Genomic DNA, 57671 nt, shown 5'->3' with positions numbered 1-57671 from the left:
ATCGATGGCCAATCTGTATATGAAACACGACTCAATATGGGACGTGAACTATATAATGAAACTAAATATGATGCAGATATCGTCATGTCTATTCCCGACTCTGGCACGACGGCTGCTCTTGGATATGCTCGTGCATCGGGCATCCCTTTTGCAGAAGGTTTGATTAAAAATCGATACAGTGGACGTACATTTATCAAACCTAATCAAGAAGAGCGGGAACTAGCTGTGCGTATGAAGCTAAATGCTATGCCAGAGGTTGTAGGCGGTAAACGTATTGTATTAATCGATGACTCTATCGTGCGTGGTACCACAAGCGGCCTTATCGTTAAGATGTTAAAAGAGGCAGGCGCTAAGGAAATCTATATGTGTGTTAGCTCGCCGGCTATCGAATATTCTTGTCACTATGGTATTGATACGTCGGTTCGTAAAGAATTGATTGCGGCCACACACACAATCGAAGAAATTAAAGATTATATTAAGGCAGATAAATTGCATTATCTATCAAAAGAAGGCTTGTGCCGAGCTATTAGCGGCGTGCCAGAAGCGGATTTATGTTTCGCTTGTTTCAATGGCGATTACAGGGTAGATGTGCCTACAGAACAAGAGGAAGGGGTCAAATATGTGCTCGAATAAAACAGGATTAACCTATCGTGATGCAGGTGTAGATATCGATGCCGGTAATAAAGCCGTAGAGTTGATGAAAGAATCCGTAAAAAGAACATACACAGCAGGTGTTGTAGGTGATTTAGGTGGCTTTGGTGGACTATACTCCTTAGCAGGTCATTCCATGGAAGAACCAATGCTCGTATCTGGCACAGACGGTGTTGGCACAAAATTGCGCCTCGCTATCATGATGGATAAACATGATACGATTGGACAAGACTGTGTGGCCATGAGTGTAAATGATATTCTTGTGCAAGGGGCAACGCCTCTGTTCTTCTTAGACTATGTAGCGGTTGGTAAACTTGATCCCGTACAAGTCGCTGATATCGTACGTGGCGTCGCTAATGCTTGTGAAGAATCAGGTTGTGCTCTCCTTGGTGGGGAAACAGCTGAGATGGCTGGTTTCTATGGTGAAGGTGACTATGATGTGGCAGGTTTTGCCGTAGGTATTGTAGATCGTCCTAAACTGATTACAGGTGAACATATTAAATCTGGTGATGTCATTCTTGGTTTGCCATCCTCCGGTGTTCATTCCAATGGTTTCTCCTTGGTTCGTAAAATCGTTTTCGACCATAAGGGTTTCTCTATAGATCAAGACATTCCAGAATTTGGTAAAACCCTTGGCGAAGAACTATTAACACCAACACGCTTGTATCCTAAAGCTGTATTACCGTTGATTAAAGAAAACTATATCAAAGGTATGGTTCATATCACAGGTGGTGGTTTCTATGAAAACATTCCACGCGTACTACCAAATGGCGTAACTGCTGAGGTAGATTGTGATACATGGCCACGCCTTCCTGTGTTTACAAAATTGCAAGAATGGGGCAATGTGGATTGGCATGAAATGTACCGTACGTTTAACATGGGTATCGGTATGATTCTCATCGTCGATGCCGATGATGTAGATACGGTGAAAGCTAATCTTGAAAGCCGAAATGAAGCAGTATATGAAATTGGTCGTATCGTTGCAGGCGAAGGTCCTGTTGTCGTAAAAGGGGCGGTATTTAATGACTAATTCCGTATCTAAAAAGCGTCTTGCTCTATTTGCCAGTGGTAGAGGCTCAAATGGCGAAGCCTTGTACAAGGCGATGCAAGAGGGCCTTATCAATGGCGAGTTTGTCGTTATTATTACAGACCATGCAGATGCAGGTATTGTAGAACGCTCTAAAGGATGGGGCATTCCACTTATTGCTATTGAACGTAGTCAATTTGATTCAAAGCAAGCCTTTGAACAAGCTCAATTGGATGCTCTTAAGCCGTATTGTGTTGATGGTATTGTGTTGGCAGGCTACATGCGTATTGTAGGGGCTGGTCTTATTGCTCGCTATGAACATAAGATTTTAAATATTCATCCTGCTCTATTGCCATCCTTTCCAGGGCTTCATGGTCATCAACAGGCTATTGATGCGGGCGTAAAAGTAACAGGTTGTACCGTTCATTTTGTAGATGCCGGTATGGATACAGGTCCTATCATCATGCAAAATACGGTTCCTGTCTATCCAGATGATACAGAGGATACTTTGTCCGAACGATTATTGCCCGTAGAACATGCGACCTATCGTGAAGCACTTCGCTTGTTCTGTGAAGATGCATTACGTATAGAAGGACGCAATGTACATTATATTTAGGAGGAACGATGATTCAAAACGCATTACTTAGTGTTTCTGATAAAACAGGTATTGTCGACTTTGCCAAAGGTCTTGTAGACTTAGGGGTGACTATCTATTCTACAGGTGGCACGTTGAAAGCTATTTCTGATGCAGGCGTTCCTGCAAAGGCTGTAGAATCTCTTACCGGTTTTCCTGAAATGATGGATGGTCGTGTAAAGACGTTACATCCAAAGGTACATGGTGGCATCTTAGCGATTCGTGATAATGCCAAGCATCAAGCCGCTATGGAAGAACACGGTATTTTACCAATCGATTTAGTGGTTGTAAATTTATATCCTTTCCGCGAAACGATTGCAAAACCAAATGTTTCATTAGAAGATGCTATTGAAAATATAGATATTGGGGGCCCGACTATGGTGCGCTCTGCGGCTAAAAATAATGCATATGTAGGCATTGTGGTTAACCCTGATCACTATGATGAAATTTTAGAAATGCTTAGAACAAATGGTGCATTGACGCAAGACTATCGTTTTGCACTTGCTAAAGAAGCCTTTGCTCATACAGCTGCTTATGATACAGCGATTGCTAATTATATGAGTGGTGTTATTGGAGAAGGCCCTACACCTCCTGAATATTTAAGTGCTTATGAAAAGGTTATGGACCTTCGTTATGGCGAAAATCCTCATCAAAAGGCAGCTTTTTATAAAGAAATTGGCAAGGCTCATGGCATGGGGGCATTAAAACAACTACACGGTAAGGAATTATCTTATAACAATATTGTAGATATGGAAGCTGCGTGGAATATGGTGTGGGAATTTACGGATCCTGCGGCATGTATTATTAAACATACTAATCCATGCGGTGCCGCAACGGCAGCAACATTGCATGATGCGTATGTCAATGCCTATGAAGCCGATTCTGTATCCGCTTTTGGTGGCATCGTTGCGTTAAATCGCGAAGTTGATGCGGCCACTGCCGAAGAAATGAGCAAGATTTTCTTAGAAGTTATCATGGCGCCAGCTTTCACAAAGGAAGCTCTAGATATTTTGGAAGCGAAGAAAAATATTCGTCTCATCGAGTTATCTAAGCCTGAATCTGGTCAAGTAACTGTGAAAAAGGTGTCTGGCGGTATGCTCGTACAAACGGAAGATGACATCGTAGAAGACCGTGCTAATTATAAGGTTGTTACAAAGGCGCAACCTACAGAAGAACAATGGAAAGCTCTTGAATTTGCATGGAAGCTTGTAAAGCATGTAAAGTCCAATGCTATCTTAATTTCTAACGAGAAACGAACACTAGGTGTTGGTGCCGGTCAAATGAATCGCGTTGGATCGGCTAAAATTGCACTTGAACAAGCTGGAGAGGCTGCAAAAGGGGCTGTTCTTGCATCTGATGCGTTCTTCCCATTTGGCGATACCGTAGAAACAGCGGCTGAACATGGTATAGCTGCTATTATCCAACCAGGTGGTTCTATCCGTGATGAAGAATCCATTAAAGCTGCTGATGAAGCAGGTATTGCGATGGTATTTACAGGCATTCGTCATTTTAAACATTAGAGGTAACTATGAAGGTTTGCATAATCGGTAATGGCGGCCGCGAACACGCTATAGCGTGGCGTTTATCCATCAGTCCGAGTGTAGAAAAGGTGTATGCCGTTCCTGGCAGTGCGGCTATGAAAAATTGTGCTGAACTAGTAGGCATTGATTGGTCTCATACGGATCATCTTATCCGTTTTTTGAAAGATAATAAGGTGGACCTTGTTGTTGTAGGTCCTGAAGCGCCTCTTGTGGCAGGTCTTGCAGATGCGTTGCATGAAGCAGGAATCCCTGTGTTTGGGCCTTCCAAGGCGGCTGCTCAATTGGAAGGTTCTAAGGTCTTTGCTAAAGATCTTATGAAAAAATATAATATCCCTACAGCTGCTTACGGTGTATTCTCCAATGTAGATGAAGCAAAACAATTCATCGCCAAAACAGGGGCCCCTATTGTGGTGAAAGCAGATGGCCTAGCAGCTGGCAAGGGTGTTGTAGTGGCAATGACTGTTGAAGAAGCTAATGCAGCCGTTGATGACATGCTAAGCGGAAATCGCTTTGGCGAGGCTGGTAGTACCGTTGTTATTGAGGAATTCATGGCAGGTGAAGAAGCGAGCCTTCTTGCCTTTGTAGATGGTAAGACCGTAGTTCCTATGATTGCCTCTCAAGATCATAAACGTATCTTTGATGGTGATAAGGGTCCTAATACAGGCGGTATGGGAACCTATGCACCAGCACCTGTGCTAACTGATGCATTGCGCGATGAAGCCATGAAGACCATTTTAGAGCCTATGGTAGCAGCCATGGCAAAGGAAGGTATGCCATATGTGGGCTGTCTTTATGCAGGCCTTATGATTACTAGTGAAGGCCCTAAGGTCGTGGAATTTAATGCACGCTTTGGCGATCCAGAGACACAAGTGGTATTACCATTGTTGGAAGGTGATTTAGGACAAATTATGATGGCCTGTGCTACAGGTACATTACAATCTAATATGGTGAAATGGAAAGACTCTTCTGCTGCCTGTGTCATTCTCGCTTCAAAAGGCTATCCAGAAACCTCGTCTAAAGGCGATGTCATCTTAGGTGAACTTGTACAATATGATACATCCATCATTTTCCATTCTGGTACGAAGTTAGAAGGTGACCATTATGTCACGAATGGTGGTCGTGTTCTTGGCGTTGTGGGACTGGGTAAGGATTTGCGAACCGCTTTAGACCGTGCCTATGAGCGTGTTGATCATATTACATTTAAGGGCATGCAATATCGTAAGGATATTGGTGCAAAAGCTTTCAAATAATACATAATCCCCTATACTATATGCATATGCATACGGTGTAGGGGATTTTTATTGCCTATAATTTAGTATGTACCCGTGATATAATAATATCGATATACATAGAAACACCAATGTAGATGACATTTGGTGATGTAATAGAGTCTGTTTTCTTTGTAATAGCGATATACCATTATGATTTATAATAAAGAACCGTTACAACTGAATAGTCCTGTAGCCTTTTGGCTTAATTTCCCCAATGAGGAACGTGTTTTTTGGGTGGACCGGCAAAGTAATCGTATTGTTGTAGGCGCTAAACGTCTAGCCACAGTTAAAGATGATGAGGATCGCCATAATTATGCGTATGTATTTTATGGGGATACTTTTTTTGACACATCAAAGGATCCTAAGTGGTCGGGAATGGGGCATGAAATGATTGCGTTCACCCATTACTACATCGTAGAAAATGGAGAAGCCTTTTATTTGCATGCTGGTGAAAGTGTTAGCATCGAAGATATAGAAGTGCCTCATATTCGTCATGATTTCCGTGAAACTAGTGATGATAAAGGCGATTGGGACCACTTAATGAATGCCATTTCAGATGGCATCGGCCGTGGAGAGATGACAAAGGTGGTCGCATCCCGTGAGGTGCAATTCACAAGTGATACACCGTTTAATGTGGCGAGTATCTTGACCAATTTGGTTGAAAATAATCCGAACTGTTTCATCTTTGGCTATGAGAAGGATGGGCGCACCTTTGTGGGGGCCTCTCCTGAAATTTTGGTGCGTCATCGTGGTAGCGAAATCCTTAGTTATGCACTGGCTGGAACCGCGCCAAAGGATGGCCCTAATGCGTGGACTAAGGAACAGTTGCTAAGTGATAAGAAAAATCTCTTTGAACATAATATCGTCCGTGACCGTATCGTGAACACGATAAAGCAAATCACTCCAGACGTTACGGTGGGGGAAACTGGCATTATGGAGTTAGCTCATCTCTATCATTTACGTACCATTATTACTGCAAAAGATAGCACAAAATCTCTCGTAGAATGGGCAAAATTACTACATCCAACACCGGCTCTTGGTGGTGAACCACGAGAGAAGGCGATGGCTCTCTTAGAAACATACGAAGCTCATGAGCGCGGTATGTACGCTGCACCATTTGGTTTTATGAAGGATATGGGGGATGGCATTGTTGTCGTTGCCATTCGTTCTGCCTTGATTATGGATAATATTCTCTATGCCTATGCAGGATGTGGTGTGGTTGCCGATTCTGATGCGGATGAAGAATATATAGAGACTAATAATAAAATGCGTACTATTCTAGATGCATTGTAAATGGTAAAGATCTAGTGCGAAAAAATATGATGCGGAATATATCCTCATCTATATTACGGAGAAATTACATGAATGAATATATCGCCGCCTTGGTAGATGAATTCGCCCAATTAGGCATCACATATGCCGTGTTTAGCCCTGGTTCGCGCTCTACAACGATGGCCATGCTATTTAGGGAACACGGTGCTTTTGAAACCTATATGAATATTGACGAAAGGTCCGCAGGATTTATGGCCTTAGGCATCGCAAAGGCCCATAGAAAGCCTGTAATTCTCGTGTGCACGTCGGGCTCAGCGGTAGCACATTATATGCCAGCTGTACTAGAAGCACAATATAGCGGTGTACCCTTGATTATTTTATCCGCAGATAGGCCTCACACATTGCAACATGTAGGGGCTCCACAAACGGTAGATCAACAAAAAATATTTGGTACAGCTGTTAATTATTACGAGGAATTGGCAGTACCACAACAGGAGCATTACTATACATATCCGCGCCTAGTAGCTCGTAAGGCTTATATGAAGGCTATGGATGTGAAAAGGGGACCGGTGCATATTAATGTACCGCTCTTTGAGCCATTGGTACCGGAGTTAGATAGGAAACATTTTGAATGTGGCAGGCAACCATTTTCTGTTGTTCCGGCTGCTATTCAGCCAGGTGATGCATGCACTATCTATGACCTCCTTGCAAATAAAAAAGTGCTTATCTTAGCAGGGCCAAGTACGAATCTTGAGGATGCCGATGCCATTCTTGGTCTATCTAATATATTCCATGCGCCAATATTAGGTGATCCATTGTCCAATATGCGTCGTGTTTATGATGAACGAGTCATTACATCTTATGATGCATTGCTTTCACAAGAGGTGTATCGAGATACATTGCGACCAGATTGCATTTTACAAATTGGTCAGATGGTCGTATCTAAACGCGTTCAGCAGTGGGTGGCATCCATGCAACATATCCCAATCATATCTGTTAGCCCTACAATGGACTATACAAACCCTGCAGGAAACACGATCCTCTTTGTACAATCGACACCACAAGGTTTGGTTGATGCACTGAATATGGAGATTTCTGAGCTTCATGTAATGGCAAATGAGGTCCATGCAGAAGTCGCTGATGAGGAACTCAATACAGTTGATAATGGCTATTTGGCTACGTGGATTGATGCAGACGGTGTAGGCCGTAAACAACTCGATACAGTAGCTAGGGAACAAGAGCTATTTGAAGGATATACGATTCATCTATTACAAGAATTGTTGCCGAAGAATAGCCAACTTGTGGTTGCCAATAGTATGAGTATTCGAGATATGGATTATTTCTGGTCTGGTAATCGTCACAGTGCTATTATCTATGGTAACCGTGGCGTTAACGGTATTGATGGTACCGTTTCTACCGCCCTTGGCATCGCTACAAATGGCATGCCTACCGTATTGCTTACGGGGGACTTAACCTTCTTTCACGATTTGAATGGCCTCGCCGTGGCAAAAACGCACCCCTTAAATGTAACCATCATTGTTCACAATAATGATGGGGGTGGTATTTTTGAATATTTGCCGCAAAAGGGAACGCCGTATTTTGATTATTTATTTAGTACCGCACAAGGCCTAGACTATAGTGGCCTTGCGACACTATATGGTATCGACTTTGTATGTGTGTCGAGCAATGATGAATTGAAAAATGCGTTACAAAACTATGTTGGAACAGCAGGTGTTCACGTTATTGAAATCCCCACATCTAAAGAACGAAGTCGGGAATTACATGCGCTATATACGACGATTCCTACAAACAAGGAGGACCAACTATGAGCCAATATGCTTGCAGTATTATAGATAACTCCCTATTCAATCCAGCACTTCGCATGTATGTCGATCTTGGTGAGTATCGATATGGGGTGACGCTAGCTGGCGCCGGTAAACCTCTTGTGTGTTTACATGGTTTTTCTGAGTCTGGTTATACCTGGGATGGCATCGTTGTGCCAGGCTATCAACTTATCCGTATCGATACGATTGGACATGGGGATTCGGATATTCCAGAGGATGAGACTGCCTTTTCTATTCCTACTATGCTCAACGATTTACATACGGTAATTTCTGCCGTGGCTGGTGAAAGCTATTCTCTCATGGGATACTCCATGGGGGCACGATTAGCTTTACTATATGCTCTTGAGTATAGTTCTGAAATTGAAAACCTCATCTTAGAAAGTGGTTCTGTTGGCATTGAATCAGAGGTAGAGCGACAAGCGCGTAAAGCTGCTGATGAACAATTAGCACTAGCTATAGAAGATAATGATGGAGAGTGGTTTGCTACTAAATGGGCTAACATTTCTATTTTTGAAAGTCAACATCAGCTTTCACCAGTTGTACAAGATAAGTTGTTTCAACGTCGGTCTCATAATAGTCCTTATGCATTAGCGGCTACATTGCGTGGCTCGGGGCAAGGTGTAATGCCCTTTGTGGGTCATCGCTTACAAGAATTATCCATGCCATCTTTATATATTAGTGGCGCACTAGATACAAAATATACTACAATAGGAGAAGAACTGTTTAGTAATATACCAAACTGTGAACATGTCATCGTCAATGGGGCGGGACATAATGTACATTTAGAAAAGCCAGGCCCATTTATGACGGTCTTAGCAGATTTTTTATATAAGGAAAGGTAATATCCATGAGCAAATTTGATTGGAAAGTATTGGATCGTAATTATGAAGATGTAATTTACGAAACCTATAATGGTATTGCAAAAATCACGATTAATCGCCCAGAAGTGCGCAACGCATTTCGCCCTAAAACCGTAATTGAGCTTATTGATGCATTCACAATTGCTCGCGACGATGCAGAAATCGGCGTTATTATCTTGACTGGTGCTAACCACGGCCAAGGTGAAGATAAAGAGGCATTCTGCTCTGGCGGTGACCAACGTGTGCGTGGCAATGGTGGTTATGTAGGCGATGACAATATTCCTCGTCTTAACGTACTTGACTTGCAACATTTAATCCGCATCATTCCAAAACCTGTTATCGCTATGGTAAATGGTTTTGCCATCGGTGGTGGACATGTATTGCACATCGTATGCGACCTTACCATCGCTTCTGAAAATGCAAAATTTGGTCAAACAGGTCCTCGCGTAGGTTCCTTTGATGCTGGTTATGGTGCTGGCTATTTAGCACGCATGATTGGTCACAAACGCGCTCGTGAAGTATGGTTCCTTTGCCGTCAATACACGGCTGCGCAAGCTTATGAAATGGGCATGGTTAACTGCGTGGTACCATTCGACAAATTGGAAGAAGAAACAGTTCAATGGTGTAATGAAATTTTGGCATTGTCCCCAATGGCATTGCGTATGTTAAAAGCATCCTTCAACGCAGATACTGATGGCCTTGCAGGTTTACAACAATTTGCAGGCGATGCAACATTGATGTACTATACAACAGATGAAGCTAAAGAAGGCCGTGATGCGTTCAAAGAAAAACGCAAACCAGACTTCAAACAATTCCCTAAATTCCCTTAATCGGAATATGGTTATCAGTCCTTATGTATGGACCTGAACCCTTTACATAATAAGCAGTGCGCCTCTATATGAGGCGCCTTTCTTATACGTATATGTTTTATAGTATTATGGCTAGCTAAGAGGTGAGATGATGGAATGGTTACGATATGGAAAACAGTACTATCCGAATCGTATATGTATGAATAATTACACCTATCAGGATATATATAGTGCTGTTGTGAACGTGGCGACGCGATTACAAACACTGTCAGATACACGTATCGCTATAGTGTCGGATAACTCCGTAACAATGGCTGTTTATCTCTTGGCAGCCATGCTAGTCCGCAAAGAGGTACTCTTATTAAATGTTCATCTTACAGCGGGCGAAATAGAAAATCAGTTATGCCAGCTGCATATTACAACTGTGTTACACAGTGCTAAGCGATGTGGCCAAGTACCTAAATCGGTAACGTCTATGGAGTTCGAATCTATGGAGTCTATGTTGCATAATGAGGAAAAGGATATCTTTGATTGGATTGTTAATGATAATGATATAGCAGCTATCATGAATACCAGTGCTACAACGGGGCAGTTTAAATCAGTGCCACTTCGTTGGAGTCAAATTAAGGCGCATGTACAAGCATCACAAGAGGTGCTAGGTAGGTCTGAACAGGACAATTGGCTCATGGTATTGCCCTTATTTCATGTGAGTGGCTTATCTATTTTGATGCGATCACTCTACAATGGAACCGCAATGACAATCATGGAATCCTATGATGAAGAACAAGTGTTGCAATGTATTCATGATGGTCGCATCAATATGATGTCTTTAGTACCTACCATCTTAAAAAATTTGGAACCTCGCATTATACATCATCAATTGCGTGTCATCTTATTGGGCGGTGAGTTTATACCAAGACCTCTAGTTGATGCATGTGTGGAGAAACAACTTCCGATTTATAAAACATATGGCATGACAGAAACCTTTAGTCAAAGTGTGACCATGCCTGTATTATTAAATCTAAATAAACTCGATTCGGTAGGTAAACCCTTGCCGGGGATGACCGTACATATCGTAAATCCTGATGTCGATGGGGTCGGGGAAATCCATTTGAATGGGCCTATGGTTATGAGGGGTTATATTAATCGCGAGCCGATTCATGGCGATTTTAATACCGATGATATGGGTTATGTCGATGAAGATGGTTTTTTATACATCTTAAATCGCCGTACAGATTTGATTATTTCTGGAGGCGAGAATATCTATCCGAAGGAAATTGAAGATACTGTGTATGCTATGCAAGGTGTGAAGGAATGTGCGGTTATTCCTGTAGCCGATACGAAATGGGGGCAGGTGCCCGCACTATTTGTTGCTTTTGATGATATAGATGCATTAGGTACCGATTCGAAAATGATCGTGCGAGACTATATTTCTAGTAAGCTAGCCAAATACAAGGTGCCTAAATACATTACAATTATGGATGCATTGCCACGTAATGGGACAGGTAAGATTATGCGTAAGTCGTTGGCCGCCCATCTCGATATGACTGCGTCAAATGGAGGTTCTCATGAATGATGTATTGAACTTTAAATCCATAACGACGTATCGTGTGGCTTTGCCGTTAAAGTTTGAATTTAAAACGGCTAAGGGTACTGTTCGTGTTCGTGAAAGTATCATCGTTCGTATCGAGGATCAACAAGGCTATGTTGGATACGGGGAATGTGTCGCTTTCACAGACCCTTTTTATACGGCGGAAACTGTTGATTCCGCATGGAAACAATTGGTGGATACCTATATTCTAGAGTTGCGCTTGATGCGGCCAAAACCATTAATGGCCTATATTCGGCAGTTACAATTTTGGTTAAAGCGCGATAATATGCCCATGACGATAGCAGGCCTTGAAAATGCTTTAATTAATCTAGATTGCAACCGAAAAGGCGTGAACTCTGTGTCGTATATCATGGGGCAGTCTTTAGAATCAACTATTTCCAATGGCATCGTCATTGGTGACGTGTCCATGGATGAACTATTAGGTATCGTGGAACAGCATGTAGCCAATGGTTGTAAACGAATTAAACTCAAGGTATCGCCTCGTGATGGTTATGAACGGACACGACTTGTGCGTGATGCTTATCCAGAATTAGCCTTAGCTGTTGATGCTAATCAAAGTTATACCTATGACCAGCTGGATATGGTGGCTGCCTATAATGATTTGAATTTACTATGCATAGAGGAACCCTTTAGCATGACGAATTTGACTACCTATAAAGCGTGGAAGGAATCGTTGCCTAATTGGCCTATTACGACCTCTATTTGTTTAGATGAGTCGATTTTATCCTATGATGACTTATCTTATGCAATCGAGTGTAGATTAATCGATGTACTCAATGTGAAAGTAGGTCGTCTTGGGGGCTTAATACAGACGCGAGCCGCTATTTTACGATGCCGCGAAGCAGGTATTCCCTACTGGATTGGTAGCATGGTTGAATCAGGAATCTCAAAGATATTACATGTTCAACTTGCTGCCTTAGGTGATACCTATATGGCAGGGGATTTATCTGATTCTAGTCGCTATTTTGAACATGACCTTATCAATCCAGCAATTTTATTTACCGATGGGGCCATGCAGGTGCCTAATGGTGCTGGTCTTGGCGTTGATGTATTGGATAATCGTATTGAAGAATATACAGTGGAGAAACGAACACTATGACAATGATAGACGCATTACAAATCGATTGTGTAGAGCTAACCGGACCTACCAGTGGGCAAGGGGTGATGCATTTAACTAGTTATCATGCGCAGCCACAAGGCTATCTCAATGGTGGAGCTACCTTGGCCTTTGGTGAAATTTTATCGGGGATGCTCAGCAATCAACTGATTCAAGATGATCAATTTGCTGTAGGACAATCGGTAACCGCAAATCACATGCGCCCTATGAAAGCAGAAGGCGATTTGATTGCTAAAGGACAGCTACTCTTACAAGGGAAAACATCTCATGTTTGGCGCTTTGATATGTATGATGAAAGCCATCGCTTGATATCTCAGGTTACCGTAACCTGTGCGATAGTACCTAAAAATCGATAAGAAAAAAAGACCTCTTTCGTAGTAAATACGTTTGTAGAGGCAGATAACAGCAAAATTCTCCACCGGCCGGGTCTGTCTACGCCCTTCGGGCTTCGCAGGGCCAAAGTCGAATTTTGCTATCATCTGCCTCTTTTTCGTATTAACCTAACAAAAGAGGTCTTTATTTTCTTGTGATTTTATAGAGTGCTTCGATATCTGGGATATCATAGATGGCCCAAGTTCCGTCACCGATGTGCTTCATAAGTACTCGGATGGGAGCTGTTTGGTTTGTTTTTGTGTTGTGAATCGTTACGGTTACTGTAGCGGTATCGCCATCATCTTCAGAGGTAATGTTCTTGATTTCCAAATGGCGTTGTTTAAATAATTCACCTCGTTGGATGCGGTCTACCATAGAAAACGTATTGGATGTGTCTTCGCTTTCAACATCTGAATCACTACTATTTTGCGATTTGAAACTATCTGGATCCTCTACATATTTACGAATTACATCATCAAGAAGGGCTGGTCCAAATGTTTTTGTTGCTGCCACAGCGGCCTTGCCTAATGGTGAGGATGTATCCACATAGGTGTTGCCCTCGCGGGTAACGATATTTTTAACCAATGATGTTGTATCGATGTGCTCCAATACCGTATCCGCATCTTTGTTTTCAACGGCTTCACGGATAGTTTGGAACGTATAGACTGGTGTATGAGGAATATACCATAAGAAATACCACATAGCGCTCAGTGCAGCTATGATGGCAATAATGATTGCTATTGTTAATGTTTTTGATTTCATAATGTTGCTCCGATGTATATAATACATATATTTTAACACATAAATTTCTCCTTCTCTATAGTTGTCAGCGCTTTAGATTATAGGTATAATAAAGTGTATTCATTTTATATTCATCATTAAAATGAATGTGTAAGAGAGGAGTTAGAAATGAAAGACAAATTAATACTAAAAGCTCTGGTTTGCAGTGCTTTTATGTGCAGTCTAAGTGTGGGAACGATGGCTGCAGATGTGAGTACTGATGTAAAAGTCGGGGATACTGAACAAAGTAACTGGATGGATCGTACGGATATCGGTATTGGGTTACAAGATACTCAGAAAGATTCTTATCATGATTATGCAATGCCTAATAAACAAATGACTGATAATAATCTAAGCTATGATACACGATTCCATTATCATAATCATAATTCTAAGCAGAAAATGAACGCAAAGTATTTTATAGAAACATTGCAACCTATAAAGAAATATGGCAAAAATGTCAAATCTATGGTGTTTGCACAAGGGCGCTTAGATGGTAATGGTGGCGAAAAAGTTTCCACTACTACATATTGGAATGGTTCGGATTCAGATCTTGGAAGAATTGACGGTCAAGGAATGTATATTGATAAAGGTGAAGTAGTAGAACATGATACTCTTGGTGTTGTCGGTACTGCTGGTATTGGCTATCGCCGTCTTAGTACACATGAGCATGCCTACGTCGGTGCCAATGTATTCTATGACTATGCTTTTAAGGATAAATTTTCTCGTGTTAGTGCAGGATTAGAATATGTAGCTGGTCTAAATACGATTAGTGTCAATGTATACCATGGACTATCAGAAAAAAAGGTGGGGCCTTATGACATTAACACACCTTTACGTCAAGTACCACGGGCAATAGATTTTCATGATAGCTCTAGTACACCACCTGATGGTATTCATAGAACACCCCGATATTCTTATGAACATGTATTGGATGGCTTTGATATACGGTATACACGAGATTATAAGAATGCCCGTTGGCTATCTAGTTATGTGGAAGGATATCATTGGAAAACAAAAGCACCAGGAGAACATCCAGCAGAGATGTTCTATATTGACCAACATAAGTGGCAATCCATACATGGGCTAAAGGTAGGCGCTAAAATGAATGTGACGCCTCATATCTCTGTAGACTTAGGAATTGGTAAAAGTAATATTAGTTCTGTAGAACCGTATGTATCTGTTATGTATACTTTAGGTAAGTCTAGATATGCGTACTTTGGTGGTAAACATAGTGAAAATGTGATGACTTCGGCACGTTCTAAGATGTTTGATAAGGTTAAACGCAGTGATATGAAGGTTGAGTATTATTGGGAACAAGACTTGCGTGACGGTCCTTGGGATCATTTATAATTAGTATCATATCTGTAGAAATACTATATAATAATTAATTTAATATAGTTATATTTGAATTGGCACCTAAAGTTCCCTTGTAGAATTTTAGGTGCCAATTTTATTTCTGTAATTTGGGGATATAATCTGGAGTATATTGAAGTATACTGAATATAAATGGCTATTATATACGATTTTTGATGTATAATTCTTATTTCTATATATTTTGGAGAAATTCATCAAAAAATTAGAAAAAAGTACTTGCATTATATTAGTGGCTCATGTTAATATATACGAGTAGTCAACGAGAGTTGATACGCGGCCCCGTGGTGTAGCGGTTAACATGTCGCCCTGTCACGGCGAAGATCGTCAGTTCAAATCTGATCGGGGTCGCCATTTTTTTTTACAAAAAACATGCCTCGGTAGCTCAGTCGGTAGAGCAACGGACTGAAAATCCGTGTGTCGACAGTTCGATTCTGTCCTGAGGCACCATTTTGTATTCCGCGCGGTTGTGGTGGAATGGCAGACACGCCATCTTGAGGGGGTGGTGAGCGTACGCTCGTGAGGGTTCAAGTCCCTCCAACCGCACCAAGCTGATTAAATAAGGGTTTACAGGTAATTCTGTAAGCCCTTATTTTTGTTTGACATCATAAAGTCTTGCGTGGTTTGACATCATTTTGACATCAGAATATTTTAGAGATACGTTCCACGATGTCATCTTTCATTTTAGGTGTCACATGTGAGTAGGTATCCATTGTTTCTTGGAATGAAGCATGGCCTAGGCGTTCTTGTATGGCTTTCATATTTGCTCCATTTTCGATGAGTAGGGTTGCATGGGTATGTCTAGTACCATGCATAGTAAAAGAGGGCTTACCGATTAAACTGGCGTATTTCTTACATATTTTGCTGACCTCATCAGGACATCGAGGACCGCCTTTTATACCAGGGAATACAAGATTATTATTAATCCAGTTCATGGTTTTAATTCTGCGCTTGTCTATGACTATTTTATGCTTCATAAGCTCCTGGAGTGTTTCCGTATCAATGGCAATTATCCGTTTTGAGGATGTGGTCTTAGTTGTATTAGATATAACTGCAGTAGATCCGATTTTGAGGGCTGTTTGTGAAATGGATATAGTTGATTTTTTGAAATCGATATCAGACCATCGCAATCCTAATAATTCAGACCGCCGCATACCTGTTGCAAATGCTAATTTAAATAGTGCATGATGTTCTGTATTTGATATATTGGATAAGAAGTCTTTTACTTCATCTGCAGATAACGTTACCATATGACGGACTTTTACCTGCTTTGGGCGGTCTATGTTTTTCATGTAGTTTTTAGGGATGATATCATCTTTTACCGCCTGCTCTAATATGGATCCTAGAATTGTCATGGTGTATGATATAGTTCTTGATGATAATCCATCCATTGATTCAAAAACATACCGTAATGTATTAGGTTTAATTTCGGCTAACTTCACGCCACCGATTTTATCTCTTATGTAACGATTGATAATACCAGTATAACTTTGATAGGTGGCAGGGGTTATGGTCTTTTCTTTTAGTTGTAACCATATATTAACCCAGGTGTTTAATGAAATAGTATCATCGAAATTAGCACATGATTGATTAGTATTTATGTATTTCTCCATAGCTTCTATGGCTGCTTTCCTGGTAGTGCCATAAAAGAATTTACGCTTACCGTTGATGGTTTTCGATACCTGGTATCGTCCATCGGCTCTCTTTTTTGCCATAAAAATAACCTCCTAGGCCTAAATTTGGGTATATTAAATAAGCCTTAGAGGTTTTGTGGTATAATAATAGTATTCTTTGGTATATGCCTCTAAGGTGTGTATCATGGCCCCTATTCTGTTGGTAGCAGAGTAGGGGCTGTTTTTTTATTAGTTTTGTGTTTTTGGAGTGTATTTACCAGTGCGCTGTGCATTTCCTAGGGCACCCATAGCTTCTAGATACCCATAAGTATTTGGTTGTAATTCAACGCGTTTAGGTTTCTCCCCTTATGTGTAATTACACATTAAAATGATGATAAAAGTCGATATTTTCTAATTCCGAATCATCTATATGTGACCTACGAACCATTTGTTCGACAAGGTTCACGTGTTCATCTAAGTAAAAATCATCATTAATAATATGCATTAATTCATGTTTAATTTCCTCTCTCATGCGATCATGAGGGAGGTTTTTGTTTATGTAGATATTATGAGTATCTACATCTTCACATTCCTCTGACACAGCATTGGCATGTGGCAAGTCGCAGTAAATCAAATTTACAACCAACGATAACACTCTCCCTTGTGTGTATTACTTGTGTTTAGATTTTAAGAACTCTATGTATTTGACGGTTTCTTCCATGTCCTCTTTAGACATATCTTTTGCAGCGGAGAAGAGCATGCGTGCACCTGGTCTAGTGCGTAAGTACTCCGCGAACTCTGCTGCTTCAGGGTCATCATAATATCCTTCAGTAGGCTTGGGTTCTCTTGATTGTTGGGAATCAGTCCAACCCATTAAATATGCAGGCGTAGTGTTAAGAGCTTTAGCTAATGGTTCAAGAACGTCAATTGGCATGTTCTCAATATCACCATTTTCATATCTATATATAGTAGCTCTGTTTTTATTTAACATCTTAGCCAATGCATCCGCTGTATACCCTAATTCTAATCTTCTTTGCTTTATACGTTCTCCGATTCTCATGGGAAGCCTCACTTTCTAGTTATTTACATAATACAATACAAATCGCAAAAATGCAACAATTTTTCTTAAAATATTTATAAAATCGCATATAATGCGAAAAATATTGTTGACATGCATTGTTCAATGGGTTAATATCAAATCAGAAGGTGTCGCATAAAAGCGACTTGAAAGGGGGTGTAATTTATGAACACTAGAAAATTAAAAGCTAAATTAGTAGAAAAGGATGTATCTATTGCGGATTTAGCAACGATATTAAACGTCGATAAATCGACTGTTTATAGGAAGTTTAATAAGTCGGGAGAGGCTTTTACGGTTAGCGATGTAGATAAAATCGCGAAAGCATTATGCCTAACATACAACGATATCAATGAAATTTTTTTTGCAAATATAGTCGCATGATATGCGACTCACGAAAGGGGATTCTCATGACAAAAAATACAATTCTGAATACTGATATGTTTACAAAAATAGTTATTAAAAACGAAGATGACGATACAGTAGTCGCTGTTATTACTGCTGATGATGTTGAACCGGCGCCGCATTATATTGCTGTATTAACTCCTAAGTATAATTAGCCTTTTAGTGAATGAAAGATGGGAGATGAAAATATGGAGTTTGTCATCGGATATATTGTAGGGCTCGTGTTAACAGGAATTTTGATTATTGTAGTTGCTGGACGTGGGTTTTAATCCGTCAACAAAGTTAATAGCGGTAGAGAGGAGACACTAAATGAAAGCAGTAAAAGATCGCATTACAAAAGAACGCGAAGAACTAGCATTAGCAGCTAGACCATTAGTGGAATGGGTAAGAAAAAACGGCACACCTCATACGACGATATTGGTGACAGACACTTTTGTGAATGTGTGCAATACCGAAATTGGCGTGCCGATAGATGATTAGTCATCTAATTTTGCGTTGTGGTTTATGGACTAAATGCTGATGCACAAATTTCCCTTTTGAAGATGCATTCAAAAAAGATTGAAATAAACTTTCACTACAGCTGAAGTATTGGTATACGGATCCATTTTTGAACCGCACTTGAATGATGCCATCTTCATAGCCAATGGCGGAAACATTTGAAGATGATACATTTATCATTTCCATAATAATCACCTCCTTTCAAGGTGATTATATCAAAAGTATTTATTGTGTCGAAAGGAGATATCCGTGAATAGAAATAAACTCTGCGCCACAGTTGATGAGGCCGCAGAACTGGCTAGCGTTGCACCTGCAGTGATTCGCCAATGGGCGGAAGACTTTGATTTTCCGTCAATGAAAATCGGACAGCGTGGTGGTAAACGCTTAATTCATTTAGATTCGTTTAATGCCTGGCTAGCGAAACGATGCCAGGCAAGAATAGGAGAGTGAAAGATGAATAAATTTATCATGATAGCGTCCCTTATAATGTTCGGGTTGCTAGAGGGTTCAGATGTACAAGGCTTTGTCATACCTGATCTAGTAATGGCCATAGGGATATTATGGGCGAGCGCCATGTTGCTATATGTAGTTAAACATGGAGGTGAATAATGGAACCATTAATGCAAGCATTATTTTTGGCTGTATTCATGCTGGTTAGTTGCATGGTGTTTGTTTCTCTGTTTGTATTGTTGCCCTTTTGGTTCTAGGAGGTGATATATGAAGCGTGTTAATTGTTTAAAATGTGGCGTACGGATTATCCCATATACCTATAGCTATATATTCGATGAAGTAAATCGAAAAGCTATTAGGGTGTGTAAGAGATGCCATGACGAACACATTAAAAATAAATGTAAAAAAGCCCGTACTCACGGCAATGAGATACGAGCTCTAGTTAAATAACCAAGTTAATTGTAACACATTAAGTCGTTACTAAAAAGGAGGTATTATGCCTGAACTTGTAGCAAAGAAAAAATCAAAACCAGCTATAAATACATTTGATTTTAGCTTCTTTGAAAAACATAACGGTAAACATGATAGAGCTATGAAAGTTGCTATTGTTACATGTAAGAGCTATATCAAATTATCAATGATGGCCTATCGGAAAATTAAAGGCCCAGAGTATTTCAAGGTCGGTATTGATATTAACAACAGAGTAATATGTGTATCCCCTGCAGTGGAGACCGAACCATTTGTGATTAAACCGACGGCGAGTCAGATTGAACGCAGATGCATTTTTATTACTCAAAAGCGAGCTGTCATTGATAAGTTGATAAAACTAGGAATGCCAAAAGTTGTAGAAGGTCAACTAGTTGATGGAGAACTAATATTTCGATTCTAAAGGAGATTAAATCATGGAAAATCAAAATATCTTAACTATTAAATTTAATACATTGGATGATCTAGCAGAGCAAGTAGCAGATTGGAATGAACGATTAAATCATCAATGCCAAGGCCAATGTATGTCGGAAAAGCCAATTGTTAAAGTAACGTCAGGCACCAGTCTTGAACTAGCAGAGAGTAAACTCGAGGATACATTCAAGAAAGCAATTCAAAAGGGGAGTAAGAAGATTGCAGAAGGTATCAATCAACTTGAAGCTGAAGGTTGTAAAGTGAAAATCTTAGAAAATGAAGTGACAGCGCCTGCAGACGATGTTCCTGTAACAGATTTCGAAGGTAAGCCAACAAAAACTAAAAAAGAAGAAAAGGTTGAGCCGGTAACAGAATCGGTTGTAGAACCTGCTCCTGCTGAAACACCAACTGAAGAACCAGCTACTATTGAAACGCCGGAACAGGATGCAGTATTAGATGTAACTGATGAACCGGTAGATAAAAAAGCATTCTATAAAGAATTCCGTGAATGGATGGGTGAGGACGGCGTAAAAGCAAAAAAAGCACTTGCAATTTTTGGCAAGCATGGTGTTACTCGTCCATCTAGTGACTCATTAACAGATGATCTTATCACTGATTTGAAATCTATCATGGCAGGGGAGGAATAATATGTCTAAGCAACAATTTAAAGCACAAGCTGATATCTGTAAAAAGGCATTGGATACATTACATAAAGCAATTGAACTTGACCCTGTTAATGTCGAGGAATACGAAGCTGGTATCGCGTATACCGAGGGTGTCATGAAAGCATCCAATGCTATTGTAAAGGCTTGTGAAATCGTAGAACCTACTAAAAAGCAAAAGGAAGAGCCTAAAGCGGAGGAAGCTGAAACTAAAAGCAAGAAAGCAAAGACTACGGCTAAAAAGTCTAAGCCTAAAGAAGAACCAAAGCCAGTGATAGAAGTAGAGCCTGCACCTGTTGAAGAGAAGGAAGCAGAAGACCTATTTGCTATGTTTGGTGATTAAAGGGGGTATTCACTGTGGAGATTGTATCCAGTACCTATATTCACAAAATGTTCGATAGTGTAATCCTAGAGGCTCCTTACGGTGCGGAATATACAACTATACACCATATCGATTGTGGATTTACGTTTGGAGGCAACTGGCAACGTAGATATTCATATCAGAATGGATATGTTACTGGCTCAAAATACTATACCTGTCCAAATTGTCGAGCTTCTTCTAACCCTTATGATCATAAAATTTACTTCTCTATAAATGATGAGAGCGTATATCCTGTATCGGCTTATGTCGAGGTTATCAATTACAAGCATTTTCTGGATTTGAAGATTCGATATCAAGCTATCCAGCTTTTCTTTGATGGCAAAAAAAATGACTTAGGGATGTGTACAGAAACGTTGCGATTCGACTTCAAGAAACGTAAGGCAACATTTATTGATAGATTTAGAATCCATCATGAATTGACTGTTGACTATATTCGTGAGAATGAGATTATGCCGGTACTGAAATTCTTTGGTGATTCATACGCCATGACAGATTTTAACCGGAAGTATTTAAACAAAACATTCAAGGCGTTACGGCTAATGTTTGAAAAACGTTTGAAGGAAACTTACGGATATGGAACAAAGGATGTATATGTGGCACCTAGTGCTACTGAAGAAAATGGCTACCATTTTACGATGCTGCTCAATATGGTTCTGAAGCTATCGGCACCTGATATGCCTAGCATTGTTAGCTTGATGAAACAATATGTGTATTGGACTAATGCTTACTGCTTATATCGATATACAAATATCCCATTTGAAGATGATGTGTTAGGGGCTACAAGAAAAGGTATGAACTTTCAAGCAGCGCTTAGACAATCATATAAGGCTCCTAACAGTAGAGCATTGCGAAAGCGTATGGTTGATGATCCGTTAAGCGTTTACATGTCAGATGTATTAAATCTATTTAGTGATGAAAATTGTAGGCGCACTATACTCACATTACGGCGTAGTAGGCATGAAGGTACGGACCCATATTTTGGTAAGGCTCACAATGCCAATGATGTACGTAAGGCGATGAGATTAAAAAGTCCACATGCAATGTTTATGTGGCAACAATTAATTAACCGGTGCGGTGAACCTACCATATTACGTTGGCTATTAGGTGAGGACATTCGTGTTATAGAGGATTGTGTGGATATGCATGCCAAACTCGAGCCAAAATACCAAGAGGCATTATGGAAGAAACGATTCAAGTTGAAGGACTTCCATGACGAAGTAATCAACATATTCAACAAGCAGGAATATGGAGATGTAATATTGCCTGCTCAACCTCAATTACAAGCTGATATGAATGGCATGCACTTTATGGTGCCAAAAACTGCAGCTGATTTAATGACATATGGAAAGCGATTGAAGAACTGTGTAGGTTCATATCGTGACCGTGTTATTCAAGGGCAAGCAGCAATTGTGGTTGTCACGGATGATGACATGAATCCTATTGCATGCCTAGAGTTAGCCACTGGTAATAAGGTTAAAAAGGGTCAACCTAAATTTAATCATTTAGTACAAGCGAAGTTATTCGCGAATGCACAACTAAAAAAAGACAATAAAATTCACTCTACAGTGATGAAATGGGCCAATCGTTTGAAGATTGAACCTCATACCATTGATGTGGACGCTAATGTTGTATAGGAGATCACTATGAAACTCACAAAATTAGAATTACTAAATTTTAAAGGCTTGAAAGCCTTTACTATACATTTCAACGGTGATGTTATTATCCGTGGGGATAATGCTACCGGCAAGACGACTGTATTTGACTCCGTATGTTGGTTGCTATTTGGCAAAGATAGCCTGGATAGGGCTGATTTTGAAATCAAAACATTGGATAGGGGCGAACCTATCCATAAAGTTAATCATGAAGTAACAGGAACCTTTACATTAGATGAAGGTGGTACTGTTGAGCTTAAACGTGTCTATCGTGAAAAGTATTCATCCCCTCGTGGTGGTGAAGTCACTATGACAGGTCATACGACAGACTACTTTGTTGATGGCGTTCCTAAAAAAGAAAAGGAATATAAGGAAATTGTAAATTCATTAGTTGATGAAAATATTTTCAAATTAATTACTAATCCGTTGTATTTCAACGAAACATATTCCTGGCAGAACCGCAGAAAGCTATTACTTGAGATGTGCGGAGATATATCAGATGAGGATGTTATTGCAGAATATAGTGAGCTAAAAGCATTGACTGATATCTTATCAGGCCATAGTGTAGACGATCATCGAAAGGTAGTAGCTGCTAAGAAAACCGCCATCAATAAAGAGCTGGATATGATTCCAGTTCGAATTGATGAGGCCTTGCGCGGGAAACCTACCATTGATACTCCTCGAGACGTTCTTATTCAGGAGATTAGCTTAGCAACTACAACGCTAGAAACTCTAGAGGAAGACAAAGCATTATTAGTGAATGGACATGCGGTTGTTGATACTAGAGCGGAGCTTAAAGATGTACAACGTCGATTGATGGCTCGTGAAAGTGAACTGCAGATGGAATATAAAAAACAATCTGCATTGAAGTCGAATGAATACGATATGGTTGTTTCTGAACTTAACAATCTATCTTCTAAGGTTGAGAGCACCAAGCATCGACTTGATACATCAAATAGGGATATTCAACGTATCGAGAGTGTTATTGACGAGCTGATGCATCAACGTCAGCAGGTCAACGAGGATGCATTTGTAATGGATATCGATGAGGCTTGCCCGACCTGCGGACAAAAACTTCCTGCAGAGCAAATTCAAGCCGCACGTGAAAAAGCTGAAACGAAGTTTAACCTTAGAAAATCTAAGCAATTAGAAGAACTTAATCAGTCTATTGAACTGAAGCAACAAGACATTGAGAATATTAAAAAACGAGATGCCGGCTTAGAGCCTGTTGAAACTTTAGAGGCTCTTATTAAGGCGAAAGAACTTGTTAAACAAACCATAACTGATGAAATTGGACAGCTAACAGCTCCAGTGCTTGATGATGATTCTATATATGCTGATTTAAAAGCAGAAGAGTTTATGCTGCAGATGAAACTCGATGAATCTAATACAGATCATTCTGAAGAAATTGCAGACATAGACAAACGTATTGCTACAACGAAAGAACACCGTTTTAACCTTGAAACTGAATTGAATAAATACGAAGAGGCTAAACGGATTGATACTCGTGTAGCAGAGCTAGAAAGTCAACAGGCTGAATTAGCAGCAGAAAAATCAAAGCTCGATGAAGCCTCTTATCTGATGGATGAATTCGTTAAGGCCAAGGTTAATATGCTGGAAGATGTTATTAACTCGAGATTCAAACTAGCACGATTCAAGATGTTTAATGTTATGTTGAATGGCAACGTTGAGGAATGTTGCGAAACCACCTATAAAGGGGTTCCGTATCGCAGCATGAATAACGCTGCACGTATTAATGTAGGCCTTGATATTATCAACGCACTAACTAGCTATTTCAAAGTGAATGCTCCGGTGTTTATTGATAACGCTGAAGCGGTGACTGAGTTTGTTCCTGTAAATAGTCAAACTATTAAGCTTATCGTTGATGAATCAGAACCACAACTAGTGGTTAAGGAGGTGTGAGTATGACTGACTTACAAATTTTTAATAATGATAGATTTGGACAAGTTCGGATTATTCCGGTAGATGGTGAATTAATGTTTGTCGCTAAGGATGTATGTGATTGTTTAGAAATTACAAAGCACCGAGATGCAATCAGTCGACTAGATTCTGATGAAAGGGGGTCGGTTAAACTGGACACCCCTGGAGGAAAACAAGATATTGCGGCTATTAACGAATATGGGTTATATAGCCTGGTGCTTTCAAGTCGAAAACCTGAAGCCAAAGAATTCAAACGTTGGATTACGCATGATGTAATCCCAGCTATTAGAAAAACCGGTTCTTATTCTGTGGTGATTCCGCAGACATTGCCTGAAGCCCTTAGAGCTTATGCCGATGAGGTAGAATCACATAATGCAACGAAAGCAATTGTAGCGCAACAAGAACAGCAAATTGCGGAGTTTAAACCGGTTAAGGATTACGTAGATAAAATTCTCTCAAGTAAATCTTGTTTAGCGATTACTCAAATTGCAGCTGACTATGGTCTTAGTGCTCAAGAGTTAAATAAAATTTTGCATGAAGCTGGTCTACAACGTAAGGTCGGTGATCAATGGATTCTCTACAAGCAGCATATGGCGAAAGGTTTTACCAAATCAGAAACCTTTACATTCTGCAGAAGTGACGGCCGATTAGATTCAAAAATCACGACTAAATGGACGCAAAAAGGACGCTTAGAAATTCATAGTATCTTAACTAAATTAAACATTCACGCTGTATGTGAAGACGTAGCATAGGAGGCACACAATGGGAGAAATTGCGAAAGCGCAAACACAATTACAAACTCAATCATTGAAGACTTTAGTATCGAGTGAGTCTATAAAAAAACGATTTAATGAAATATTAGGGAAGAAGTCAGCAGCATTTGTATCTAGTTTGATTTCTGTTTCTAATAATAATGAACTCTTAACTAAGGCAGACCCTACGACTGTCGTTACTGCTGGTATTATGGCAGCTACACTAGACCTTCCTATTAATCAAAATTTAGGCTTCGCTTATATTGTTCCATTTTATAATGGCAAAAAGAAAATTTATGAAGCCCAATTTCAAATGGGATACAAAGGGTATATTCAGCTAGCCATTAGATCTGGCAAATACAAAAAGATTAATGCCATTAAAATCTATGAAGGTGAAATAAAGAAACGGAATCGACTAACAGGTGAATTTGAATTAGGGGACCCTACCGGGGATGCTGTTGTTGGATATATGTCCTATTTCCGATTGGAGAATGGGTATGAACAATACCTATACATGAGTAAAGAAGAAATGGAAGCACATGCTAAAAAGTATTCTCAAACTTATAAAAAAGGTTTTGGACTTTGGAAAACTGACTTTGATGCGATGGCTATTAAAACCGTACTTAAACAGTTGCTAAGCAAATATGGTATTTTGTCTGTTGAAATGCAGAATATGACGAATGCTCTCACCTCAGATGGCGCCGTCATCCGTGATAATGATGGCGAACTCACACCTGATTTTGAAGGAGAAACCATCGACGTTCAATCTGATGTGGCTGAAACTATTGCTAATAACGCAAATTCAGAAACGATTGATATTGAACCTACTCCTACAAGTGAATTCGTAGATCCTGAAACAGGCGAAGTCGTCCATATGTTTGGTGATTAATTGTGATTAGTATTCAAGCATTCGGTAGTAGCTCAAAAGGGAACTGCTACCGAATCAAAACCTCAACCAATGGGGATGAATTATTACTAGATGCAGGGTTAGCATTTAAAGACATACAGCGATATTGTCGATTTAATTTTGTACATCTCTGCGGTGCATTAGTGACTCATCAACACGGCGACCATTGCAAGGCCGTGCCTGATTTATTAAAACTCGGACATCGTGTGTATATGCTAAAAGACACAGCTGAGGCTATCTATGTTGCCGGACATCATAAAGTGGTCTATATAACGCCTAAGATTCAATTTTCTGTTGGTAATTTTACTATCTTACCATTTGAATTAGAGCATGATGTTCCGAATGTTGGTTTTTTAATTACCGATGGTGAAGAGAAACTCTTATATATTACCGACACCTATTATTGCCGGTACACATTTAAAGATGTGAATCACATTATGGTCGAGTGTAATCATTCTTATGAGATCCTAAACCAACGCGTTGACGATGGATGCCTACATGAGAAACGTATGGAACGATTAATTCAATCCCATTTTTCGTTAGAGAATGTTATTAAATTTCTAAAGTCTATGGACCTTACCAAGTGCCAGGACATTCGACTACTTCATTTATCTGATGAAAACTCCGATGCAGCTATGTTTAAACAAGCTGTTGAAGCTGCTACCGGTAAATATGTAGTCGTAGAACAAGAAAGGAGTTCATTATGATTGTTAAATCTATTCAAATTACAGATAACGATATCAATATCGCCTATCAGAAACCATCTGCTACTGGTCTGACAGATGTCTTTACCATTAAATCTAAAGATGATCCACGGCCTGAACTCATGCAAGCTTTCAGCCGACTACAGGCTATTATGAAAAAGAACTTTGAATTCCTGGAAGAATTCAACATCCCATTTGTCGTACGCTCATTTAAGTTTAAATATGGCGTTATCAAGGACGTGGTGGATAAAGTCAGCGTTGAAGGCATTATACAAGATGCAACCTCAACTGATGAACTGAAATTCAAAACTGATTGGTTATCGGTAGAGTATGCAGACCGTACATTCGCTATTTCAGTGCAAGACTTAATAGATGAATGTGTAAGGTTTATTGCTGGTAAACGTGCACAAGGCAATTTATTTACAAACGAGGAGTAACGGATGGGAAGGGATGTCTATTACTTCAGTCACGATGTTAATGCTAGTAATGACCCTAAAATCATCGTAATGAAAGAGCTATGCGGCATAATTTCTTATGCGTGGTGGTGGATACTGATTGAGCAGTTGGCTGTACAGGAAGAGTATAGATTACCAATGGATAAAATTACGTTCACGGGGTTAGGCATAGCGTTCGGAATGAAGCAAAACGAAGCAAATGCTTCAAGCATTGAAGCAAATTTAAGCAAAACAGAGCAAGCAGAAGCATTTGTAAATTTGCTTATAAATGAGTGTGAGCTACTAGAGACGGATGGCGAGTATTTTTGGTCTCCCTCTCTTATTCGACGAAATTTGCTTCGGAAAAATAAGCAAGCGGAAATATCCAGAAAACGCAGTGAGGCTGGTCGTTTAGGCGGTCTTAAGAGTGCTGAACAACGAAGCAAAACGAAGCAAATGCTTCAAGCAAATGAAGCAAATCAAGCAAATCAAGCTAAAGGAAAGGAAAGGAAAGGAAATAATATAGAGAGAGATACGCGCGCGCGTGAAGATGAAAATCCTCTATCTATGTTTGACGATGATGAAGTAAAAAATAAACCTATTTACGATTTGTACATGAAAGCAATCGGAGATGTATCACCTGTCATTAAAGACCGATTAGATGATCTGGTTGAGTCTTATGGGAAGGAACGAGTTATTGTTGCTATCAATACCACAGCTGATAATGGCGGTAATAGTATCAAGTATGTTGAAACTGTCACGGCAGGGAATCTAAAGAAGGAGGTGCAAAAAGATTTTGGAGCAAGTAAACATAACGGAAATGCTAGAAACGTTTCTCGAAAAAAGGAAGAAGTCGACTGGCAAGCAGAATACGAGAGAGTCCATGGTAAAGGATGAGTTCTTCTATCCTGTTTATGATAAGCCTGTAGTGATTAAGAATGATGTCAATGGACATTATGCTGCAGTTGGTATCCCTCGGCGATATTATGATATGGATTTTGAGTGGTTACGTAAACATGGCAGCTTCCCTAAAGAGAATTCTGAAGCATATGCCGTAGTGAAACAGTATGTGGATAACCTAGAGACAAATCTTAAAAGTGGCAAAGGATTGATTTTAAGGGGCCCTGCTGGCACTGGAAAAACTTCTATAGCAGTTAGTATCCTGAAAGAGGTTCTAGCGCTGAAACGGGGCTGTATGATGATTTCTATGCCTAGTCTATTGGATATCATGCTCACCTTATCAAAGGGTGATAGAGTTGCGTTTCTAAATTATGAACAAAAGCTCAGGAATATTCCGCTATTGTTGTTAGATGATTTTGGAGCGGAGTATTCTAAATCTGATTGGGTGCACACAAAAGTTGAAAGCATTATTATTGGCCGATACCATGATATGAAGCCAGTTATACTGACAACTAATTATAATAACGACCAAACAAAAGACCATTATAGCGAACGAGTGATTGATAGATTACGTGGCAAAGATTATGAGGAAGCTATATTTTGGGGAGAATCACACCGATGAAGATTATCCTACGTTGTCAGTTTCGGTTTAGAAAGAAAACTCACGACAGGTTCCCCACGTTGAATGAGTACATTGATTGTGAACGTGGTTCGACTATAGCTGCTGCTGCTATGAAAAAGAAATGTACAGAGCAAGTGAAAGAACAATGTCTATCACAACAGATAGAATCGGTAAAGGGGAAAGTAGACCTGTTATTTGAATGGCACTCATCGACCAGGCATGATCCTGACAATGTAGCGTTCGCTAAGAAATTTATTCTTGATGGTCTACAATTGGCAGGTGTGTTAGAAAATGATAATAGAAAGTTCATAGGCACGATGGCAGATGAAATTATAACTGATACAGAGAATTATGTAATCCTGCACATATCGGAGTGCATGAGTATATTCCTGTAAAGAGTGTTAATTAAAGCGAGGTATTATGAAGAAAAAGCTTGTATATGTGGCTCATCCATATGATGGAAAGAAGAGCAATAAAGAAAAAATAGATAAAATCATGCAAGAACTGGTGATGGTTGATATTACACATGACTATGTATCACCTATCCATAATTATGGGTTTATGTACTTAACCGGAGACCAATATCAATTTGGCTTAGGGATATGTTTAGGCCTACTCAATCATTGTGATGTACTGGTCTTGTGTGATGGCTGGGAGACTAGCCGAGGTTGTAAAGGCGAATATGAATACGCCAAGAAACATGGGATTGCTACATTTGTGTTAAGCGAATGGAAAGCAATGAACATGATTTAATTATTGTTAGATGCTTCTTATGAAGTTGGTATAAACACAATTCGGACTAAACTACAAATTAAAAAGGGGGAGATGTATTTGAATGAATACGAAATTGAAAAAATCACTAGGTTGGCCACTGATGTGGCCACAAAAACCTACTATGAATTAGCCAAGCAAGAAAATGCACAGCTAGGTCGTAAACTTCGACACAACACGATCAAGCTGCTTAAGCATTATAGTCAGTTACAGTCATACGTTGACAATGCTATCACGGATTCGACACAAGCCGAGGATATATGGCTCAATGAGCTGTTAATTGATATGTTTGACGATAAAAGCATTGTGAAAGTAAATGCGATTGTCAAAAGCAAAGAAAAAACAGCATTGATGATGAGGCATGTGAATAACATGCTCGATATCTATGCTGAGAAGTGTAGTGCAAAGCAATTTAAGTATTGTGAGTGTATGCGCAGGTATTATATTGATGGAGAAACATTAGAAGAGATTGCAGAATCATTCCCTGAAAAACCTGATGTACGGACTATCAAACGTTATATTGCAAGAGGCATTGAAGAGTTATCAGTTTTGCTATGGGGTGTTATTGGGCTTAACACAAAGCTAGCCTGAAAATTGTCCCAAAACTGTCCTAGACCTGTCCTTCTTGACAGTTTATAATGATAGTGTGAGTTAATAGGGAAACGATTAATCTCTCTCGACACAGTGAATACCTAGAACACTAAAGCAAAAAAGACACTCAGATTTGAGTGTCTTTTTTGCGTATCTGTCGTATAATGATGGTAATTAGTGTTTGTAGTATTTAGAGGAGAAATTATGTCAGATTTATTCACGTTTACTGTTGAATATAGTGAAGAATCTCCGCATCCAGAGAAGATTTTTTCATCTATAGCAAAAACTATTGAAGGAATGCAATTTTTGAATGATGAGCTAATTAAATGTTTGGATTTAGAGGCAACGAATTCCTTAACATTGCGTTCTATTGAAAAAGGCTCTATAAAAGTAGTTTTAGGAACTATTATAAAAACTGCTGAAAACTGTGAGTTTACCAAAGAATATGTAGAAAAAGGGAGTGCATTTTTAAGAAATGCTACGTCAGAAGTAATCAAATTAATAGGGCATAATAAACGTCCAACTTCTGAAAATATTAAAGCCGTAGAGGATGAAATACGTAAAGAAGCATTAAAAAGTGGTTTTAACGATTTAGATGCATATTCTGATATTAGTAGAGTTAATCTATTAAAAGGAGTATCTTTAATTAATAGTGGGGTTCAAACATTACCACTAAATAATAAAGTTTACTTTTCATTAGAAAATGAAGATGTTGATTTAACGGGTGGATTTGAGCTCAATGATGAGATTGTTAAGTCACTTACTGATGTGACAGAGGTTAAAGAAAAGCAAATAGTTACATTGATGATTAAAAAGGTAGATTTAATAGGAGAGTCAAAATGGCAATTTAAATATAATTATGCACCTAATAAAACAAAACTAATTAATGCTAAAATAATGGACCAAAAATGGTTGAAAAAGTGGAAGAATAAAGAAATTTCATTGAAACGTGGTGATTCTCTTATTGTAGAAGTTATGTTTGAACAAGGCTTCAATAAGTCTTTAAACAAAATTACTGAGAATATGATAATTACAAAGGTTTTAAACGTTATAAATGAATCAGATTATAAATCAGATACTTTAATGTAAAGGGATGATTTAATATGGAGTGGTTTATAGAATATAAAGATTATTTTATACTAATAGCATCTTTAATAAGCTTTACAACTGCTATATGTGTTTCATTAATTACATTAATTGGGAATATATATAGTAATAGACAAAAGTATAGTAACGATTATGCTCATAAAATTATTGATAGACGATTAGATACTTACGAGTTAATTGAACAAGTTCTAGCAAAGTTAAATCAGTCAAAAAGTACAAATGATCATAAACGAATATTTGTATTTTTGGAAAAGGTTGATGAAATCGATAATCTTTTGAACGATATTGAAAATATCTATAAAAGGGAGCTATGGATAAGTGTTAATATTCATCATATTTTATGTAGAATCAATAGGTTTTTAGTATATTATAAAGAGTCTATTAAAAAGAATGATATGAGGTATATAAATATATATTTTCAAGAATTTATTAATGATACTAGAAAACCAGCTATTACGGAAGAATATATAAAGTTAAAGAATGTTAAAGGCGCTATTAATCAGTACGAAGTAGCATTAAGTTTAGATTCAGAATATAGTCAGTTGATAAATATGTTGTATCATCAGATTAATGATGATTTAATTAGAATGGAAAATGTTAGTCAATTTTTAAATGGGAAAAATTCTAAGTCTAGTTTTATAAAAAAATTTTTCTAATTGTAAGTATTGATTATAATCATAAACTTTAGAGACGCAGTCATTTGACCGCGTCTTTTTTGTTGAGAAAAAGTGGTGATGCTATTGACAGATGTGTATTGTGAAAAAAGACGATGCCTTAATAATGTAAAGGGTTGGTGCAAGGCTAATGGAATTCATATAGACCATATGTGTAAATCGTATGCACCATCACATTCGTTAGTAAAAACAAAAACCGCAAAGGTTCATAAGGAGTGCGGTAAATATAAGCAGAATAAAAATATATTGAAGTAGCCAGGAGGTGAGATAGTGGCTGCATTAAAAAACAAACGACATGAAAAGTTTTGTCACGAGTACATTAAGGATATGAATGCGACACAGGCTGCTATTCGCACTGGATACTCAGAAAAAACAGCTAAGATGCAAGGTAGTCGATTGATGACTAATGATGACATAAAATCAAGGGTTGCCGAGTTGCGAGAGGCTTATTTAGACGAAAATATCATGACAGCCAAACAAGTTGAGTACGAGTTAACAAGAATTGCTCTAGGACTTTCAAATGAAAAGCAAGTGGTTATTGAGGGGACTGGGGAAGGTTGTTCTGAAGCACGTATCATTGATAAACCGCCTGATGAGCGCTCTAGGTTAAAAGCACTAGAGCTCATGGCCAAGCGACATCGGATTCTTAGTGGTGATACTACGATTGATGTGCAACCAGTTATCATCGTAGGTGGTGATGATATTGCCGACTAACAAAGTGTGCTTACCTGATATCGTAGGCAAGGGGTACGGTGCTTTTTGGCGGTTCAAAGGCCGTTATAAAGTAGTAAAGGGCAGTCGTGCCAGTAAGAAGTCCTCCACGCAGTCTCTAAAAGTTATTATGGAGATAATGGAGAATACTTGCGTTAATTGGCTGGTGGTTCGTAAGACAGAACGGACTTTGCGTGACAGTTGTTTCGCGCAGCTTAAATGGGCCATGCGCCAGTTGAAGGTGGAGCGGTACTTTAAATGTTCCGTATCTCCTCTCGAAATAACATACATACCGACAGGGCAAAAGATTCTCTTTAGAGGTCTTGATGATCCATTAAAAGTAACATCCATTACAGTTGAAGTTGGGGCTCTGTGTAGGCTCTGGATTGAAGAAGCTTACGAGATTATGAGCGAAGATGCATTCAACAGATTGGATGAATCTATTCGTGGTCAGTTGCCTAATGGGATGTATCACCAGGTGGTCTTAACATTTAATCCGTGGTCAGATAGGCACTGGTTAAAGAAACGCTTCTTTGATGAGCCTAGCGAAAATGTATTAGCCTTAACTACTAACTATATGTGTAATGAGTTCCTGGGCGAATCAGACTTAGCACTGTTTGAGGAAATGAAAAAGAATCCTAAGCGGTATAAAGTAGCCGGCTTGGGTGAGTGGGGGGTAGTTGATGGTCTTGTATACGAAAACTGGAAGGAACAAGATTTCAGTATTGATGAAGTACGCAAGTTACCAGGGGTAAAAGCCATATTTGGCTTGGATTTTGGTTATACTACAGACCCGACAGCTCTCTTCTGTGGTGTCGTTGATGCTGCAGAACGTCGACTATATGTATTTGATGAACTCTATGAACGAGCTCTTACTAACAGAGCAATAGCTGAACGAGTACAACGTTTGGGATATGCAAAAGAAGCTATCGTTGCTGATTGTGCCGAGCCTAAAAGTATAACAGAGTTGAGAGAATTTGGATTGACTCGAACTCGAGCATCTAAAAAAGGTGCGGATAGTATTCTGAATGGTGTGCAGCGCATCCAGGACTATGAAATTATAGTACACCCTAGATGTGTTAATTTCCTTACTGAGATTAGCCAGTATCAATGGGGGAAAGATAGATTTGGTAAGTATACCGGCAAGCCTGAAGATGATAATAACCATTTAATGGATGCTATGAGGTATGCATTTGAGAAATTTGCTGTGGTTAAAACAGGCCAAGTTGATATTTATTAGGAGGCTTATATATGGCTGTTATATCAAATCCAAGAGATAGCGAATATGAATTATTGCATGACGCTTATTATGGCACAGGCATGTTCGCTAATGGTGGTGCATTACCTAAATATTCTCGTGAAAGCTCACAGAATTATAAATACCGCCAAAAACTTTCATATTATTTAAACCATACAGGGCCGATACTCAATGCTAGTGTCGACCCTATTTTTAAAGATGAAATATCACGCGACTATAATAAAAGCGAACTTTTTGCTTCGTTCTTGGAGAACGTAGACAGGCTAGGGACGTCGCTCCAAGAATTTATGCGTTTTAATGCAACGCAAGCAAAATTGTATGGTGTTATGTATATCATTGTCGATAACGTAACAGAGTTTGGTGAAACGATGGCCGATGTGATCTCTAAACGCCAGTTCCCTTACCTATATGCTGTTGAACCAAAATGTGTATATAATTGGCGGATTAGCGAAATAGGCGAACTGGAATTATTTGCGTACACATCTCAAGTGTTCGATGAGGAAGGAACCGCAAAAACACAATTCCATGAATGGACAAAAACATCATGGGTAACAAAAGATGAAAACAACAAAGTAATTGCACAAGGTGAGCATAATATCGGTAGAATACCTGTCGTGCAATGGTTCGGACGTAGTTCAAAGAAAACAGATATATTGCCACCCCCTGAATTTCTATCTATTGCAAGGACTAATCACCAAATATATCATCAATGCTCGTTGCTATCTCAAATATTAAGCATGCAAACGTTTAGTATTTTGACATTGCCTGATAACGGTCAAAATATTGGCGATATTACGCTAGGTACAAACAATGTGCTAATGTATCCGGCGGAATCAGGGCATGCTCCTGCGTTTATTGCACCAGATATTGGACCGGCACAAATTCTGATACAAACAATTAAAACGCTTACAGATGATATGTACCGATTGTCAGGAATTAACTCAGTAATAGGTGTGCAAGAGTCAAAAAGCGGTGTGGCTAAGCAATGGGATTTTGAACGAACCAACCAACGGCTGGCTGACTTCTCCGTACAATGTGAAAATGCAGAATATGACATCATTGATTTATATGAATTGTGGACCGGCGAAAATATCGGTTATAAATGTGATTATCCTCGCAACTTTAAAATTAATGATGTAGCCGATGTTATCGCTCAATCTCAATCTGTACTCGATTTAAACCTTGGCAGTAATACTTTGAAAGTTGAAACAGGCAAAAAGGTATTAGACAGTTATGTACCTAACCTTGAGCCTAAAGAGTACGACAAAATTATTGATGAAATTGAAGAAGCTGTTCAACGACAAGAACAGGATCTTGCATATCATGATGATGAAGGGAACGAAGTAGATGAGGACGCAGAAGGAGATAGACAAGGCGATAACCAACTTCGAAGCAGAGTTAAAGAAACTCCTTAAATTAGGTTATAGTCCTAAACAAGCTGTTAAAAAGGCTTATGAGGCATATCCTGTTATGCAATTAATGAAGCCTACGTTACAGGCTGATTTGACGAACTCATTCATAGCTGGGTATGGCAATGATGTTCCGTATAGCACTAAAAGTATTTCAATGGCAATGGCTGAAAGCTGGGCGGCTGATAATTTAACATTATCTAGTCGCCTTTATGGTCGTTCTAAGGCTGTTAAACAAAGCGTTGCTGATACTTTGACGCAAGCGTTTAAAACAAATAAAGCTGTACGAGATACTGCAAAGTCAATCTTCGATGGGTATGGCAATGGTGGTATTATTCCAGAAGCCTCGCTACCTAAATTTATTAATGATCTTACGAAGCTCAATATAACTGGTAGCAGTACACCGGAAGCTAAACAACTACAACGCAAGGTGCTGCGTAGTGTTCGTGATAAAGTATCACGGCTTACCACTCCAGGCGTTAGGGCTGCATATACTGAATTAACCCATGCTATTGATAAAGGAAACGATGAACGTATCAGTAAAGCGTTAGAAACTGCTGTTCAAGAAAAAACACGTTATAACGCTGAAAGAATAGCACGTACAGAAAATGCGAGGGCTTATGCTGACGGTCAAGTAAATAGGTACATGAATGATAATGATATCGTAGCCTATAAATGGCGGTTATCTGCAAGGCACCCTCGCTTTGATATTTGCGACTTTTATGCTAATGCTGATTTATACGGACTTGGCAAAGGCGTTTACCCTAAAGATAAATTACCGACCTTGCCTGCTCACCCTCATTGTATGTGCCATATTCAACCATTAACAGAATTAGACATTCAAGAGAATAAGCAGCACAAGGGCATAAATCAAGCTGGCTTGGATTACATTCAAACGCTAACTAAACCAAATCAGGAAGTGTTACTCGGTGTAAATGGTCGAAATACTGTGTTGAGTGGCAAAGGCGCTTGGCAAAACTTTGCAAGAGGCTGGACGTCTGATATATTCAATGCAAGGGTTCCTAAAAAAGAACATGGAGCTTTGTCAGGAGCTATCAACGATATTTCTTTAGACGCCAATGAACGTCAAAAAGCGCAAAGACATGCAAAACTTTTTTATGAAACTATACGAAATAGTAACAGGACTGTATTAGTTAATAAAATATCTAAATCCAGTAAAATACACCGTAAAAGTATAGAAAAAGTTATTGAACATGTATTTGACAATATGTATAATTTAAATGAAGGAAACACTAAATTTGAACCAGATTTTCAAATGGCTCAATCTTTTCAAAGATTGATTAGTGGTACTCCGTTAAAAAGAGATATTATCATGTTAAAACATGAACGGTTAGAATATGAATTAATGCATCGTTATGGTTATACAGATTATGCTACAGCGCATAGAATAACTGAACAAAAATATAATTATGCAGAAGCTGTTAGAAAAGAGGTGTATCATGTTAGCGCTAATATTAAAAAAACTAAATGAAGAAAAAGCGGAATATGAATTTCACCCTAATGCTAATGCTGAATATGGAGTAATAGAATTAGATAGAAAAAGCAATATAGCTATTGTTAAAAGTCCGCTTCAAGGTAGTGAGTGGCACACAGTACATGCTTTGAATAAGTTAGAAGAATATGGAAATTTGAATTCATTTCCTAAAACAGAAACAATATATTGGTATTAAGAGTTATGCAATGTTGCATAACTCTTTTTTATAAGTATTTTACGCCCTTTCATGTGTGATGATTGGGCGTATTTTTATTGGTGCAATTAGGCGGAGGCCTGTTGCGCCTTTTTTATTTTCATGTTTTACGGAGGTTTACACATGAACATTGCAGAAGTTTATCAAGCGCTCGAACAATTGGAAAATGGCAAAGATCTTATCGACGCTATTAAGGGGGAGACGTCTCGCCTTAATAATGAGGCTAAGACAACGCGAGAAAAGCTACAAGGTCAAATTAATACGTTAACCGGTGAACGTGATACGCTTTCAACTCGTGTTAGTGAATTGGAAGAACAAGCAGGGGCTGGTTCTAACTCGCCAGAGTACAAACAACTCGAAAAGCAATTAAAAGCTATGAGCGACAAGTTCGAACAAGCAGAAACTAAGGCAAAAGAAGCAGAAGCTAAACGAATTCAATCTGAAATTATGGCACAAACATTGGACGCTTTCACAAAGGCTAATGCGGTTGATCCGCAGGAGTTTGCACGATTAGTTGCCAATGACATTAAAGTGCAGGACGATGGCACTTATGGCTATCAAAAAGAAGATGGCACTATCGGTACTATTCAAGACCGTACAAATGAATGGCTACAGGGTAAAACTTGGGCAGTCAAAGCGACTGGCAATCCAGGTAGCGGACAAGGTGGTACAGGTGGCAGTGGTCCTGATGCAATTAAGGCTGAATTCGCTAAGGCTGTAGGCATTGAAATGTAATTATTTAATTATTGGAGGTCAATTACATGGCAGTTAATACATTACAATACTCTCAACAGTTTCAAACTGTACTCGACCAACAAATGTTAGTTGGTTCCACTTCTGGTTTTATGGAAGTTAACGCAGGTCAAGTCAAATACGATGGCGGTGATACTGTTCACATTCCTGAAATTAGCATGCAAGGCATGGCGAAATATGATCGCGATGAAGGCTTCAATCGTGGTTCCGTTACTTTGAAATTTAACCCTTACAAAATGACACAAGACCGCGGCCGTACATTCTCTCTCGACTCTATGGACGTAAACGAAACAAACTTCGTTGCGACTGCTGGCACTGTAATGGGTGAATTCCAACGTACACAAGTTATTCCTGAAATTGATAGCTATCGTTATTCTAAAATTGCTGCGTTGGCAACTGCAGAAAATAAAGTAACGACTGGTTATACACCTACTGTTGCTGATATTCTTGATAAATTGGACGCAGAAATTACAGACATTCAAGACGTAATCGGTGAAGATGAAGCCCTTATCATCTGTATGTCTACTAAGTTGCGTTCTATCTTGAATAATGCGGATAAATTCCATAAATATTTGAACGTAGCTCAATTTACAGCTGGTGCAATTAACACTAAAGTTCGTTCTTTTAATGACATTCCTATTCTTGGTGTGCCGTCCTCTCGTTTGAAAACACAATACGTGTTTAACGACGGTAAAACTTCCGGTCAAGAGGCTGGCGGTTTTAAAGCTGATACAGCAGCCAAAGAAATTAACTGGATTATCATGCCTCAACGTGCACCAATTGCTGTATCTAAAACAGATAAAGTACGTGTATTTACTCCGGACATTAACCAAAAAGCAGACGCTTGGAAAATCGACTACCGTAAATACCATGACTTATGGATTCCTAAAAATCGATTGGCTGCAATTCATGTTAACGTTGGTGCGTAAGGTAGGTGGATAATATGGCACGTCTTGTACGATTAAACGAAGTACAATATGTAAGCGAAGAATACGATATCAAACGCTTACAAGATGAAGGCTTTACAATCGAAGAATTGGAGCCTGTTAAAGATGATAAAAAGCAAAAAAGTAGCGGTAAAAAGCCCGATAAAGAGCCCGATAAAGAGGAGTAATCATGTTACCTAAAGAGGTGTTCGAGAGACGGCTCAGACAAGCTGTTAAATCGAGCACCTTCATGGTGCAAAATGAAGCACAACAAAAGCATGATTTTATAACTCGTACCGCTCAATTGGAAAGGGCTGTCGATACAAAATTTAGTTTTGATAATGGCAATAATATTGGGGTAGTGTACATTGACAATCAGGTAGCACCTTATGGAATATTCGTTCATCAAGGTACAAAACCTCATATTATTAAACCTAAAACTAAACGTGCATTGCGTTGGGTTCCGATGGCTGGTAATAGCTTTTTCTTCGCGAAGGAAGTTCACCACCCAGGAACTAAATCCGACCCATTCTTATATGAAGCGTTGGAAAGAAAACGTAATGATGTATTTGATACATTTTCAAAAGCCACTGGGCTTGCTATTAATGATCTATCGAATAGCGATTGGCTTGGGGCTAAGGAAAAAGAAATTCGAATAGATATTTAGAGGTGTAACAATGCTATATGAATACGAAGAAATGCAGTTCACCGATGAGCTGTTAGGCAAAGAGGTTCTACCTCAACATGTAGAACGTGCAGAAAAAGCATTATATGCCTTTGCAAAACGTCTTGGCGTATTAGAGGGCGATATTGTAAGAAGTTATCTAGTCGATGAATTAGTGCAACTCTATATATATCGTTTTGTGTGCGTTGACAAGGCTTATGCGTTACCAGGTGCATATACTCGCGACGGCTCAACAGATGATTTTTATAGCAAAAAACTGCAATATATCGATGAGCGTATAACAATGTGCGAAAAGCAAATTACACCGGAAGAGTTAACAGGCGACCCTACTAAATATGCTAGGTATCGAACTGTAGAAATTTTCAGGGGGTAATATGTGGCTCGAACTCATGCAACATATCAAACATGTAATTGATAGCCACGGAACAGGCTTCAATGTTATTCTTGGGGCTATGAGGCCACAAGCTGCAAATATCGATGCGAATGGCGTAATTATGGTGATTAGGGGAGAAACAACGCCGGGAGATAATACCATTCAATCTGAATTGCAACAAGAGTTATACATTGAAGTATGGGGACGGAATGACGACCCTGATATGAACGTAGGTTATGAAGTTATCGCTAAGTTCGAGGATACTTTCGAGGCGATTATGAATAATCTTCGTAATTCATGTGGCAGATTAGTTCCGGAAGCATGTATCTTGCAAGATAGTGGCTATCAAATCATCGATATTAAATGTACAAGTAAAGTAGGCGACCATGATTCAGTACGGCCATTGATTGGCACACAGTACAGGTTTGTGGCTCGCCTTATTAATTTGAATGAAGAAACAAACGGAGGTATCTACTAATGCCAGCTCAACCAGCTACAGCAAAAAAACTTTATAAACCGCAACAGGCTGCAATGCCTACTGCTGGTAAAAATTATTTGATTTATGTTAATACTGGCACCGACGAAACAACAGGTGCTGAATGGCTTTTATTAGGCGGACAGCGTACAGGTGATGTATCTCGTAAGGCTGATAGCATCGATGCATCTCACAAAGGCACTAACGGTTGGAAGTCTACTATTCCAGGGCTTAAAGAGTGGTCCATTGACCTTGAAACATTGCTCATGCCTAACGAAGAATCATTGCAGTTGTTAGAAAAAGCATTCTTGAACGATGATCTTATCAACATTAAGATTGAATATCCTAATAAAGCATATATGACAGGTATTTGCTCCATTACAGAATTGTCTATGAACACACCACATGACGATGTGGCAACGTATAAAGGCAGCTTAAATGGTGTAGGTCCATTGTCCGAATTAAAACAACCATAATTTATAGTTAATTTAAGGAGTGCGCACTCATGAAAAAAATCACATGTGATGTATTTAATACTGGCGAAACAATTTATTTTACGATTGGTCGAATTGCTGAACTTGAACCGCTATGGGGTGAACCTATTTTTAAAGCTGTACAAAGTGGCACAATGACATTTAATCAGCTTATTACTGCATTCGTAGTTGGTATGAAACAACACGGCAAAAAGCGTGATTATATCTATTACCAAGATAAATTACAAGAATTGTTTGATGAAGGCACGGTTCAATATAGCGACCTAGTAGAATTAATCGTTCAAGCGTTAATTGGTAGCGGTGTCTTTGGTAAGGCTGCATACTATGCATTGTTTCCGGAAGAAGCTGACGAAAAAGCACAATCTGAAATAGAAGCAGAGGAAGCAGAAGCAAAAAACTAGAAGGGGGCTATACAGCCCCCTCTTTTAATTTATGGATAACTAAGGCCGAGCGTACGGCTTATGGTCCGCTAAATTTAAAGCCTTGGGAGTTTATGAAACTAAGCCCTATGGAATATTACAAACTGGTGGAAGGGTACGAATTGCGAATGGAGATTGAGGACCGTAGACAGGCTTATTTTACGTGCATAATGACAAACGTTCATATTGCTGGCAATAAGCGGTTAAAAGTCGAGGACATCATGAAGCAATTACACCCTATTACGTTGGCACAACGCAAAACGGAAGAAAAGTTATTCATGGAAGAATTTAGACAGGCGGGAGGTGAGATATAAGAAAATGGCAGATTCACAAATCAATGTACGCATAGTTGGTTCATCTAGTGGTGCGGAACAAGCACTCGATAGAGTGGCTAAGAAAGCGGAAAATGCACTAGGAAAAGACGTTACTGCTTCGATGGAGGCTGTTAAAAGCAAAGCGCAGAAGATCTTCGGTATAGAAATTCCTAGTATCATGAACGCTGCCAAAAGTGGTGCTGCATTTGGTGCTGCGGCAATAGGGATTGAAGCTGCAGGACGTGCCATGAAAGATATGGCGGTTAGTGCTGTTCAAACCACCGACCAACTTACACAAATTAGGGCACGTATCAATCTGATTAATGACGGCAGTCAGTCTACTGCTGAAATAATGGACAAGATTTATAGTGCCGCCAATCGTTCTCGTGGTAGCTATTTAGATATGGCCGATAGTGTTGCTAAGTTGAATATGCTTGCAAAAGACGCTTTTTCATCTAATGACGAAGCAATCTATTTTGTTGAACAGTTGAATAAGCAGTTCAAAATCTCCGGTGCTAGCGTAGAAGAAACTACATCAGCTATGTACCAGTTAACGCAAGCAATGGCAGCTGGCAAGCTACAAGGGGACGAATTCCACTCAATTATGGAAAACGCTCCGATGTTAGCACAATCTATTGCCAGTGAAATGGGCTTGACTGTAGGTCAATTGAAGGAAATGAGTTCGCAAGGGCTCATTACTGCTGACATTATCAAGGAAGCCTTATTCAATAGTGCAGAAGAAACAAATGCTAAGTTTGCAGAAATTCCTATGACGTTCCAAGATATAGGAACGCAAGTTCAGAATGAATTAATAGCTGCATTTCAACCAGCTATGGAAGAAATAAGCAACATGACAAGTTCGGGTGTATTAAACGATGCACTTGCTGGGTTATCTATTGCCTTTCGTTTGGTTGGCACTGCTGCACAAGCAGCCATTATTACTGTAAGGGGTGCATTTAGTGCGTTATCAGTTGTAATTGGTACAGCTAAGAATATTGTTACGAGCTTTGCCAACCTATTTAGAACTGCCATGCCAGGGGTTGCCACTGCCATTGTAGGTGTTACAACGGCATTTATTACTTATAAAGCGACTGTTGCATTATGTAGCACTCAAACAGCTGCATTAACAGTAAAAACCGTAGCGTTAAAAACGGCACAAGTAGCCTCTGCGATTGCAACCAGGGCATATGCGTTAGCAATGACTGTTGTTAAAGTAGCTATTCAAGGTACTATCTTATCGATAGGCGCATTGACTTTGGGGACAACTGTCCTTAAATCTCTATTTCTAGCTTTAAGAAGTAGTACATTAGCTGCAGCTACTGCTCAGCGTGTATTAAATGTTGTAATGAAGGCAAACCCAGTCGGAATATTAATATCCGTAATAATGACTTTGGTCGGTGTGTTTGCGACTGCATCTGCTGCGTCTAATGGGTTCGGTAATACGTTAAGTTCGGTATTTTCAACTATTGTGCATACCGCTGTTTGGGGTGTGAATAAAATTATCGAAGGGCTTAACTGGTTAATTGCTAAACTTAATAGCGTAGGCGATAAAGTAGCAAAATTCTTTGGTACATCTTTTACAGCTATTCAACAAGTTGATACAATCAGTGCTGAAACGGCACAAGATATTGTAAATACTGGCGTTAATATGGCTTCACAAATAACTCAAGGCTTATCCGGTGGCGGTGATACAGGCCTAGACGTTGGCGGTGGTGGCGGTGATGATGGCGGTTCCGCTGGTACCGGTAAAGGTGGAAAAGGTGGCGGAGGTGGTAAAGGCCACTCCGGAAAGGATCTTGCAAAAGAGGCCAAAGAGGTCCACGAAAAAATCTTGCAATCATTCTTGGAAATGCAAGGCAATCAAGTCGAACTAATCGAATTGCAATACAAAAAGGAACTCGATGAGCTCAATAAATCAAAGAGTGCTAACGTTAATTATCAAGAAGATTTAAAGAACCTTAACGATGTTTATGCGGATAAACGTATCAAGGCTAAGCAAGAGGAATTTACAAAACTTCGAGCTATTGAAACTGGTATTCGTGATATGCAACAAGACTTTGCGTTTAAAACTTCAAGCAAAGATAGTACAGGCAGTGTATCTCCTGCCGTGCAGTTGGCAACAGATTATGCCAACGCCATTGATGAAGTCGAGGACCGCTATGCAGAAATGGTTGATAAGTTCATGAAAATGGACAAAATGGAGCAACAACATCATATTGATCTGTTAAAACAACGAGGTGTTGAATTCGAAATGAGTGCTGACGGACAAATCTCCTACGAGAAAATGAAAAACGAGGAGTTGTTAGCGGCACAAGACGAGTATGCAAAAAAGGCTTTGCAACAACATACTGATCTAGTTAATGAAAAGTATGCTATTGATGAGGCTATGCGTACTCAAAACTTTGAGGCACTTCAAGCTGCATTGACAGATGAGTACATTGCAGAACAACAGCACTACGACTTAAAAAAACAGCTTCTTGAGGAGTGGAAAGAAGCAGTATTCGATGCTCATTGGAATGGACAACAAGTTATGTTTGACGCTGCACAAGCCGGCTTGGATAGTTTTCAAAATTCTATTTCAGGGCTTATTCAAGGCACAACAACTCTTATGCAAACGTTCCAAAATCTCGGCAAAGCCATTCTTAAAACTATTGCTGATAGTGTAGCTCAATGGATAGCCGGTCAAATTAAACAAGCCGTATTCGGCAAAATGTTGGCAGCTCAACAGGCTGCAACTGGTACTGCTGCGGCTAACGCTCAATATCCGGCATGGGCTGCATTGGCTCAACAAGTTAGCATGGCAACAGGTGGTGCTAGTGCTATCGCTGGTATGGCTGCATGGAGTGCTAACACGGCAGCTGGTGCAGCTCAAACAGCTACACAAAGTGCGTTCTCCGGTATGTTTAACTCAGGCTCAAGTGGATTTAGTAGCAATCTATCTTTACCTAAACTGGCAAGCGGTGGTGTGGCTTATGGCTCGACTTATGCTGAGATTGGCGAAGGCAAATACAAAGAAGCTGTATTGCCTTTGAGTGAAAGTACATACGACGAAATTGGTGGCGGTATAGCTCGTGCCAATGGTGGCGGTGCTGGTAGTATTACGTTTAACGTATCTGCTATGGACGCTCAATCGTTCGGAACATGGCTCGAAAATTCAGCAGGACGCTCGCTAAGACAGTTTTTAGTTAACCAGGATAGGGAATTTATAGCAACGGAGGGGACGTGGTAGCATGGCAGATTTAATTAAATTTCCGGATATCAAATCCCTTGCGTGGAAGTCTACGAAGGCTCAAAAATGGGATACTAAAATAAAGCGTACTGGGAGCGGTCGGGTGCGTACCATGACAACGTGGCAGTATCCGCAATATACAATTACTACTGAATTTGCAATATTAACTCCAGAGGAGCATAAGCAAATCATGGGATTCTATGCAAAAGTAAAAGGTGGTACAGTTCCTTTTCTTTGGTTGGATCCAGAAGATTTTGAGGAAAAGGGCATTCGTTTAGGCACTGGAGCTCAATCTGAATGGCAAGCAGTTCGTTTGTATGGTGATTTCAGGGAACCGGTAGCACATATCGAAAACCTAAAATTATACGCTAATGGGACACCGATAAATGCTGTATCTGATAAGGGCGTAATTAGGTTAGCACAAGGGGTAACAGTAGCGCCGACTGCGATTATTACTGCTGACTATACATATTATTGGAAGGTCATGTTCAGCGGTGATTATACGGACGAAATCATTTATAAAGACATATTCAAGTCTAAATCTTTTAAATTGGTAACAGTGAGGTGAGTAAATGAAGGAAGTCGGACAGATTTTAAGCAATCATTTAAGTACATCTCAATCATTCTTGTCGTGTGATTTATACGAGTTAAAACTAAAAAGCGGTATCAGCTATTACTGGGCCGATACCGATGCAGATGTAAATTATGGGGGCCACACTTATAAAGGTGATGGCCCTATTATTACGCGTGAAAAAATAGCTACGAACAGTACTGTTAGCGTTGATAAATTAAGCGTAGCCATTACTGCTAGTCAAAACGACCAAATTGGTGGTGTGCCTGTATTGGAAGTCGCTCATAATGGTGGTTTAGACGGCGCAACGCTTGATCTACGCCGTGCATTTTTTGACGATGCTGGCAAGGTGATTGAGTGCATTGACCTATTCCATGGAATTTGCGAAGTAACGCAGGGCGGTGGCTTTATATTGAAGATTAGTGCAAAGTCAGTTGTACAAAAGCTCAATATCGAATATCCAAACCGAAGATATTATCCTCAATGTCCTTATAGTATTTACTCGAAAGAGTGCGGTGTCGATATTAAGGCTTATCGCAAGAAAGCAAAAGTAACGGCTGTTACTGGTACCAATACCGTGCAAATCGATATACCATTTGAGGACGGCTATTATACAGCAGGTGGTATGGAATGGATAAGCGGACCATTAGCAGGGCAAGCAACGCAAATTATGGATAGTAAAAATAGCACCATTATTTATATGAGTGCTACGAACACATCACCTCGTATTGGTGATGTAGCTTATATCTATCCAGGGTGCGACAAAACACCGACTACTTGTAAGAATAAATTCAATAATTTTAGTCGGAATAGGGCGACACCTTATGTTCCTTTAAAGGAGACGATACGATGAAATTAACAACAGGTGAACGTATAGCAAATGCTGCATGTGAATGGCTAGGCACTCCGTATCAAAATAACGCTATGGTGAAAGGCAAAGGGGTAGACTGCTCATATTTATTGGTGGCTGCAGTGGTTGATAGTGGCCTAATGAATATTGCAGATTTTAACATCGAAAACTATTCCAATGAATGGCATTTACATCGTTCCGAAGAAAAGTACCTGAAATATGTTAAACAGGTAGCAGACGAGGTGCCTTTTGATGATCTTCGTATTGGTGATTTTCTACTATACCAATATGGACGTTGTATTTCTCACGGTGCCATTTATATTGGTAACAATTTAGTAATTCATGCGTTCGTTGACTTGGGCGTTATTCTTTCGTCGATTGACGACGTATTGTTTTATGACGCAAAAGGAAAAAGTCGCTTGCGTGCTGTATATCGTTTTAGGAAAGGCGGTAAATAATGGGCTTTTTATTTAATCGTGGTAAAAATACCACTAATCGAGCCGATATGATTGCTGATTTTCAAATCAACAGTGCTTCATATGGTGAGGTAGTGCCTGAAGTGTTAGGCACTACACGATTGAGTGGCAATATTATTTACTACGACGATTTCACACCTCATGAACATCGCAGTACGACAAGAACTGGTAAAGGTGGCGGTTCAAAGCATACTGAAATAACCTATACCTATACAGTAGCATGTGCTATTGGCTTATGCGAAGGTCCTATCGCTGGCATAGGGAAGGTTTGGCGAGACAAGGAGATATATACCTATCCGAGCGAAAAAATCGAACTGACGGCATATAACGGTGATTATGGACAAACTCCGTGGCCTTATGTTTTATCCAAGCACCCTGAAAAGGCATTGCCTTATAGTGGCTTGGCATATATGGCTGGTGTAGTCGATTTAGGGGAGCGAGGCAGCCTACCTCAATTTAATTTTGAAATTAGAGGGAAGCTATTAGATACTGGCGATGGTATCGATGTAAACCCTGCCGATTATATTGTGCATGTGTTAAAGTCTATCGGCATTGACGATGTAAGTATAGACGGATTAGAAAATTATCGTGCCTACTGCAAAGCAGCAGATATTCTAATTAGTACCCCTCCGGACAGTAAAAGCTCAAAGGCTCAAAATGTTATTAATGATATAGCTGAAATTACAAATAGTCTTGTATTTTGGAGCACAGACCGTTTGAAAATTGTACCATTAGCCGATAAGCCTATTGGCGATTGGTCGCCAGCTAATCAAATTGAATATAACTTAACAGCAGATGATCTTATTCCGGCTAGCGATGGACAACTTATTGTATATAAACGAAAAGATAGCTCGGAAACATATAATCAGGCTACAGTTGAGTTCATTAATCGAGCTAATAGCTATGAGAAAGAAACAGTATCATTCGAGGTAGTAGCAGACGTGCAAAAGAACGGCCTAAAACCAGCGTCTAAGAAGTCCGCTCATTATCTCTATACCAAGTCAAGGGCTCAATACTACGCTGAACAGCTTGCTATGAAACGGCTATATGCAAAGAATCAATATACATTCCATCTCGATTGGGCATTTTGTAGATTGGAACCAGGCGACCTAGTAACAATCACAGATGAGTTATGCGGATTGCGTGAACAAATCGTAGTTATAACGTCTGTTTCAGAAGCTGCAGATGGACAACTTGAAATTACAGCAGAAGGTAAGCCGCCAGGAACATATGCTCCAGCAAAGTATAACGTTCATGAAAATGAACGACCTTTTATTGATTATAATGTGCCTGCTCCAAGTGTAAATGACGTGGCTATTATTCAAACGCCAGGTGATGTAGGGGGCAACGAATTATATATCGGTGTTAATTCAGAGCCTAATTGGGGTGGCTGTTCTATATGGTTGTCGGACAATAACGAAAACTATAAACGAATTGGCAATATCTCACAACAGGCTCGAATGGGTAGGCTAAAAACAAACCTAACACAAGGAAGCAACACCGCTAATGTGATAATTAATCAAGGTGCATTAAAAGGTGGCAGTCATGTTGATGCTGAACGAGCCAACACTCTATGCTGGGTTGACGGCGAGTGCCTATCTTATGAAACAGCTCAATTGCAGCTTAATGGCGATTATGCTTTGGGTGGAATTATACGCGGTCAGTATGGAACCAACGATATAACGCACAATGCTGGTGCTAGGTTCGTAAGAGTTGACGAGGCTTTATATCATGCTCCGTACCGTAAAGAGGATATCGGAAAGCAGGTATATTTTAAGTTTACGTCGTTTAACATGTATGGATCTAACGAACAAGGGTTAGATGAGGTGCAAGCATACCCATATACAATCACACCATACTATATTCCGGAAGTAAGCGATTTAGCATTATTTACTAAGTATTACGAAATTGGCGATGGTGTATTGTCATTTGATGTAGTGGCTGCATTTACTCAACCAACTATTAATACATTTGATACTGTCGAAGCATGGTATCGTGAAGGTACCAACGAATGGAAGTATGGCGGTAATGGTGATAATCAAATCGTTATTAGTGGTTGTGAATTAGGCCATACATATGAGGTGCGATTAAAAGTAAAGGACCGTCATGGAAACTACTCACAAGGCATTATCAAATCTGTATTAGTTGAGCTCAAATCAGAAGTGCCTAATACTCCGCAAGGGCTGGGCGTTTCGTTTGGTGATGTTGCCACCTTTAATTGGTTAGAGGTGCGTAACGCTGATATTGATTTTTACGAGTTGCGATATGATCTGCACCCAGGTCAAGAGTATGGGCTAATTGGTAAAAGCAATAATACTACTTTAAGCACTCTACTAACAGAACGGAGTGCAAAAGTATATTTATATGCTCATAACCCTACAAAGGGGTATAGCGCTCCGGCAGAATTGACATATAACGTACCTATTCCACCTAAACCATCTAACATCAAAATTGTTAGCTTGATAAATGGCATCGGCATTACTACCGATACTATCAAATTAGGTTGTAAGGGCGTTAATATTTACGTTGACGGTACACGATATTTCTTCACAACGAACGTAGCAACAATACCATTGGAAAGTGGTGTTCATACCGTACAGGTTGCGTTTGTTGATCTATTCGGTGAAGGTCCTAGAAGCGATGAGCAACTAGCGACAATCAAAGCTAAAATCGATAAGTCCCTACTCGACATGGAAAGCCTAGGCCTAGAAGGAATAGACAAAGCGGTAAATGACTTAAAAGGCGAAGTCGGAACAGTCAAGACAGCAGTCAACGGAATGGATAGCAAGATAATCGACCTTGGCAATGCGTACCAGCGCACTTTGAGCGACTATCAAAATAACGTAAATTCACAAATCACGCAGATTTCGAGCGGTATTGATTTAAAAGTAACGCAAGCTATTAATAATATAGACGGCGCTGAACTGGTGAGCCGTATCAATCTAAGCCCAGCAGGTACACGCATAGACGGCAAATTATTACATGTTACTGGTGAGGCATTGTTTGATAACAATATCATCGCTAAAGGAATGATACAGGCTGGTGCCGTTACTGCTGATAAAATGCAGGTGGATAGCCTTTCGTCTATCACCGCAACGATCGGCACATTGCGAACTAAAACAAGTGGCGCAAGGGTTGAAATTAACGATAATCTTATTGAAGTGTATGACGATGACAATCAATTGCGAGTGAGGTTAGGCGTATGGGAATAATTACATTTTTCAAGAAGTTATTTAAGCGATTATTTAAGCATGGGGGTGAAAATAACATGCCAGCTGGATTACAAGTATTTAATAAGAAAGGCGTTCAAATTGTTAGCTTAACGGATAGACTTACAAAAGTATCTGGTGTTAAACGTTTTGACGTGATTGAAGAAAGCGGTAGCGCTACAGTCGAATTGAGCAAAGACCAGCATATATGGTATTACTTAAATTCTTATGCAGGCGATAATGACGACCATTTGTATGAATTCGGGCCTAATTACAATATTGTTGTTGAGGGTGGTAAAATTTCGTGGAATTTAAAAGCACCTAATAACGTCAATAAACCTTGTAAAGTAGCATTAATCTATGGGGTGATGTAATATGAAACATTTTGAAAGTCATAATAACAATAGCATAGTAACAATCAATGACACCGACAGTTGTCTATATTTAAAACATAAAATCAGCTTAAAAAATATACCAATTAAAAACTCACAAGAAATAGAGCATGGTGCAAGTTATCTGTATAATGGCGATGGAATTACCTATGGTGTCGAAGACTTGCAAAATGGACACAGATACCATGCAAACTTATATATTCCTATATTGCAACGTCAAGTAGATGAAAGTTATGTATATGCAATGAGTTCTGACTTGCCGATTAAAGATATTTCTATAGCAGAAACAAGAAACAAACAACATCCTACTCGTGCTGGGAAATGGACTAATTACTTGCGAGTACAATTCACAACGGATAGCCTTGAAAACATTCGCAAGATTGCTGATACTATGGAAATACTTGTATTCTCCAACAAAATCCCTAAAACAGATAAGTATGGTATGGAGATATACGATAAGCATGGAAACGTTATATTTAACAGCAATTTATTAACAATGCGATTAGCGTTAGTTATTCATAAGGATTACCCTGCTACGTTCTTATCTAAGGAAGAGTACGAAATCGGCAAGGTTAAATTTCAAGGCATAAAAAAAGCTGGATTGAGTTTTACCTATCCATTGGCGGCTATTGGTTCAGATAGTGGCTTTATGGCTCATAAAGTCAGTTGGGACGGCGACGGCGTTGATATTATAACAACGTACGGCGGAAATGCTGGCGGAGTTATTAGACAAAACTCAATCACAACAACGCAAGTATTGATTTGCGAACTTGACGGAACTCAAAATATTCCAGCTATTGAAATAATGATGATCTAATAGCGAGGTGCATATGAACCTTATAAGAAACGAGCCAGAGACATTACACATCGGCGCTGACTATCGTAGAGGTTACGAGGTCAGTGCCGATTTTGATTTAAGCAACTGCACGGCAATTATGAAAGTGCGGAGCCTACAGGGCAAGCTATTGGCCGAGGCTGAATGTGTAATTCACGATAACATCGTGTACTGCACAATCGCCGCCGAGGCAACTAAGAACATAGGCCGCAATTATAGGAGCGGTCAATATGATGTGTTCCTTATTCATGGGAACGAGGTCACTAAAATCGTAATGGGTGATATGAAATTCATTCATGATATTTCAGCACATTAGGGGGTGCAATAATTATGGAAGATACAAATAACTTTGAATATGTAAATGTTAAAGCAAGGGTTCCGAAAGTGATTGATATTGTTATTCCGGGAACGCAAGGCGTACAAGGAAAGCAAGGAAATCAAGGACCACAAGGGCCACAGGGCGAACAAGGGTTAAGAGGCGAGCAAGGCCCTAAAGGTGATAAGGGCGACCCATTCACCTATGCAGATTTCACCGCCGAACAGTTAGAGGCCTTAAAAGGCCCTAAGGGTGATAAGGGCGATGACGGCGCAAGCGCTACGGCTGACAATGCACATCAACTCTTATTGCAAGGTAACGTATGGTGCGAAAGTGCCAGCGTTGACGATGTACTCACCGCATTAATTGGTAATATGGGTAAGCCGTTCCCGCGGACAGACATTAAGCCTTTAACATTTACGCAACCAACAAAAGGACAAACAAATCTATCATTACAAGGTGAGGACCATTATAAGGTCAGTCTTGAGGGTGGCGAACTTGTAGAAGTTGTGAATGGCTCGGCAAATATCACCATTCCAGCATATGGAAAATCTGATATTGTAGTTGATTATTTCAATATGTTAGGGGTAAAAGTATCAAATATTACTATTACTGGTATTAAGGAGTTACTATTTACCGACAAAAATGGAATTACAGTATTTAAAGAAGGTAACGTGTTAACAATTGACCTTACCAACCAAACAGATAACATCGATAAGAATTATGATATTTCCGATAGACCTGCTTGGGTGTATGACGGCGTTACGGAATTTAAGTTTATTTCTAATTCTCCTAACAAAATTATTGGGTATGCGGAAACTAGCAAAATTCCACTTGATAAGCTGTATGCTACATTAAATACTATCGGCAATCCTAATATCAAAACGATTTACGCCCAATATGGAGAAATTGGAAAAGAAACATTTGTACCTGTAATTCGAAGAGTATATCGAAGTGTTGGCGATGGAGCATCTCGTAAAGTAACATTTTTAGGGCAACAAGCAATTCGTCCACGAGTTGAATTAGAGCGTATAAAAGCCGACTATTTTGCAGTAATGACTGAGCCATTTGACGGAATGGTTGTAGGGTTCGGCAACTTCTACAAAACCGCACCAGATAATGAATAATTAGCTAGCATAAGGAGAACACATGCAAGAATTAACTGATTTCATGGGCGAGGCTTGGCGGACACTGACGGATTCGTTTGTACTCAAAGCCTTGCTTGCCGTAATCGCTGATGTAGCGATATATATGATTGGCTTAAAACATGTGCAGGTGCTAGGTATATTCATATTATTGGTATTCCTAGACCTCATCACAAAATGGGCGGCTATATCGTATCAAATGCTTGTAGAAATGGGGGCGAATGCTGATAATCTAACCGCATTAGACAAATATATAGCGATTCCAGCTGCATGGGGTACGGGATTAATATCCTCGAAGCATATGCGCAAGCCTTTCGTTACAAAAGTTTTGACATATTGCCTTGCCACTGGCGCCGCTTGGTGCTTTGACTATATGGCAGGTCAATATGCATTCGCCGTCAATATCGTATGGTTATATCTCGGCTCAGTAGAACTATTGAGCATTCTCGAGAACATGCGAGACGGCGGAAATACTACCATATCTGGATTGCTCGACGTGGTTCATGCAAGAGTAGATATGATACTCAAAAAATAATATAGTGTTGTTTGTGCCACGCTCACGATACATGGGCGTGGTTTTTATATTGCAGAAACAGAGGTGTATATAATGAAAATTGGTACATATTTTGATGATTACGAATTCGCTTGTAAGTGTGGCCGTCATGGATACGATAGCGACGGACATCCTATTTTAGACCACATCATTGACAAAAGGCTCGTTGACGTATTAGACGCTATCCGTGAACGTATTGGACAGCCTATTGAAATATTAAGCGGTTATCGTTGCCCTATCCACAATGAGGAAGTCGGTGGTGTATCTAACTCTCAACACGTTGAGGGTACAGCGGCCGATATTACTTATGACGGCATTAACGTTGACTACCTCGCACAAGTGGCCGAGGAGTGCGGTGCCGACGGCATTGGACGATATTATAATCAAGATTTCGTTCATGTTGATGTGCGAGGGTATGCAACACGTTGGAATGATCTTGATTAAATAGGGGGCTAGATATGTATGAGAAAATCACGAACTACATCAATGCAGTTAAATCTCAAATTACTGTTAAGCGGTTTATTATGCTTGCTTGTGCTTTGTTGCTCATCATTGGTGCATGCCAGCTCATCGACGGCTACCTCACCGCAAGAGGAAACTATCAGCGTGCCCTTGAAAGACTGGAACAAACTCAAAACGAACTTAATCGAAGCCGACGCCTCAATCAAGAACTCAAACTTGTCATTGAACGAAGCACAAGCCTTAACCGTCAAGCAGGCGACCGAATTGCAAGAATTGAAGATTATCAACGAAGAGAGGGAGAAGGACTTAATCGCCTTGAAGAATATCAACAAGAAACAGGGCGAAGAGTTGGCGAAAGCCTCGGAAGTAATAACCGAGCAAGCGAGCTCATTGGAGAAAGCCTCCGTATCATTGAACGAATTGAAAGCGGAACTAAAGAACAACCGAAGAACTGAACAAAGGCTACGTCGCCAACGTGATACATGGGCGATTAGCAATGCTGCACTTTTCTTAGCTAGTGCTTTACGCAGATAATTCGGAGGTGATCCCATTTCTCCTTACTGCATAAAGGTGGATATGCAGACAACTTTTGATTATTAAAAAAGGGCACTTACTATAAAAGTAGGTGCCCTTATTTTTTTTGTACTTTTGACATCATTTTGACATCAACTTATATTAAAATATGCTAAAATATATAATTATATATGTAGTATAAAAGCTGATAAATGCTGTATTCCTTGATTTTATAAATGTTTATTAAATGCCACGCCATCTTGAGGGGGTGGTGAGCGTACGCTCGTGAGGGTTCAAGTCCCTCCAACCGCACCAAATATAAGGACCTACAGTTCACTGTAGGTCCTTTTTTATATCTGTATGAGCAGAGTTTTATGGGAGAGATATGATTAAAAAAAGTATTGCCTTATGCATGCTTTCGCTAGCATTGTCTTGTCAATCTAGTTTGGCTGCATCAGTAGAAAATCAAAGTCAGACGTCAAGTATTACAATCAAAAGTAATATAAAATCTGAAGATTCTTTAAAGTCAGAGTTTGTTGAAGTTATTCCTGGTGCTTTTAAAAGAGTCGGGACGGGCAATTCAAAAACACCAAGAAAGCTTTCAGCAGAAGAAATTGAGTTATTGAAAGCACAAAGTCAGAAACGAGCTAAACAACGATTATTAGAACTACAAAAGTCAGATATGAAGGTGGAGTATCAAATTTTTGATCTCCTTTATAATGATCGGGATGAAAAGGCACTCAAACAAATTACGCGCTATAATACGTTAGAAACAAATAAGCAAGGCTATGGATATGGCAGTAGAGATAAACCATTACGTATCGTAAGTCCTTATATGAGAAAAAATGGACATGGGGAAATTAAATTAACGAATCCAGTTAATATTCCATCTTACAGAACGCGTGCAGATAAGAATAAAGCAAGTGATAAAGAATTTAAAGCCTTTCTAGAAAAGAATAAAGGGAAATCTTATGATCTGTATGCGGCTAGAACTAAAGAGGAGATAAAAGAATCAATAGAGGCATTTTTTAAGCCCATAGAGTTAATTGAGTATCCTATTAATAATCCTAAGGATTATAAGCTAGTTGCTACGATTCCAGGGTTTCCTAAACAAATACCTAGCTTTGTAAAGAATATTCATCTGCATAGTAATCCTCCGTTCTTGCAAGGTGGTTCATATGTACAACTGGCTTTTGGTGGTACACCAGATCAATTGAAGCCTTACATTGATGAGGCAAGGACAGATTCTAAAGTTGTCATTTCGAAATCTGATCTATCCAATGTATATGTAAAAAACTATGTTGATTCAAATATGGAGTATGCAGATACTTTGAAAACCTTACTGCCTACATCGATAGTTATTGTAAAAAATACAACAGTACCTATGGGCAAATATGTACAAAATCTAGTGGATAATCCTATTGGGAAATCTGTTGATGAAATATATGAATTAGAGAATCAAGTGTTGACTGAATTTAATAAGATCAAGATTGATGGTGAAAGTAGCGATGCTAAGTATAAGCGTTATATAGAAACTCGAAAGAGAGTAGAGGCTGAGCGAGATAGATTAAAACCTAAACAGATGGATATGGTAGGTTTAGATAAGAAGGAATATCCTATTTATACAGAGTCGGAGAATCGAAAACTACAGAAACAATATTTACATAGATTCTCTTTTAATGAAGATTCGGTAGAAATACCTGATGATTATGTAATATATTTATTTGATTTTGGTGGTAATTGGAATCATCCATATGCGTTGGGCGCAGCGGTGAGCCCTGAGAAAAATTATATTATTTATTTCTGTCAGCGCGGTTAATTGTAGATTTAATATTGTAAGTAGCTGATTTAATCTCTTTATAAATAGCAATTATTAAACTAAAAATAAATTATTGACATAAATTATTTTAAAATATAAAATAATTGTAGACATACTGGCGTGTCAAAAAGGGATTAGAGAGTTCAGCCAGATACAATATGATATAGTTCGAGAGATCTATATACAAATAAAGACATGTTACGAGAGAGACGAGAGAAGAGTAACATGTCTTTTTTGTATGCCCAAAAATAGATGATGGTTCACTTTTTGCTCATAAAAATATCTTCATTTTATATTTGATTGTTTTATAAATATACTTAAAAATAAATAAAATATTGACGTTAGAATTATAAACAAATATATTGATGGTGATATTAATTTTCGTAAATAGAGATAGAGAAAATAATTTAACAACTATAGTGTGAGAGCTTTAGGAGGGAACTTTCAAATGAATAAGGTGTATCAAGTTGTTTTTAATGTCTTGAATTTATAATCTAAGTGCAACTAAAAAAGATTCATGGCTTTCTGATAAAATAGTGTTTGCAAAGACATCTAAAAATCAGGAGGAGCCATGAATCATTATACTCATTTTACACTAAAAGAGCGCGAAATTCTAAAACATTTTATTGATATAGGAAAAAATCAAACAGAAATTTCAATTTTACTTGGGAAAAATAAATCGTCTATATCAAGAGAAATCAAAAGAAATAGTCAAAATGGCGAGTACATACCTTGTGAAGCCCATGACAGATATAAAAATAGACGCTTTAATTGTAAACCAAGAAAAAAGCTAGATAATCCAAGTCTATATGAATGTGTAAAGAATTTATTTTTGAGACATCAATGGTCTCCGGAACAGATCTCCTCTCGATTGAAATTTGAAAATTCAAGCTTCACTATTAGTTACAATACAATTTACAGGGAAATATATAATGGTCGTTTTGATGAAAAAGAATTATCACATGGAAATAGAGGAGTTGTTCGCAAACTACGACATCGTGGTAAAAGTCGTCATACAAAAAATTATGAAGAAAGACGTGGAAAAATTCAAATTAGTAATTTAATTACAGATAGACCAGCTCCTGCAAATAATCGAGAACGATTAGGTGATTGGGAGGCTGATACAGTTATGGGGCAGACTGGTAAGGCTTGCTTAGTAACATTAACTGATCGAAAAAGTAGGTATCTGCTATGTAAAAAAATTGCAAAAAAGAATGCATTTTTAGTCAAACAAGCGATGATTAAGCTTTTAAAAAATCAACCTCTAGAAACAATAACTCCAGATAGAGGGAAAGAGTTTTCTAAACATGCAGAAATTAGTCAGGAGTTGAATTTAGTAGAATTTTATTTTCCATTTCCACATCATCCTTGGCAAAGAGGAACAAACGAAAACACCAATGGATTGCTTAGAGAATATTTCCCGAAAACTGTGGATATTAATCAATCAGATAGCTATGTTGAAGCAAAAATGAAAGAAATAAATCTTAGGCCGCGCAAATGCTTAAATTGGAAAACTCCATACGAGGTTTATCATTCAGTAGAGTTGCATTTGACTTGACAATTCAAGGTAT

65 protein-coding genes and 3 tRNA genes (1 of these 68 running past the window's edge) are annotated in these 57671 nt (G+C 39.2%); 63 read left to right on the top strand and 5 right to left on the bottom strand.

What is annotated here, in order from left to right:
* From purF to HMPREF1504_RS06375, 12 genes are all read left to right on the top strand, one after another.
* On the top strand, positions 1-633 hold the final stretch of the coding sequence (gene purF / locus HMPREF1504_RS06430) for an amidophosphoribosyltransferase (RefSeq protein ID WP_038124479.1). It extends 786 nt beyond the left edge of the window; the window shows 633 of its 1419 coding nt (coding positions 787-1419); its start codon lies off the left edge, out of view; the stop codon is at positions 631-633.
* Positions 620-1681: a phosphoribosylformylglycinamidine cyclo-ligase gene (purM, locus tag HMPREF1504_RS06425; protein WP_005380238.1), complete on the top strand. Its 1062-nt coding sequence runs from the start codon at positions 620-622 to the stop codon at positions 1679-1681. The genes purF and purM overlap by 14 nt, the downstream gene beginning before the upstream one ends.
* Entirely contained in the window at positions 1674-2294 is a 621-nt protein-coding gene (gene purN, locus HMPREF1504_RS06420; RefSeq protein WP_038124478.1) for a phosphoribosylglycinamide formyltransferase, read from the top strand. The genes purM and purN overlap by 8 nt, the downstream gene beginning before the upstream one ends.
* Before the next feature lie 8 nt (positions 2295-2302).
* Positions 2303-3832 (top strand): bifunctional phosphoribosylaminoimidazolecarboxamide formyltransferase/IMP cyclohydrolase, encoded by a 1530-nt coding sequence (purH, locus tag HMPREF1504_RS06415; RefSeq protein WP_038124475.1) that lies wholly within the window; start codon positions 2303-2305, stop codon positions 3830-3832.
* Between the two features lie 8 nt (positions 3833-3840).
* On the top strand, positions 3841-5103 hold the full coding sequence (purD, locus tag HMPREF1504_RS06410) for a phosphoribosylamine--glycine ligase (RefSeq protein ID WP_038124473.1): 1263 nt from the start codon (positions 3841-3843) through the stop codon (positions 5101-5103).
* Positions 5104-5274: 171 nt separating this feature from the next.
* Positions 5275-6417, top strand: coding sequence for an isochorismate synthase (locus HMPREF1504_RS06405; RefSeq protein WP_038124471.1), 1143 nt, complete (start codon positions 5275-5277; stop codon positions 6415-6417).
* Positions 6418-6485: 68 nt separating this feature from the next.
* Positions 6486-8225 carry a 2-succinyl-5-enolpyruvyl-6-hydroxy-3-cyclohexene-1-carboxylic-acid synthase gene (menD, locus tag HMPREF1504_RS06400; protein ID WP_038124469.1) on the top strand — a complete coding sequence of 580 codons (1740 nt, stop codon included), beginning with the start codon at positions 6486-6488 and terminating at the stop codon, positions 8223-8225.
* Complete coding sequence (menH, locus tag HMPREF1504_RS06395) at positions 8222-9082, top strand: 2-succinyl-6-hydroxy-2,4-cyclohexadiene-1-carboxylate synthase (RefSeq protein WP_038124466.1); 861 nt, start codon at positions 8222-8224, stop codon at positions 9080-9082. Before menD ends, menH begins: the two co-directional genes overlap by 4 nt.
* A 5-nt stretch (positions 9083-9087) precedes the next feature.
* Positions 9088-9930 carry a 1,4-dihydroxy-2-naphthoyl-CoA synthase gene (gene menB / locus HMPREF1504_RS06390; RefSeq protein WP_005377688.1) on the top strand — a complete coding sequence of 281 codons (843 nt, stop codon included), beginning with the start codon at positions 9088-9090 and terminating at the stop codon, positions 9928-9930.
* Positions 9931-10057: 127 nt separating this feature from the next.
* Positions 10058-11485: an o-succinylbenzoate--CoA ligase gene (menE, locus tag HMPREF1504_RS06385; protein ID WP_038124465.1), complete on the top strand. Its 1428-nt coding sequence runs from the start codon at positions 10058-10060 to the stop codon at positions 11483-11485.
* Positions 11478-12620 (top strand): o-succinylbenzoate synthase, encoded by a 1143-nt coding sequence (menC, locus tag HMPREF1504_RS06380; RefSeq protein WP_038124463.1) that lies wholly within the window; start codon positions 11478-11480, stop codon positions 12618-12620. The genes menE and menC overlap by 8 nt, the downstream gene beginning before the upstream one ends.
* Entirely contained in the window at positions 12617-12994 is a 378-nt protein-coding gene (locus tag HMPREF1504_RS06375; RefSeq protein ID WP_005377685.1) for a PaaI family thioesterase, read from the top strand. The genes menC and HMPREF1504_RS06375 overlap by 4 nt, the downstream gene beginning before the upstream one ends.
* Before the next feature lie 160 nt (positions 12995-13154).
* On the opposite strand, the gene HMPREF1504_RS06370 is transcribed toward HMPREF1504_RS06375, so the two are convergent.
* Positions 13155-13772: a DUF2939 domain-containing protein gene (locus HMPREF1504_RS06370; RefSeq protein WP_038124585.1), complete on the bottom strand. Its 618-nt coding sequence runs from the start codon at positions 13770-13772 to the stop codon at positions 13155-13157.
* 147 nt (positions 13773-13919) lie between these two features.
* Here HMPREF1504_RS06370 and HMPREF1504_RS06365 point away from each other — a divergent pair, with 147 nt between their 5' ends.
* The 4 genes from HMPREF1504_RS06365 to HMPREF1504_RS06350 all read left to right on the top strand — a co-directional run bounded on the left by HMPREF1504_RS06365 (position 13920) and on the right by HMPREF1504_RS06350 (position 15713).
* Entirely contained in the window at positions 13920-15143 is a 1224-nt protein-coding gene (locus tag HMPREF1504_RS06365; RefSeq protein ID WP_038124461.1) for an inverse autotransporter beta-barrel domain-containing protein, read from the top strand.
* Positions 15144-15442: 299 nt separating this feature from the next.
* A tRNA-Asp gene (locus HMPREF1504_RS06360) sits at positions 15443-15518 on the top strand.
* A gap of 20 nt (positions 15519-15538) precedes the next feature.
* Positions 15539-15614 (top strand) — tRNA-Phe (locus tag HMPREF1504_RS06355).
* 13 nt (positions 15615-15627) lie between these two features.
* Positions 15628-15713, top strand: a tRNA-Leu gene (locus HMPREF1504_RS06350).
* A 92-nt stretch (positions 15714-15805) separates the two neighbouring features.
* Here the strand turns inward: HMPREF1504_RS06350 and HMPREF1504_RS06345 are convergent.
* The 3 genes from HMPREF1504_RS06345 to HMPREF1504_RS06335 form a co-directional block, all read right to left on the bottom strand.
* Complete coding sequence (locus tag HMPREF1504_RS06345; RefSeq protein WP_038124459.1) at positions 15806-16879, bottom strand: site-specific integrase; 1074 nt, start codon at positions 16877-16879, stop codon at positions 15806-15808.
* A 274-nt stretch (positions 16880-17153) separates the two neighbouring features.
* Positions 17154-17432, bottom strand: a complete 279-nt coding sequence (locus HMPREF1504_RS10660) for an ImmA/IrrE family metallo-endopeptidase (protein ID WP_024060127.1) — start codon at positions 17430-17432, stop codon at positions 17154-17156.
* 15 nt (positions 17433-17447) lie between these two features.
* On the bottom strand, positions 17448-17837 hold the full coding sequence (locus HMPREF1504_RS06335; RefSeq protein ID WP_038124457.1) for a helix-turn-helix domain-containing protein: 390 nt from the start codon (positions 17835-17837) through the stop codon (positions 17448-17450).
* Between the two features lie 183 nt (positions 17838-18020).
* Here HMPREF1504_RS06335 and HMPREF1504_RS06330 point away from each other — a divergent pair, with 183 nt between their 5' ends.
* From HMPREF1504_RS06330 to HMPREF1504_RS10405, 3 genes are all read left to right on the top strand, one after another.
* Positions 18021-18236, top strand: coding sequence for a helix-turn-helix transcriptional regulator (locus HMPREF1504_RS06330; RefSeq protein ID WP_038124455.1), 216 nt, complete (start codon positions 18021-18023; stop codon positions 18234-18236).
* 26 nt (positions 18237-18262) lie between these two features.
* Positions 18263-18412 carry a hypothetical protein gene (locus tag HMPREF1504_RS10465; RefSeq protein WP_198017409.1) on the top strand — a complete coding sequence of 50 codons (150 nt, stop codon included), beginning with the start codon at positions 18263-18265 and terminating at the stop codon, positions 18410-18412.
* 154 nt (positions 18413-18566) lie between these two features.
* Positions 18567-18737 carry a hypothetical protein gene (locus HMPREF1504_RS10405; RefSeq protein ID WP_156919370.1) on the top strand — a complete coding sequence of 57 codons (171 nt, stop codon included), beginning with the start codon at positions 18567-18569 and terminating at the stop codon, positions 18735-18737.
* Here the strand turns inward: HMPREF1504_RS10405 and HMPREF1504_RS06325 are convergent, their stop codons facing one another.
* Positions 18738-18935, bottom strand: coding sequence for a KTSC domain-containing protein (locus tag HMPREF1504_RS06325; protein WP_198017408.1), 198 nt, complete (start codon positions 18933-18935; stop codon positions 18738-18740).
* 69 nt (positions 18936-19004) lie between these two features.
* Between HMPREF1504_RS06325 and HMPREF1504_RS06320 the strand changes: the two genes are divergently transcribed.
* The 44 genes from HMPREF1504_RS06320 to HMPREF1504_RS06095 all read left to right on the top strand — a co-directional run bounded on the left by HMPREF1504_RS06320 (position 19005) and on the right by HMPREF1504_RS06095 (position 57658).
* Positions 19005-19205 (top strand): helix-turn-helix domain-containing protein, encoded by a 201-nt coding sequence (locus tag HMPREF1504_RS06320; RefSeq protein WP_038124451.1) that lies wholly within the window; start codon positions 19005-19007, stop codon positions 19203-19205.
* Positions 19206-19701: 496 nt separating this feature from the next.
* Positions 19702-20094: a hypothetical protein gene (locus HMPREF1504_RS06310; RefSeq protein ID WP_038124449.1), complete on the top strand. Its 393-nt coding sequence runs from the start codon at positions 19702-19704 to the stop codon at positions 20092-20094.
* A gap of 13 nt (positions 20095-20107) precedes the next feature.
* Positions 20108-20752 carry a hypothetical protein gene (locus HMPREF1504_RS06305; protein ID WP_038124447.1) on the top strand — a complete coding sequence of 215 codons (645 nt, stop codon included), beginning with the start codon at positions 20108-20110 and terminating at the stop codon, positions 20750-20752.
* Between the two features lies 1 nt (position 20753).
* Positions 20754-21110: a hypothetical protein gene (locus tag HMPREF1504_RS10460; protein ID WP_038124446.1), complete on the top strand. Its 357-nt coding sequence runs from the start codon at positions 20754-20756 to the stop codon at positions 21108-21110.
* Between the two features lie 14 nt (positions 21111-21124).
* Positions 21125-22783: a PcfJ domain-containing protein gene (locus HMPREF1504_RS06295; RefSeq protein ID WP_038124444.1), complete on the top strand. Its 1659-nt coding sequence runs from the start codon at positions 21125-21127 to the stop codon at positions 22781-22783.
* Between the two features lie 9 nt (positions 22784-22792).
* On the top strand, positions 22793-24724 hold the full coding sequence (locus tag HMPREF1504_RS06290; RefSeq protein ID WP_038124442.1) for an AAA family ATPase: 1932 nt from the start codon (positions 22793-22795) through the stop codon (positions 24722-24724).
* A gap of 2 nt (positions 24725-24726) precedes the next feature.
* A complete protein-coding gene (locus HMPREF1504_RS06285) occupies positions 24727-25494 on the top strand; it encodes a phage antirepressor KilAC domain-containing protein (RefSeq protein ID WP_038124440.1) in 768 nt (255 codons plus the stop codon).
* 10 nt (positions 25495-25504) lie between these two features.
* The gene (locus HMPREF1504_RS06280; protein WP_038124439.1) at positions 25505-26383 is read left to right on the top strand and encodes a recombinase RecT; all 879 of its coding nucleotides are present in this window, start codon (positions 25505-25507) and stop codon (positions 26381-26383) included.
* Between the two features lie 2 nt (positions 26384-26385).
* A complete protein-coding gene (locus HMPREF1504_RS06275; RefSeq protein ID WP_084644750.1) occupies positions 26386-27108 on the top strand; it encodes an MBL fold metallo-hydrolase in 723 nt (240 codons plus the stop codon).
* Positions 27105-27542 carry a hypothetical protein gene (locus HMPREF1504_RS06270; RefSeq protein WP_038124436.1) on the top strand — a complete coding sequence of 146 codons (438 nt, stop codon included), beginning with the start codon at positions 27105-27107 and terminating at the stop codon, positions 27540-27542. Before HMPREF1504_RS06275 ends, HMPREF1504_RS06270 begins: the two co-directional genes overlap by 4 nt.
* A 3-nt stretch (positions 27543-27545) precedes the next feature.
* Positions 27546-28436, top strand: coding sequence for a Lin1244/Lin1753 domain-containing protein (locus tag HMPREF1504_RS06265; protein ID WP_038124435.1), 891 nt, complete (start codon positions 27546-27548; stop codon positions 28434-28436).
* A complete protein-coding gene (locus HMPREF1504_RS06260) occupies positions 28423-29061 on the top strand; it encodes an ATP-binding protein (protein WP_232203329.1) in 639 nt (212 codons plus the stop codon). Before HMPREF1504_RS06265 ends, HMPREF1504_RS06260 begins: the two co-directional genes overlap by 14 nt.
* A gap of 59 nt (positions 29062-29120) precedes the next feature.
* Positions 29121-29456 carry a hypothetical protein gene (locus HMPREF1504_RS10110; RefSeq protein ID WP_156919369.1) on the top strand — a complete coding sequence of 112 codons (336 nt, stop codon included), beginning with the start codon at positions 29121-29123 and terminating at the stop codon, positions 29454-29456.
* Between the two features lie 25 nt (positions 29457-29481).
* Positions 29482-29814, top strand: a complete 333-nt coding sequence (locus HMPREF1504_RS06250; RefSeq protein ID WP_038124431.1) for a DUF4406 domain-containing protein — start codon at positions 29482-29484, stop codon at positions 29812-29814.
* A gap of 78 nt (positions 29815-29892) precedes the next feature.
* Positions 29893-30423 (top strand): hypothetical protein, encoded by a 531-nt coding sequence (locus HMPREF1504_RS06245; RefSeq protein ID WP_038124576.1) that lies wholly within the window; start codon positions 29893-29895, stop codon positions 30421-30423.
* Positions 30424-30627: 204 nt separating this feature from the next.
* The gene (locus tag HMPREF1504_RS06240) at positions 30628-31512 is read left to right on the top strand and encodes a hypothetical protein (RefSeq protein ID WP_038124429.1); all 885 of its coding nucleotides are present in this window, start codon (positions 30628-30630) and stop codon (positions 31510-31512) included.
* Between the two features lie 14 nt (positions 31513-31526).
* Positions 31527-32186 carry a hypothetical protein gene (locus HMPREF1504_RS06235; RefSeq protein ID WP_038124427.1) on the top strand — a complete coding sequence of 220 codons (660 nt, stop codon included), beginning with the start codon at positions 31527-31529 and terminating at the stop codon, positions 32184-32186.
* A gap of 288 nt (positions 32187-32474) precedes the next feature.
* Complete coding sequence (locus HMPREF1504_RS06230; protein ID WP_038124425.1) at positions 32475-32918, top strand: terminase small subunit; 444 nt, start codon at positions 32475-32477, stop codon at positions 32916-32918.
* A complete protein-coding gene (locus tag HMPREF1504_RS06225; protein WP_038124423.1) occupies positions 32902-34155 on the top strand; it encodes a PBSX family phage terminase large subunit in 1254 nt (417 codons plus the stop codon). Before HMPREF1504_RS06230 ends, HMPREF1504_RS06225 begins: the two co-directional genes overlap by 17 nt.
* Positions 34156-34166: 11 nt before the next feature.
* Complete coding sequence (locus tag HMPREF1504_RS06220) at positions 34167-35588, top strand: hypothetical protein (RefSeq protein ID WP_051411686.1); 1422 nt, start codon at positions 34167-34169, stop codon at positions 35586-35588.
* Positions 35521-37074 carry a hypothetical protein gene (locus HMPREF1504_RS10105; protein ID WP_198017407.1) on the top strand — a complete coding sequence of 518 codons (1554 nt, stop codon included), beginning with the start codon at positions 35521-35523 and terminating at the stop codon, positions 37072-37074. The genes HMPREF1504_RS06220 and HMPREF1504_RS10105 overlap by 68 nt, the downstream gene beginning before the upstream one ends.
* Positions 37043-37273, top strand: a complete 231-nt coding sequence (locus HMPREF1504_RS06205; RefSeq protein ID WP_038124421.1) for a hypothetical protein — start codon at positions 37043-37045, stop codon at positions 37271-37273. The genes HMPREF1504_RS10105 and HMPREF1504_RS06205 overlap by 32 nt, the downstream gene beginning before the upstream one ends.
* 141 nt (positions 37274-37414) lie before the next feature.
* Positions 37415-38026 carry a hypothetical protein gene (locus HMPREF1504_RS06200; RefSeq protein WP_038124419.1) on the top strand — a complete coding sequence of 204 codons (612 nt, stop codon included), beginning with the start codon at positions 37415-37417 and terminating at the stop codon, positions 38024-38026.
* Positions 38027-38052: 26 nt separating this feature from the next.
* Entirely contained in the window at positions 38053-38973 is a 921-nt protein-coding gene (locus HMPREF1504_RS06195; protein WP_038124417.1) for a hypothetical protein, read from the top strand.
* A gap of 14 nt (positions 38974-38987) precedes the next feature.
* Positions 38988-39158, top strand: a complete 171-nt coding sequence (locus tag HMPREF1504_RS10395; protein WP_156919368.1) for a hypothetical protein — start codon at positions 38988-38990, stop codon at positions 39156-39158.
* Positions 39159-39160: 2 nt separating this feature from the next.
* On the top strand, positions 39161-39637 hold the full coding sequence (locus HMPREF1504_RS06190) for a hypothetical protein (RefSeq protein WP_051411684.1): 477 nt from the start codon (positions 39161-39163) through the stop codon (positions 39635-39637).
* Positions 39638-39647: 10 nt separating this feature from the next.
* A complete protein-coding gene (locus HMPREF1504_RS06185; RefSeq protein WP_038124415.1) occupies positions 39648-40028 on the top strand; it encodes a hypothetical protein in 381 nt (126 codons plus the stop codon).
* Position 40029: 1 nt separating this feature from the next.
* Positions 40030-40506, top strand: a complete 477-nt coding sequence (locus HMPREF1504_RS06180; RefSeq protein WP_038124414.1) for a hypothetical protein — start codon at positions 40030-40032, stop codon at positions 40504-40506.
* The gene (locus tag HMPREF1504_RS06175; RefSeq protein WP_038124411.1) at positions 40506-40979 is read left to right on the top strand and encodes a phage major tail protein, TP901-1 family; all 474 of its coding nucleotides are present in this window, start codon (positions 40506-40508) and stop codon (positions 40977-40979) included. The genes HMPREF1504_RS06180 and HMPREF1504_RS06175 overlap by 1 nt, the downstream gene beginning before the upstream one ends.
* 29 nt (positions 40980-41008) lie before the next feature.
* On the top strand, positions 41009-41398 hold the full coding sequence (locus tag HMPREF1504_RS06170) for a hypothetical protein (RefSeq protein ID WP_038124409.1): 390 nt from the start codon (positions 41009-41011) through the stop codon (positions 41396-41398).
* Between the two features lie 92 nt (positions 41399-41490).
* A complete protein-coding gene (locus tag HMPREF1504_RS06165) occupies positions 41491-41730 on the top strand; it encodes a hypothetical protein (protein WP_051411683.1) in 240 nt (79 codons plus the stop codon).
* 4 nt (positions 41731-41734) lie between these two features.
* Complete coding sequence (locus tag HMPREF1504_RS10455; protein WP_051411682.1) at positions 41735-44959, top strand: tape measure domain-containing protein; 3225 nt, start codon at positions 41735-41737, stop codon at positions 44957-44959.
* 1 nt (position 44960) lies between these two features.
* Entirely contained in the window at positions 44961-45527 is a 567-nt protein-coding gene (locus tag HMPREF1504_RS06155; protein ID WP_038124407.1) for a DUF2460 domain-containing protein, read from the top strand.
* A 4-nt stretch (positions 45528-45531) separates the two neighbouring features.
* Positions 45532-46383: a DUF2163 domain-containing protein gene (locus HMPREF1504_RS06150; RefSeq protein ID WP_038124405.1), complete on the top strand. Its 852-nt coding sequence runs from the start codon at positions 45532-45534 to the stop codon at positions 46381-46383.
* The gene (locus HMPREF1504_RS06145; protein WP_038124402.1) at positions 46380-46838 is read left to right on the top strand and encodes a C40 family peptidase; all 459 of its coding nucleotides are present in this window, start codon (positions 46380-46382) and stop codon (positions 46836-46838) included. Before HMPREF1504_RS06150 ends, HMPREF1504_RS06145 begins: the two co-directional genes overlap by 4 nt.
* The gene (locus HMPREF1504_RS06140; protein ID WP_038124400.1) at positions 46838-50068 is read left to right on the top strand and encodes a phage tail protein; all 3231 of its coding nucleotides are present in this window, start codon (positions 46838-46840) and stop codon (positions 50066-50068) included. The genes HMPREF1504_RS06145 and HMPREF1504_RS06140 overlap by 1 nt, the downstream gene beginning before the upstream one ends.
* Positions 50069-50124: 56 nt before the next feature.
* Complete coding sequence (locus tag HMPREF1504_RS06135) at positions 50125-50439, top strand: hypothetical protein (RefSeq protein ID WP_156919367.1); 315 nt, start codon at positions 50125-50127, stop codon at positions 50437-50439.
* A gap of 1 nt (position 50440) precedes the next feature.
* Positions 50441-51274, top strand: coding sequence for a hypothetical protein (locus tag HMPREF1504_RS06130; protein ID WP_038124393.1), 834 nt, complete (start codon positions 50441-50443; stop codon positions 51272-51274).
* A gap of 402 nt (positions 51275-51676) precedes the next feature.
* Positions 51677-52735, top strand: a complete 1059-nt coding sequence (locus HMPREF1504_RS10450) for a collagen-like protein (protein ID WP_198017406.1) — start codon at positions 51677-51679, stop codon at positions 52733-52735.
* A 22-nt stretch (positions 52736-52757) separates the two neighbouring features.
* Positions 52758-53288: a phage holin family protein gene (locus tag HMPREF1504_RS06115; RefSeq protein WP_038124389.1), complete on the top strand. Its 531-nt coding sequence runs from the start codon at positions 52758-52760 to the stop codon at positions 53286-53288.
* A gap of 72 nt (positions 53289-53360) precedes the next feature.
* Complete coding sequence (locus HMPREF1504_RS06110; protein WP_038124386.1) at positions 53361-53750, top strand: D-Ala-D-Ala carboxypeptidase family metallohydrolase; 390 nt, start codon at positions 53361-53363, stop codon at positions 53748-53750.
* Positions 53751-53764: 14 nt separating this feature from the next.
* Positions 53765-54223 (top strand): hypothetical protein, encoded by a 459-nt coding sequence (locus HMPREF1504_RS10380; protein ID WP_038124384.1) that lies wholly within the window; start codon positions 53765-53767, stop codon positions 54221-54223.
* 443 nt (positions 54224-54666) lie between these two features.
* Complete coding sequence (locus tag HMPREF1504_RS06100) at positions 54667-56100, top strand: hypothetical protein (protein ID WP_038124382.1); 1434 nt, start codon at positions 54667-54669, stop codon at positions 56098-56100.
* Between the two features lie 571 nt (positions 56101-56671).
* The gene (locus tag HMPREF1504_RS06095) at positions 56672-57658 is read left to right on the top strand and encodes an IS30 family transposase (protein WP_038122762.1); all 987 of its coding nucleotides are present in this window, start codon (positions 56672-56674) and stop codon (positions 57656-57658) included.
* Positions 57659-57671: the final 13 nt, after the last annotated feature.

The sequence above is a fragment of the Veillonella sp. ICM51a genome, from assembly GCF_000524355.1.
GTDB lineage: Bacteria > Bacillota > Negativicutes > Veillonellales > Veillonellaceae > Veillonella > Veillonella atypica.
This window is presented reverse-complemented; position numbering and strand designations above follow the sequence as displayed.

Bases quoted from the DNA above. Each gene is read 5' to 3' on its own strand.
- purM (WP_005380238.1), top strand. From the start codon at position 620: ATGTGCTCGAATAAAACAGGATTAACCTATCGTGATGCAGGTGTAGAT.
- purN (WP_038124478.1), top strand. From the start codon at position 1,674: ATGACTAATTCCGTATCTAAAAAGCGTCTTGCTCTATTTGCCAGTGGT.
- purH (WP_038124475.1), top strand. From the start codon at position 2,303: ATGATTCAAAACGCATTACTTAGTGTTTCTGATAAAACAGGTATTGTC.
- purD (WP_038124473.1), top strand. From the start codon at position 3,841: ATGAAGGTTTGCATAATCGGTAATGGCGGCCGCGAACACGCTATAGCG.
- HMPREF1504_RS06405 (WP_038124471.1), top strand. From the start codon at position 5,275: ATGATTTATAATAAAGAACCGTTACAACTGAATAGTCCTGTAGCCTTT.
- menD (WP_038124469.1), top strand. From the start codon at position 6,486: ATGAATGAATATATCGCCGCCTTGGTAGATGAATTCGCCCAATTAGGC.
- menH (WP_038124466.1), top strand. From the start codon at position 8,222: ATGAGCCAATATGCTTGCAGTATTATAGATAACTCCCTATTCAATCCA.
- menB (WP_005377688.1), top strand. From the start codon at position 9,088: ATGAGCAAATTTGATTGGAAAGTATTGGATCGTAATTATGAAGATGTA.
- menE (WP_038124465.1), top strand. From the start codon at position 10,058: ATGATGGAATGGTTACGATATGGAAAACAGTACTATCCGAATCGTATA.
- menC (WP_038124463.1), top strand. From the start codon at position 11,478: ATGAATGATGTATTGAACTTTAAATCCATAACGACGTATCGTGTGGCT.
- HMPREF1504_RS06375 (WP_005377685.1), top strand. From the start codon at position 12,617: ATGACAATGATAGACGCATTACAAATCGATTGTGTAGAGCTAACCGGA.
- HMPREF1504_RS06370 (WP_038124585.1), bottom strand. From the start codon at position 13,772: ATGAAATCAAAAACATTAACAATAGCAATCATTATTGCCATCATAGCT.
- HMPREF1504_RS06365 (WP_038124461.1), top strand. From the start codon at position 13,920: ATGAAAGACAAATTAATACTAAAAGCTCTGGTTTGCAGTGCTTTTATG.
- HMPREF1504_RS06345 (WP_038124459.1), bottom strand. From the start codon at position 16,879: ATGGCAAAAAAGAGAGCCGATGGACGATACCAGGTATCGAAAACCATC.
- HMPREF1504_RS06335 (WP_038124457.1), bottom strand. From the start codon at position 17,837: ATGAGAATCGGAGAACGTATAAAGCAAAGAAGATTAGAATTAGGGTAT.
- HMPREF1504_RS06330 (WP_038124455.1), top strand. From the start codon at position 18,021: ATGAACACTAGAAAATTAAAAGCTAAATTAGTAGAAAAGGATGTATCT.
- HMPREF1504_RS10465 (WP_198017409.1), top strand. From the start codon at position 18,263: ATGACAAAAAATACAATTCTGAATACTGATATGTTTACAAAAATAGTT.
- HMPREF1504_RS10405 (WP_156919370.1), top strand. From the start codon at position 18,567: ATGAAAGCAGTAAAAGATCGCATTACAAAAGAACGCGAAGAACTAGCA.
- HMPREF1504_RS06325 (WP_198017408.1), bottom strand. From the start codon at position 18,935: ATGATAAATGTATCATCTTCAAATGTTTCCGCCATTGGCTATGAAGAT.
- HMPREF1504_RS06310 (WP_038124449.1), top strand. From the start codon at position 19,702: ATGCCTGAACTTGTAGCAAAGAAAAAATCAAAACCAGCTATAAATACA.
- HMPREF1504_RS06305 (WP_038124447.1), top strand. From the start codon at position 20,108: ATGGAAAATCAAAATATCTTAACTATTAAATTTAATACATTGGATGAT.
- HMPREF1504_RS10460 (WP_038124446.1), top strand. From the start codon at position 20,754: ATGTCTAAGCAACAATTTAAAGCACAAGCTGATATCTGTAAAAAGGCA.
- HMPREF1504_RS06290 (WP_038124442.1), top strand. From the start codon at position 22,793: ATGAAACTCACAAAATTAGAATTACTAAATTTTAAAGGCTTGAAAGCC.
- HMPREF1504_RS06285 (WP_038124440.1), top strand. From the start codon at position 24,727: ATGACTGACTTACAAATTTTTAATAATGATAGATTTGGACAAGTTCGG.
- HMPREF1504_RS06280 (WP_038124439.1), top strand. From the start codon at position 25,505: ATGGGAGAAATTGCGAAAGCGCAAACACAATTACAAACTCAATCATTG.
- HMPREF1504_RS06270 (WP_038124436.1), top strand. From the start codon at position 27,105: ATGATTGTTAAATCTATTCAAATTACAGATAACGATATCAATATCGCC.
- HMPREF1504_RS06265 (WP_038124435.1), top strand. From the start codon at position 27,546: ATGGGAAGGGATGTCTATTACTTCAGTCACGATGTTAATGCTAGTAAT.
- HMPREF1504_RS06260 (WP_232203329.1), top strand. From the start codon at position 28,423: ATGGTAAAGGATGAGTTCTTCTATCCTGTTTATGATAAGCCTGTAGTG.
- HMPREF1504_RS06250 (WP_038124431.1), top strand. From the start codon at position 29,482: ATGAAGAAAAAGCTTGTATATGTGGCTCATCCATATGATGGAAAGAAG.
- HMPREF1504_RS06240 (WP_038124429.1), top strand. From the start codon at position 30,628: ATGTCAGATTTATTCACGTTTACTGTTGAATATAGTGAAGAATCTCCG.
- HMPREF1504_RS06235 (WP_038124427.1), top strand. From the start codon at position 31,527: ATGGAGTGGTTTATAGAATATAAAGATTATTTTATACTAATAGCATCT.
- HMPREF1504_RS06225 (WP_038124423.1), top strand. From the start codon at position 32,902: ATGATATTGCCGACTAACAAAGTGTGCTTACCTGATATCGTAGGCAAG.
- HMPREF1504_RS06220 (WP_051411686.1), top strand. From the start codon at position 34,167: ATGGCTGTTATATCAAATCCAAGAGATAGCGAATATGAATTATTGCAT.
- HMPREF1504_RS10105 (WP_198017407.1), top strand. From the start codon at position 35,521: ATGAGGACGCAGAAGGAGATAGACAAGGCGATAACCAACTTCGAAGCA.
- HMPREF1504_RS06205 (WP_038124421.1), top strand. From the start codon at position 37,043: ATGTTAGCGCTAATATTAAAAAAACTAAATGAAGAAAAAGCGGAATAT.
- HMPREF1504_RS06200 (WP_038124419.1), top strand. From the start codon at position 37,415: ATGAACATTGCAGAAGTTTATCAAGCGCTCGAACAATTGGAAAATGGC.
- HMPREF1504_RS06195 (WP_038124417.1), top strand. From the start codon at position 38,053: ATGGCAGTTAATACATTACAATACTCTCAACAGTTTCAAACTGTACTC.
- HMPREF1504_RS10395 (WP_156919368.1), top strand. From the start codon at position 38,988: ATGGCACGTCTTGTACGATTAAACGAAGTACAATATGTAAGCGAAGAA.
- HMPREF1504_RS06190 (WP_051411684.1), top strand. From the start codon at position 39,161: ATGTTACCTAAAGAGGTGTTCGAGAGACGGCTCAGACAAGCTGTTAAA.
- HMPREF1504_RS06185 (WP_038124415.1), top strand. From the start codon at position 39,648: ATGCTATATGAATACGAAGAAATGCAGTTCACCGATGAGCTGTTAGGC.
- HMPREF1504_RS06180 (WP_038124414.1), top strand. From the start codon at position 40,030: ATGTGGCTCGAACTCATGCAACATATCAAACATGTAATTGATAGCCAC.
- HMPREF1504_RS06175 (WP_038124411.1), top strand. From the start codon at position 40,506: ATGCCAGCTCAACCAGCTACAGCAAAAAAACTTTATAAACCGCAACAG.
- HMPREF1504_RS06170 (WP_038124409.1), top strand. From the start codon at position 41,009: ATGAAAAAAATCACATGTGATGTATTTAATACTGGCGAAACAATTTAT.
- HMPREF1504_RS06165 (WP_051411683.1), top strand. From the start codon at position 41,491: ATGAAACTAAGCCCTATGGAATATTACAAACTGGTGGAAGGGTACGAA.
- HMPREF1504_RS10455 (WP_051411682.1), top strand. From the start codon at position 41,735: ATGGCAGATTCACAAATCAATGTACGCATAGTTGGTTCATCTAGTGGT.
- HMPREF1504_RS06155 (WP_038124407.1), top strand. From the start codon at position 44,961: ATGGCAGATTTAATTAAATTTCCGGATATCAAATCCCTTGCGTGGAAG.
- HMPREF1504_RS06150 (WP_038124405.1), top strand. From the start codon at position 45,532: ATGAAGGAAGTCGGACAGATTTTAAGCAATCATTTAAGTACATCTCAA.
- HMPREF1504_RS06145 (WP_038124402.1), top strand. From the start codon at position 46,380: ATGAAATTAACAACAGGTGAACGTATAGCAAATGCTGCATGTGAATGG.
- HMPREF1504_RS06140 (WP_038124400.1), top strand. From the start codon at position 46,838: ATGGGCTTTTTATTTAATCGTGGTAAAAATACCACTAATCGAGCCGAT.
- HMPREF1504_RS06135 (WP_156919367.1), top strand. From the start codon at position 50,125: ATGCCAGCTGGATTACAAGTATTTAATAAGAAAGGCGTTCAAATTGTT.
- HMPREF1504_RS06130 (WP_038124393.1), top strand. From the start codon at position 50,441: ATGAAACATTTTGAAAGTCATAATAACAATAGCATAGTAACAATCAAT.
- HMPREF1504_RS06115 (WP_038124389.1), top strand. From the start codon at position 52,758: ATGCAAGAATTAACTGATTTCATGGGCGAGGCTTGGCGGACACTGACG.
- HMPREF1504_RS06110 (WP_038124386.1), top strand. From the start codon at position 53,361: ATGAAAATTGGTACATATTTTGATGATTACGAATTCGCTTGTAAGTGT.
- HMPREF1504_RS10380 (WP_038124384.1), top strand. From the start codon at position 53,765: ATGTATGAGAAAATCACGAACTACATCAATGCAGTTAAATCTCAAATT.
- HMPREF1504_RS06100 (WP_038124382.1), top strand. From the start codon at position 54,667: ATGATTAAAAAAAGTATTGCCTTATGCATGCTTTCGCTAGCATTGTCT.
- HMPREF1504_RS06095 (WP_038122762.1), top strand. From the start codon at position 56,672: ATGAATCATTATACTCATTTTACACTAAAAGAGCGCGAAATTCTAAAA.